52 protein-coding genes and 1 tRNA gene (1 of these 53 running past the window's edge) are annotated in these 44,995 nt (G+C 61.1%); 45 read left to right on the plus strand and 8 right to left on the minus strand.

The genetic code is table 11. The features are described 5' to 3' along the window. The 38 genes from nusG to rplQ all read left to right on the plus strand — a co-directional run. Positions 1-392 carry the 3' portion of a transcription termination/antitermination protein NusG gene (gene nusG, locus ACDA63_RS10465; RefSeq protein ID WP_373663175.1) on the plus strand. The gene continues 142 nt to the left of window position 1, outside the view, so the window shows 392 of its 534 coding nt (coding positions 143-534); its start codon lies beyond the left edge, outside the window; the stop codon is at positions 390-392. A 92-nt stretch (positions 393-484) separates the two neighbouring features. After that, positions 485-916, plus strand: a complete 432-nt coding sequence (gene rplK / locus ACDA63_RS10470) for a 50S ribosomal protein L11 (protein WP_373663176.1) — start codon at positions 485-487, stop codon at positions 914-916. Next, entirely contained in the window at positions 917-1,612 is a 696-nt protein-coding gene (rplA, locus tag ACDA63_RS10475) for a 50S ribosomal protein L1 (protein ID WP_373663177.1), read from the plus strand. It abuts the gene before it with no gap. Positions 1,613-1,923: 311 nt separating this feature from the next. Next, the gene (gene rplJ / locus ACDA63_RS10480) at positions 1,924-2,424 is read left to right on the plus strand and encodes a 50S ribosomal protein L10 (protein ID WP_373663178.1); all 501 of its coding nucleotides are present in this window, start codon (positions 1,924-1,926) and stop codon (positions 2,422-2,424) included. A gap of 56 nt (positions 2,425-2,480) precedes the next feature. Then, entirely contained in the window at positions 2,481-2,858 is a 378-nt protein-coding gene (rplL, locus tag ACDA63_RS10485; RefSeq protein ID WP_373663179.1) for a 50S ribosomal protein L7/L12, read from the plus strand. A gap of 218 nt (positions 2,859-3,076) precedes the next feature. Next, positions 3,077-7,210, plus strand: coding sequence for a DNA-directed RNA polymerase subunit beta (rpoB, locus tag ACDA63_RS10490; protein ID WP_373663180.1), 4,134 nt, complete (start codon positions 3,077-3,079; stop codon positions 7,208-7,210). A 25-nt stretch (positions 7,211-7,235) separates the two neighbouring features. After that, on the plus strand, positions 7,236-11,453 hold the full coding sequence (gene rpoC / locus ACDA63_RS10495) for a DNA-directed RNA polymerase subunit beta' (protein WP_373663181.1): 4,218 nt from the start codon (positions 7,236-7,238) through the stop codon (positions 11,451-11,453). A 125-nt stretch (positions 11,454-11,578) separates the two neighbouring features. Beyond that, positions 11,579-11,956, plus strand: a complete 378-nt coding sequence (rpsL, locus tag ACDA63_RS10500; RefSeq protein ID WP_373663182.1) for a 30S ribosomal protein S12 — start codon at positions 11,579-11,581, stop codon at positions 11,954-11,956. A 30-nt stretch (positions 11,957-11,986) separates the two neighbouring features. After that, positions 11,987-12,457 (plus strand): 30S ribosomal protein S7, encoded by a 471-nt coding sequence (rpsG, locus tag ACDA63_RS10505; protein ID WP_373663183.1) that lies wholly within the window; start codon positions 11,987-11,989, stop codon positions 12,455-12,457. A gap of 122 nt (positions 12,458-12,579) precedes the next feature. Next, on the plus strand, positions 12,580-14,676 hold the full coding sequence (fusA, locus tag ACDA63_RS10510; RefSeq protein ID WP_373663184.1) for an elongation factor G: 2,097 nt from the start codon (positions 12,580-12,582) through the stop codon (positions 14,674-14,676). A 30-nt stretch (positions 14,677-14,706) separates the two neighbouring features. Then, positions 14,707-15,897 carry an elongation factor Tu gene (gene tuf / locus ACDA63_RS10515; protein ID WP_373663173.1) on the plus strand — a complete coding sequence of 397 codons (1,191 nt, stop codon included), beginning with the start codon at positions 14,707-14,709 and terminating at the stop codon, positions 15,895-15,897. 100 nt (positions 15,898-15,997) lie between these two features. Next, positions 15,998-16,309, plus strand: coding sequence for a 30S ribosomal protein S10 (gene rpsJ, locus ACDA63_RS10520; RefSeq protein WP_373663185.1), 312 nt, complete (start codon positions 15,998-16,000; stop codon positions 16,307-16,309). A gap of 119 nt (positions 16,310-16,428) precedes the next feature. Beyond that, the gene (rplC, locus tag ACDA63_RS10525) at positions 16,429-17,067 is read left to right on the plus strand and encodes a 50S ribosomal protein L3 (RefSeq protein WP_373663186.1); all 639 of its coding nucleotides are present in this window, start codon (positions 16,429-16,431) and stop codon (positions 17,065-17,067) included. 11 nt (positions 17,068-17,078) lie between these two features. Further along, a complete protein-coding gene (rplD, locus tag ACDA63_RS10530; protein WP_373663187.1) occupies positions 17,079-17,699 on the plus strand; it encodes a 50S ribosomal protein L4 in 621 nt (206 codons plus the stop codon). Then, entirely contained in the window at positions 17,696-18,004 is a 309-nt protein-coding gene (gene rplW, locus ACDA63_RS10535; RefSeq protein ID WP_373663188.1) for a 50S ribosomal protein L23, read from the plus strand. The genes rplD and rplW overlap by 4 nt, the downstream gene beginning before the upstream one ends. Beyond that, positions 18,001-18,828: a 50S ribosomal protein L2 gene (rplB, locus tag ACDA63_RS10540; protein ID WP_373663230.1), complete on the plus strand. Its 828-nt coding sequence runs from the start codon at positions 18,001-18,003 to the stop codon at positions 18,826-18,828. The genes rplW and rplB overlap by 4 nt, the downstream gene beginning before the upstream one ends. A 9-nt stretch (positions 18,829-18,837) precedes the next feature. After that, positions 18,838-19,113 (plus strand): 30S ribosomal protein S19, encoded by a 276-nt coding sequence (rpsS, locus tag ACDA63_RS10545; protein ID WP_373663189.1) that lies wholly within the window; start codon positions 18,838-18,840, stop codon positions 19,111-19,113. A 9-nt stretch (positions 19,114-19,122) separates the two neighbouring features. Beyond that, a complete protein-coding gene (gene rplV / locus ACDA63_RS10550) occupies positions 19,123-19,452 on the plus strand; it encodes a 50S ribosomal protein L22 (protein ID WP_373663190.1) in 330 nt (109 codons plus the stop codon). Between the two features lie 9 nt (positions 19,453-19,461). Next, on the plus strand, positions 19,462-20,247 hold the full coding sequence (rpsC, locus tag ACDA63_RS10555) for a 30S ribosomal protein S3 (protein WP_373663191.1): 786 nt from the start codon (positions 19,462-19,464) through the stop codon (positions 20,245-20,247). Further along, positions 20,231-20,644 (plus strand): 50S ribosomal protein L16, encoded by a 414-nt coding sequence (rplP, locus tag ACDA63_RS10560; RefSeq protein WP_373663192.1) that lies wholly within the window; start codon positions 20,231-20,233, stop codon positions 20,642-20,644. The genes rpsC and rplP overlap by 17 nt, the downstream gene beginning before the upstream one ends. Positions 20,645-20,646: 2 nt before the next feature. Continuing rightward, on the plus strand, positions 20,647-20,841 hold the full coding sequence (gene rpmC / locus ACDA63_RS10565; protein WP_373663193.1) for a 50S ribosomal protein L29: 195 nt from the start codon (positions 20,647-20,649) through the stop codon (positions 20,839-20,841). Then, the gene (rpsQ, locus tag ACDA63_RS10570; RefSeq protein ID WP_373663194.1) at positions 20,838-21,104 is read left to right on the plus strand and encodes a 30S ribosomal protein S17; all 267 of its coding nucleotides are present in this window, start codon (positions 20,838-20,840) and stop codon (positions 21,102-21,104) included. Before rpmC ends, rpsQ begins: the two co-directional genes overlap by 4 nt. Before the next feature lie 177 nt (positions 21,105-21,281). Next, the gene (gene rplN, locus ACDA63_RS10575) at positions 21,282-21,650 is read left to right on the plus strand and encodes a 50S ribosomal protein L14 (RefSeq protein WP_373663195.1); all 369 of its coding nucleotides are present in this window, start codon (positions 21,282-21,284) and stop codon (positions 21,648-21,650) included. Positions 21,651-21,659: 9 nt separating this feature from the next. Beyond that, complete coding sequence (rplX, locus tag ACDA63_RS10580) at positions 21,660-21,980, plus strand: 50S ribosomal protein L24 (protein WP_373663196.1); 321 nt, start codon at positions 21,660-21,662, stop codon at positions 21,978-21,980. A gap of 11 nt (positions 21,981-21,991) precedes the next feature. Next, the gene (rplE, locus tag ACDA63_RS10585) at positions 21,992-22,531 is read left to right on the plus strand and encodes a 50S ribosomal protein L5 (RefSeq protein WP_373663197.1); all 540 of its coding nucleotides are present in this window, start codon (positions 21,992-21,994) and stop codon (positions 22,529-22,531) included. A gap of 7 nt (positions 22,532-22,538) precedes the next feature. Further along, a complete protein-coding gene (gene rpsN / locus ACDA63_RS10590) occupies positions 22,539-22,844 on the plus strand; it encodes a 30S ribosomal protein S14 (protein WP_373663198.1) in 306 nt (101 codons plus the stop codon). A 12-nt stretch (positions 22,845-22,856) separates the two neighbouring features. Continuing rightward, positions 22,857-23,252, plus strand: coding sequence for a 30S ribosomal protein S8 (gene rpsH, locus ACDA63_RS10595; protein WP_373663199.1), 396 nt, complete (start codon positions 22,857-22,859; stop codon positions 23,250-23,252). Positions 23,253-23,262: 10 nt separating this feature from the next. Then, positions 23,263-23,796 carry a 50S ribosomal protein L6 gene (gene rplF / locus ACDA63_RS10600; protein WP_373663200.1) on the plus strand — a complete coding sequence of 178 codons (534 nt, stop codon included), beginning with the start codon at positions 23,263-23,265 and terminating at the stop codon, positions 23,794-23,796. A gap of 12 nt (positions 23,797-23,808) precedes the next feature. Continuing rightward, on the plus strand, positions 23,809-24,162 hold the full coding sequence (rplR, locus tag ACDA63_RS10605; protein ID WP_373663201.1) for a 50S ribosomal protein L18: 354 nt from the start codon (positions 23,809-23,811) through the stop codon (positions 24,160-24,162). Positions 24,163-24,173: 11 nt separating this feature from the next. Further along, on the plus strand, positions 24,174-24,698 hold the full coding sequence (rpsE, locus tag ACDA63_RS10610) for a 30S ribosomal protein S5 (RefSeq protein ID WP_373663202.1): 525 nt from the start codon (positions 24,174-24,176) through the stop codon (positions 24,696-24,698). A gap of 5 nt (positions 24,699-24,703) precedes the next feature. Then, positions 24,704-24,886, plus strand: coding sequence for a 50S ribosomal protein L30 (rpmD, locus tag ACDA63_RS10615; protein WP_373663203.1), 183 nt, complete (start codon positions 24,704-24,706; stop codon positions 24,884-24,886). Beyond that, complete coding sequence (gene rplO, locus ACDA63_RS10620) at positions 24,887-25,321, plus strand: 50S ribosomal protein L15 (protein ID WP_373663205.1); 435 nt, start codon at positions 24,887-24,889, stop codon at positions 25,319-25,321. It abuts the gene before it with no gap. A 31-nt stretch (positions 25,322-25,352) separates the two neighbouring features. Further along, complete coding sequence (gene secY, locus ACDA63_RS10625) at positions 25,353-26,681, plus strand: preprotein translocase subunit SecY (RefSeq protein ID WP_373663206.1); 1,329 nt, start codon at positions 25,353-25,355, stop codon at positions 26,679-26,681. A 99-nt stretch (positions 26,682-26,780) separates the two neighbouring features. Then, positions 26,781-26,894, plus strand: a complete 114-nt coding sequence (gene rpmJ / locus ACDA63_RS10630; protein ID WP_373663207.1) for a 50S ribosomal protein L36 — start codon at positions 26,781-26,783, stop codon at positions 26,892-26,894. 81 nt (positions 26,895-26,975) lie between these two features. Further along, positions 26,976-27,338 carry a 30S ribosomal protein S13 gene (rpsM, locus tag ACDA63_RS10635; protein WP_373663208.1) on the plus strand — a complete coding sequence of 121 codons (363 nt, stop codon included), beginning with the start codon at positions 26,976-26,978 and terminating at the stop codon, positions 27,336-27,338. Between the two features lie 16 nt (positions 27,339-27,354). Continuing rightward, the gene (rpsK, locus tag ACDA63_RS10640) at positions 27,355-27,744 is read left to right on the plus strand and encodes a 30S ribosomal protein S11 (protein ID WP_373663209.1); all 390 of its coding nucleotides are present in this window, start codon (positions 27,355-27,357) and stop codon (positions 27,742-27,744) included. Between the two features lie 245 nt (positions 27,745-27,989). Next, entirely contained in the window at positions 27,990-28,967 is a 978-nt protein-coding gene (locus ACDA63_RS10645; RefSeq protein WP_373663210.1) for a DNA-directed RNA polymerase subunit alpha, read from the plus strand. A 25-nt stretch (positions 28,968-28,992) separates the two neighbouring features. Continuing rightward, a complete protein-coding gene (gene rplQ / locus ACDA63_RS10650; RefSeq protein ID WP_373663211.1) occupies positions 28,993-29,382 on the plus strand; it encodes a 50S ribosomal protein L17 in 390 nt (129 codons plus the stop codon). Between the two features lie 335 nt (positions 29,383-29,717). On the opposite strand, the gene uvrA is transcribed toward rplQ, so the two are convergent. Then, a complete protein-coding gene (gene uvrA, locus ACDA63_RS10655) occupies positions 29,718-32,561 on the minus strand; it encodes an excinuclease ABC subunit UvrA (protein ID WP_373663231.1) in 2,844 nt (947 codons plus the stop codon). 193 nt (positions 32,562-32,754) lie between these two features. Here uvrA and ACDA63_RS10660 point away from each other — a divergent pair, with 193 nt between their 5' ends. The 3 genes from ACDA63_RS10660 (at position 32,755) to ACDA63_RS10670 (ending at position 35,658) form a co-directional block, all read left to right on the plus strand. After that, a complete protein-coding gene (locus ACDA63_RS10660) occupies positions 32,755-34,134 on the plus strand; it encodes an MFS transporter (RefSeq protein WP_373663212.1) in 1,380 nt (459 codons plus the stop codon). Further along, the gene (gene ssb / locus ACDA63_RS10665) at positions 34,135-34,638 is read left to right on the plus strand and encodes a single-stranded DNA-binding protein (RefSeq protein WP_373663213.1); all 504 of its coding nucleotides are present in this window, start codon (positions 34,135-34,137) and stop codon (positions 34,636-34,638) included. Between the two features lie 405 nt (positions 34,639-35,043). Further along, on the plus strand, positions 35,044-35,658 hold the full coding sequence (locus ACDA63_RS10670) for a response regulator (RefSeq protein ID WP_373663214.1): 615 nt from the start codon (positions 35,044-35,046) through the stop codon (positions 35,656-35,658). A gap of 47 nt (positions 35,659-35,705) precedes the next feature. Here ACDA63_RS10670 and ACDA63_RS10675 read toward each other — a convergent pair whose 3' ends face one another. After that, positions 35,706-36,848, minus strand: coding sequence for a MalY/PatB family protein (locus ACDA63_RS10675; protein ID WP_373663215.1), 1,143 nt, complete (start codon positions 36,846-36,848; stop codon positions 35,706-35,708). Positions 36,849-36,999: 151 nt separating this feature from the next. Between ACDA63_RS10675 and ACDA63_RS10680 the strand changes: the two genes are divergently transcribed. The 3 genes from ACDA63_RS10680 to nudB are packed head-to-tail and all read left to right on the plus strand — an operon-like array spanning position 37,000 to position 38,254. Then, positions 37,000-37,362, plus strand: coding sequence for a ribonuclease domain-containing protein (locus tag ACDA63_RS10680; RefSeq protein ID WP_373663216.1), 363 nt, complete (start codon positions 37,000-37,002; stop codon positions 37,360-37,362). Continuing rightward, positions 37,359-37,808 (plus strand): barstar family protein, encoded by a 450-nt coding sequence (locus tag ACDA63_RS10685; RefSeq protein WP_373663217.1) that lies wholly within the window; start codon positions 37,359-37,361, stop codon positions 37,806-37,808. Before ACDA63_RS10680 ends, ACDA63_RS10685 begins: the two co-directional genes overlap by 4 nt. Further along, entirely contained in the window at positions 37,805-38,254 is a 450-nt protein-coding gene (nudB, locus tag ACDA63_RS10690; RefSeq protein WP_373663218.1) for a dihydroneopterin triphosphate diphosphatase, read from the plus strand. The genes ACDA63_RS10685 and nudB overlap by 4 nt, the downstream gene beginning before the upstream one ends. A 5-nt stretch (positions 38,255-38,259) precedes the next feature. Here the strand turns inward: nudB and hpnE are convergent, their stop codons facing one another. The 3 genes from hpnE to hpnC all read right to left on the minus strand — a co-directional run bounded on the left by hpnE (position 38,260) and on the right by hpnC (position 41,366). After that, positions 38,260-39,567 carry a hydroxysqualene dehydroxylase HpnE gene (hpnE, locus tag ACDA63_RS10695; protein ID WP_373663219.1) on the minus strand — a complete coding sequence of 436 codons (1,308 nt, stop codon included), beginning with the start codon at positions 39,565-39,567 and terminating at the stop codon, positions 38,260-38,262. 121 nt (positions 39,568-39,688) lie between these two features. Next, positions 39,689-40,522 (minus strand): presqualene diphosphate synthase HpnD, encoded by an 834-nt coding sequence (hpnD, locus tag ACDA63_RS10700; protein ID WP_373663220.1) that lies wholly within the window; start codon positions 40,520-40,522, stop codon positions 39,689-39,691. Between the two features lie 4 nt (positions 40,523-40,526). Beyond that, on the minus strand, positions 40,527-41,366 hold the full coding sequence (hpnC, locus tag ACDA63_RS10705) for a squalene synthase HpnC (protein WP_373663221.1): 840 nt from the start codon (positions 41,364-41,366) through the stop codon (positions 40,527-40,529). 90 nt (positions 41,367-41,456) lie between these two features. On the opposite strand from hpnC, the gene ACDA63_RS10710 reads away from it, so the two are divergent. Continuing rightward, a tRNA-Leu gene (locus tag ACDA63_RS10710) sits at positions 41,457-41,541 on the plus strand. A 218-nt stretch (positions 41,542-41,759) separates the two neighbouring features. On the opposite strand, the gene ACDA63_RS10715 is transcribed toward ACDA63_RS10710, so the two are convergent. The 3 genes from ACDA63_RS10715 to ACDA63_RS10725 form a co-directional block, all read right to left on the minus strand. Next, a complete protein-coding gene (locus ACDA63_RS10715) occupies positions 41,760-43,025 on the minus strand; it encodes a hypothetical protein (RefSeq protein ID WP_373663222.1) in 1,266 nt (421 codons plus the stop codon). Positions 43,026-43,157: 132 nt separating this feature from the next. Further along, on the minus strand, positions 43,158-44,213 hold the full coding sequence (locus ACDA63_RS10720; protein ID WP_373663223.1) for a hypothetical protein: 1,056 nt from the start codon (positions 44,211-44,213) through the stop codon (positions 43,158-43,160). 134 nt (positions 44,214-44,347) lie between these two features. After that, positions 44,348-44,995 (minus strand): autotransporter domain-containing protein (locus tag ACDA63_RS10725; protein ID WP_373663224.1); only part of this gene is annotated, 648 nt, incomplete at its 5' end.

Consider the following 44,995-nt stretch of genomic DNA (forward strand, 5'->3'; position numbering starts at 1 on the left):
TGAAAAGCGGCCAGAAGAGTGTGACCGAGCGGAAGTTCTTTCCGGGTTACGTTCTGGTCGAAATGGAGATGAACGACGAGACTTGGCACTTGGTCAAGAGTACGCCCAAGGTGACTGGTTTCGTGGGCGGCTCCGGCAACAAGCCGACGCCGATCTCCGAGAAGGAAGTCGAAAAGATCCTGCATCAAATGCAGGAAGGCGTGGAAAAGCCGCGCCCCAAGGTGTTGTTCGAAGTTGGCGAGTACGTTCGCGTAAAGGAAGGCCCTTTCACCGATTTCAACGGGTCGGTCGAGAGCGTCAACTACGAAAAGAACCGTCTGCACGTTTCGGTGACCATCTTCGGCCGTGCAACGCCGGTCGAGCTTGAATTCAGCCAGGTCGAAAAGGCCTGACAGTCTTGACGGGCGCCGGGGCCGTTCTTCCCCGGCACGAGGAGCGCTGTCACTAGTTGGCGGTGCGCTATCACTCACTCACAGGAGCCATCATGGCAAAGAAAATCGTCGGCTATATCAAGCTGCAAGTGCCGGCGGGCAAGGCTAATCCTTCGCCCCCGATCGGTCCCGCGCTAGGTCAGCGCGGCCTGAACATCATGGAGTTCTGCAAGGCGTTCAACGCCCAGACCCAAGGCGTCGAGCCGGGCCTGCCGCTGCCGGTCGTGATCACGGCCTTCGCGGACAAGAGCTTCACGTTCATCATCAAGACCCCGCCGGCAACCGTTCTGATCAAGAAGGCCGCTGGTGTGCAAAAAGGTTCGCCGAAGCCGCATACCGACAAGGTCGGCAAGGTGACGCGTGCCCAGTTGGAAGAAATCGCCAAGACCAAGATGAAGGATCTGACCGCTGCCGATCTGGACGCGGCTGTTCGCACCATCGCCGGTTCCGCCCGCAGCATGGGCATTACGACGGAGGGCGTGTAAATGGCCAAGCTGTCCAAGCGTGTTCAGGCGCTGCGCGCCAAGGTTGATCGCAACAAGGTCTACGCCGCCGCCGAGGCTCTGAGCCTGGTCAAGGAAATCGCCAGCGCCAAGTTCGACGAATCCGTCGACGTGGCCATCAATCTTGGCGTCGATGCCAAGAAGTCGGACCAGGTGGTGCGTGGTTCCGTGGTGCTGCCTGCCGGTACCGGCAAGAGCGTCCGCGTTGCCGTGTTCGCCCAAGGTCCGAAGGCTGAAGAGGCTCGCGCCGCTGGCGCCGACGTCGTCGGTTTCGACGATCTGGCTGAGCAAGTCAAGGCTGGCAATATCGACTTCGATCTGTGCATTGCCACCCCGGACGCGATGCGTGTCGTGGGTGCCCTGGGCCAGATCCTCGGTCCGCGTGGCCTGATGCCGAACCCCAAGGTCGGCACCGTGACCATGGACGTGACGACTGCAGTCAAGAACGCCAAGGCGGGTCAGGTTCAGTACCGCACCGACAAGGCCGGTATCGTTCATGCCACCATCGGCCGTGCTTCCTTCTCGGTCGAAGCGCTGAGCCAGAACCTGGTCGCGCTGGTTGACGCCCTCGTCAAGGCCAAGCCGGCTGCGTCGAAGGGTCAATACCTGCGCAAGATGGCTGTGTCTTCGACGATGGGCGCTGGCGTCCGCGTTGAACCGACCAGCATCCAGCAGTAATTTTCAAAGCCGGGCTGGCCTATGCCAGCCCGCACAGAACTTTGGGCCTGGCTTTGACTGTCGAAGACAGTCTGGGCCAGGGTTGTCAAAGACCGCAGGGGTCCTCGGCACACGCTACTTGGCATGTACCGGACTTAAACAGCGTGGAAGGCATCTCCGATGTCTGATGCGAACGCCCTGCGCAGATGGCGCTACCCGAAAACAGGTTTGTGTCCTTTGTCCGGCTTGCCGGGCAAAACGTGTTCCTGAATTTGAGGTCGCCGTGGTGGGGAAGGGTGAAAGCCTGGACCCGTAATAGTTAGGAGCTGACCTTGAGTCTCAATCTCGATGACAAGAAGGCCGTCGTGGCCGAGGTGTCAGCACAAGTGGCGAACGCGCAGACGATCGTCGTGGCCGAATACCGTGGCATGGAAGTGGGCGACCTCACCGTGCTGCGTGCCAAGGCCCGCGAACAAGGCGTGTATCTCCGTGTGCTGAAGAACACCCTGGCACGTCGTGCGGTGGCTGACACCGCGTTCGCCGGCCTTGCCGAGCACATGAGCGGCCCGCTGATCTATTCGATCGGCTCGGACGCCGTTGCGCCCGCCAAGGTGCTGAGCGAATTCGCCAAGTCCAACGACAAGCTGGTGGTCAAAGCCGGTTCGTACAGCGGCAAGGTGCTCGATACGGTTGGCGTGCAAGCGCTTGCCTCCGTCCCGAGCAAGGAAGTCCTGCTGGCACAACTGCTGGGTCTCATCCAGTCGCCGATCTCCGGTCTGGCCCGCGGCATCGCTGCCGTGGCCGCGAAGAAGGGCGAGGCCGTCGCGGCCTAATACTGGCTTGATCGCTACCAATCACTGCAAATCAATTCATATTCAGGAATACGAAAATGGCATTCGATAAAGACGCTTTCCTGTCCGCGCTGGACAGCATGACGGTTCTGGAACTCAATGACCTGGTCAAGGCCATTGAAGAGAAGTTCGGCGTGTCCGCCGCTGCAATGGCCGCTCCGGCCGCTGGTGGTGCCGCTGCTGGCGGCGCCGCTGCTGAAGAGCAGACCGAGTTCACCGTTGTCCTGGCTGCCGCCGGCGACAAGAAGGTTGAAGTCATCAAGGTGGTTCGCGCTGCTACCGGCCTGGGCCTGAAGGAAGCCAAGGATCTGGTCGATGGCGCGCCGAAGCCCGTGAAGGAAGGCATCGCCAAGGCCGACGCCGAAGCGCTGAAGAAGCAACTGGAAGACGCTGGCGCCAAGGTCGAAGTCAAGTAATTCGACTGAGCGAACAGCAGGGTTGGCGGCAAATTGTCGCCAACCCTTTTGTGCTTTGTAGTACCGCGCGGACCCTGACGATGGCGTGGGGATTCGCGTTTTGTCGCGTGTTGTCGCAACACGCAGGCCATAAGACAGCGTTGTTGCCGGAGTTCATCTCTGTGCCCTGGACAACGCTGCCTTCTGTCCTCTGCCGTCGGACTTGACCCGGAGCTTGTATGGCGTACTCCTACACCGAGAAAAAGCGCATTCGCAAGAGCTTTGCCAAGCGTGCAAACGTTCTGAATGTCCCCTTCCTGTTGGCGACTCAACTGGAGTCTTACACTGGTTTCCTGCAGGCGGATGTGCCGCCGGCAGCCAGGCGGAACGAAGGCCTGCAGGCCGCGTTCACATCGATCTTCCCGATCGTGTCGCACTCAGGTAACGCTCGGTTGGAGTTCGTTCATTACATCCTTGGCGAGCCGGCGTTCGACGTCAAGGAATGTCAGCAACGCGGTCTGACCTTCGCGTCGCCGCTGCGCGCCCGCGTGCGTCTGGTGATTCTCGATCGCGAAGCACCGAAGGAAACCATCAAGGAAGTGAAGGAGCAGGAAGTCTACATGGGCGAAATCCCGCTCATGACGACTACCGGCTCGTTCGTCATCAACGGCACCGAGCGTGTCATCGTGTCGCAGTTGCACCGTTCGCCGGGCGTGTTCTTCGAGCACGACCGCGGCAAGACGCACAGCTCCGGCAAGCTGCTGTTCTCGGCGCGCATCATTCCTTACCGTGGCTCGTGGCTTGACTTTGAGTTCGATCCGAAGGACTTCCTGTTCTTCCGTGTCGACCGTCGCCGCAAGATGCCGGTCACCATCCTATTGAAGGCCATTGGGATGACGCACGAGGAAATCCTCGCCACGTTCCATGACTTCGACTCCTTCGAACTGGCCGGTGACAAGGTCCGCTTCGAGCTGGTGCCCGATCGTCTGCGCGGTGAAGTCGCCCGCTTCGACATCGTCGACAGCAAGGGCAACGTCATCGTCGCCAAGGACAAGCGCATCAACGCCAAGCACATTCGTGACGTTGCCGCCGCCGGCATCACAACGATCGAAGTGCCTGAAGATTTCGTCGCCGGCCGCACGCTGGCGCACGATGTCATCGATCCGGCCACTGGCGAATTGCTGGCCCGCGCCAATGACGAATTGACTGAAGACCTGCTCAACAAGCTGGCGATCGCGGGCGTCAAGCAGTTCAAGACGCTGTACATCAACGACCTGGATCGCGGCGGCTACATTTCGCAGACGCTGCGTTCGGACGAAACCGCCGACCAGTGGCAAGCGCGTGTCGCCATCTACCGCATGATGCGTCCGGGCGAGCCGCCGACCGAAGACGCCGTGGAATCGCTGTTCCAAGGCTTGTTCTACTCGGAAGAGCGTTACGACCTGTCGACGGTCGGCCGCATGAAGTTCAACCGCCGCGCCTACCCGGAGAAGCTGGATGAGCGCGCGCCGGAATGGCTGAAGCGTTTCTACGCCAACGCCGGTGAGCACGGCGACGACGGCGCGGGCGTGCTGTCGAACGAAGACATCCTGTCGGTCATCAGCGTGCTGGTGGAACTGCGCAACGGGCGCGGTGAAATCGATGATATCGACCACCTGGGCAATCGCCGCGTGCGTTCGGTGGGTGAGCTGGCCGAGAACCAGTTCCGTGCCGGTCTGGTGCGTGTCGAGCGCGCAGTGAAGGAACGCCTCGGTCAGGCCGAAAGCGACAACCTCATGCCGCACGACCTGATCAACGCCAAGCCCATTTCGGCCGCGATCAAGGAGTTCTTCGGCTCCAGCCAACTGTCGCAGTTCATGGACCAGACCAACCCGCTGTCCGAAATCACGCACAAGCGTCGTGTTTCGGCGTTGGGCCCGGGCGGTCTGACGCGCGAGCGCGCGGGCTTTGAAGTCCGCGACGTGCATCCGACGCACTATGGTCGCGTGTGCCCGATCGAGACGCCTGAAGGTCCGAACATCGGCCTGATCAACTCACTCGCCGTCTATGGCCGCACCAATCGCCACGGCTTCCTGGAGACGCCGTACCGCCGTGTGGATGCGGGCGTTGTGACCGACCAAGTGGACTTCCTGTCGGCGATCGAAGAAGGCCAGTACATCATTGCTCAGGCGAACGCCGAAATCGGCGCTGACGACAAGCTGACCGGTGAGTTGGTGTCCGCCCGTTACAAGGGTGAAGCCATGCTGGTCGAGCCGAGCCAGGTTCAGTACATGGACGTGTCGCCGTCGCAGATCGTGTCGGTTGCTGCTTCGCTGATTCCGTTCCTGGAGCACGACGATGCAAACCGCGCGCTGATGGGCGCCAACATGCAGCGTCAGGCGGTGCCTTGCCTGCGTCCGGAAAAGCCGCTCGTCGGCACCGGCATTGAACGTACGGTGGCGGTTGACTCGGGTACCACCGTGCAGGCGCTGCGTGGTGGTGTGGTTGACTACATCGACGCAAATCGCGTGGTGGTGCGTGTCAATGACGATGAAACCGTTCCGGGCGAAGTCGGCGTCGATATCTACAACCTGATCAAGTACACGCGTTCGAACCAGAACACGAACATCAACCAGCGCCCGATCGTGAAGATCGGCGACCGTCTGGCCAAGGGTGACGTGATCGCTGACGGCGCGTCGACCGACCTGGGTGAACTGGCTCTTGGCCAGAACATGCTGGTCGCGTACATGACGTGGAACGGCTACAACTTCGAAGACTCGATCCTGATCTCCGAGCGCGTCGTCGCTGAAGACCGCTTCACGTCGATCCACATCGAAGAACTGACGGTCGTTGCCCGCGACACCAAGCTGGGGCCTGAGGAAATCACCCGTGACATCGCCTCGCTGGGCGAAGCGCAACTGTCCCGACTGGACGAGTCCGGCATCGTGTACATCGGCGCCGAAGTCGACGCTGGCGATGTGCTGGTCGGCAAGGTGACGCCGAAGGGCGAAACCCAACTGACGCCGGAAGAAAAGCTGCTGCGCGCGATCTTCGGCGAGAAGGCCTCCGACGTTAAGGACACCTCGCTGCGCGTGCCCTCCGGCATGAACGGCACCGTCATCGACGTGCAGGTGTTCACGCGTGAAGGCATCGAGCGTGACAAGCGTGCTCAGTCGATCATCGATGACATGCTCAAGAGCTTCCGCCTCGACCTGGCTGACCAGATGCGTATCGTCGAGCGCGACACCTTCGAGCGTATCGAACGCCTGATCGTCGGTCAGACCGTCAACGGTGGTCCGAAGAAGCTGGCCAAGGGCGCCAAGGTCACCAAGGAATACCTGGCCGAACTCGAAGCCTATAACTGGTTCGACATCCGTCTGGCCGACGACGCTGTCGCGCAGCAACTCGAGCAGTTGAAGGAAGGTCTGGAAAAGACCCGCAAGGACTTTGACCTCGCTTTTGAAGCGAAGAAGAAGAAGCTCACCCAGGGCGATGAACTGCCCCCGGGCGTCCAGAAGATGGTCAAGGTCTACCTGGCTGTCAAGCGTCGCCTGCAGCCCGGCGACAAGATGGCCGGCCGCCACGGTAACAAGGGTGTGGTCTCCAAGATCGTCCCGATCGAAGACATGCCGTACATGGCTGACGGCACTCCGGTCGACATCGTGTTGAACCCGCTCGGCGTGCCGTCGCGGATGAACATTGGTCAGATCCTCGAAACTCACCTTGGCTGGGCCTCGAAGGGCCTGGGCAAGAAGATCGATGCCATGCTGTCGGCGCAAGCCACCGCGAAGGAAGTCCGTGGCTTCCTGAACGATATCTACAACGGCAACGACAACGGCGAAAACGTCGGTGAGCTGAGTGACGGCGAAGTGATCGAACTGGCCAGCAACCTGCGCAAGGGTGTGCCGTTCGCGACGCCCGTGTTCGATGGTGCTTCGGAAGACGACATCGAATCGATGCTGAAGCTCGCGGACATGCCGGTGTCCGGTCAGGTAATGCTGTTCGATGGCCGCACTGGCGATCCGTTCGAGCGTCAGGTGACTGTCGGCTACAAGCACGTTCTCAAGCTGCATCACCTTGTCGACGACAAGATGCACGCACGCTCGACTGGCCCGTACTCGCTGGTGACGCAACAGCCGCTGGGTGGTAAGGCGCAGTTCGGCGGCCAGCGTTTCGGTGAAATGGAAGTGTGGGCGCTGGAAGCCTACGGCGCGGCTTACACGCTGCAGGAAATGCTGACCGTGAAGTCGGACGATGTGTCTGGCCGTACCAAGGTGTACGAAAACATCGTCAAGGGCGAACACAAGATCGATGCTGGCATGCCGGAGTCGTTCAACGTGCTGGTGAAGGAAATTCGCTCGCTGGCGATCGATATCGATCTCGAGCGTTTCTGAGCCGCGAACTGGACTGGAGTAAAGAATGAAAAGCTTGCTTGCTGATCTGTTTAAGCAAACGCTCCCGAACGAAGAAGAGTTCGATGCGATTACCATCGGCCTAGCTTCGCCGGAAAAGATCCGTTCGTGGTCTTACGGCGAGGTCAAGAAGCCTGAAACCATCAACTACCGCACCTTCAAGCCGGAGCGCGATGGCCTGTTCTGTGCCAAGATCTTCGGCCCGGTCAAGGACTACGAGTGCTTGTGCGGTAAGTACAAGCGCCTGAAGCACCGTGGCGTGATCTGCGAAAAGTGCGGCGTCGAAGTCACGCTGTCGAAGGTTCGCCGCGAACGTATGGGTCACATCGAGCTGGCCTCGGTGGTGGCGCACATCTGGTTCCTGAAGTCGCTGCCGTCGCGTCTGGGTATGGTGCTCGACATGACGCTGCGCGATATCGAGCGCGTGCTGTACTTCGAAGCATTCGTCGTGGTCGAGCCCGGCATGACGCCGCTCACGCGCGGTCAGCTGCTGACTGAAGACGACTACCTCGCCAAGGTCGAAGAATACGGCGATGAGTTCGTGGCGCTGATGGGCGCGGAAGGTATTCGTGGCCTGTTGCGTTCGATCGACATCACGTCGGAAATCGAACGTCTGCGCTCCGAGCTGGAAACCACGGGTTCTGAGGCCAAGATCAAGAAGATCGTCAAGCGCCTCAAGGTGCTGGAGGCCTTCATGCAATCCGGCATCAAGCCGGACTGGATGATCATGGAAGTGCTGCCGGTGCTGCCCCCGGATCTGCGTCCGCTGGTGCCGCTGGATGGTGGCCGCTTCGCGACTTCGGACCTGAACGATCTGTATCGTCGCGTCATCAACCGCAACAACCGCCTGAAGCGCCTGCTCGAACTGAAAGCGCCGGAAATCATCGTGCGCAACGAAAAGCGCATGCTGCAGGAATCGGTTGACTCGTTGCTGGACAATGGCCGCCGCGGCAAGGCGATGACGGGCGCCAACAAGCGTCCGCTCAAGTCGCTGGCCGACATGATCAAGGGTAAGGGCGGTCGTTTCCGCCAGAACCTGCTCGGTAAGCGCGTCGACTACTCCGGTCGTTCGGTGATTACCGTGGGCCCGCAACTCAAGCTGCATCAGTGTGGTCTGCCCAAGCTGATGGCGCTGGAGCTGTTCAAGCCGTTCATTTTCAACAAACTCGAGCTGATGGGGCTGGCCACGACCATCAAGCAGGCCAAGAAGCTGGTTGAATCGCAAGAGCCGGTGGTGTGGGATATCCTGGAAGATGTCATCCGCGAACACCCGGTCATGCTCAACCGTGCGCCGACGCTGCACCGTCTGGGGATCCAGGCATTCGAGCCGATCCTGATCGAAGGCAAAGCGATCCAACTGCACCCGCTGGTCTGCGTGGCCTTCAACGCCGACTTCGACGGTGACCAGATGGCCGTCCACGTGCCGCTGTCGCTGGAAGCGCAGATGGAAGCCCGCACGCTGATGCTGGCCTCCAACAACGTGCTGTCGCCCGCCAACGGCGAGCCGATCATCGTCCCGTCGCAGGATATCGTGCTGGGTCTGTACTACGCGACCCGCGCTGGCGTGAACGTCCCGGGCGAAGGCATGGCCTTCGTTGACGTGTCGGAAGTCAAGCGTGCCTATGAGTCGGGCCAGATCTCGTTGCACGCCAAGGTGTCCGTGCGTATCCGCGAATACGACGTGACCCCGGCTGGCGAAAAGATCGAGAAGATCACGCGCTACAACACGACCGCGGGCCGCGCACTGCTGTCCGAAATTCTGCCTGCCGGACTGCCGTTCTCGGTGATCGACAAGGCGCTGAAGAAAAAAGAAATCTCGCGCCTGATCAACACCTCGTTCCGCCGCTGCGGCCTGCGTGAAACCGTGATCTTCGCCGACCGCCTGATGCAGTTCGGTTTCGGCCTGGCCACGCGCGCCGGCATCTCCATCGCCATCAAGGACATGCTGGTCCCCGAGGCGAAGGAAAAGATCATCAGCGCATCCGAACACGAAGTGAAGGAAATCGCTCAGCAGTACGCGTCCGGTCTCGTGACCGAAGGCGAGCGCTACAACAAGGTGGTCGATATCTGGGGCCGCACCGGCGACCAGGTTGCCCGCGCGATGATGGAGCACCTCGGTCAGGAAGACGTGGTCGACCGTCACGGTGCCAACGTCAAGCAGGAGTCGTTCAATTCCATCTACATGATGGCTGACTCCGGCGCCCGTGGTTCGGCCGCCCAGATTCGTCAGCTGGCGGGTATGCGCGGCCTGATGGCCAAGCCGGACGGCTCGATCATCGAGACGCCGATCACGACGAACTTCCGCGAAGGCTTGAACGTTCTTCAGTACTTCATCTCGACTCACGGTGCTCGTAAAGGTCTGGCCGATACGGCACTCAAGACCGCGAACTCCGGTTACCTGACTCGTCGCTTGGTCGATGTGACGCAGGATTTGGTCGTGGTGGAAGAGGACTGCGGCACCAATGCCGGCTTCGTCATGAAGGCACTGGTCGAAGGCGGTGAAGTGGTCGAACCGCTGCGTGAACGTATCCTCGGCCGTGTCGCGGCTGACGACGTCATCAACCCCGAGACGCAGGAAACCGTGCTGGACGCCGGCACGTTGCTGGACGAAAACGCCTGCGACCTGATCGATTCGCTGGGTGTGGACGAAGTGCGCGTGCGCACGCCGCTGACCTGCGAAACCCGTTACGGCATGTGCGCCAAGTGCTACGGTCGCGACCTGGGCCGTGGTCATCTGGTGAACGTCGGCGAGGCGGTCGGCGTGATCGCCGCCCAGTCGATCGGCGAGCCGGGCACTCAGCTTACGATGCGTACCTTCCACGTTGGTGGTGCAGCATCCCGCGCAGCGGTTGCGAGCTCGGTCGAAGCCAAGTCGGCGGGTACCGTACGCTTCACCGGCAACATGCGTTACGTCACGAACGCCAAGGGCGAGAAGATTGTCATCGCACGTTCGGCCGAAATGGTCGTGGCGGATGATGTCGGTCGTGAGCGCGAACGTCACAAACTGCCGTACGGCGCCACGCTGCTGGTCGACGATGGCAGCGCCATCAAGGCCGGCACGCAACTGGCAACCTGGGATCCGCATACGCGTCCGATCATCACGGAGTACGCCGGTACCATCAAGTTCGAGAACGTCGAAGAAGGCGCTACCGTTGCCAAGCAGATCGACGAAGTCACGGGTCTGTCGACGCTCGTCGTCATCGACGCCAAGCGTCGTTCGGGCGGCGCTGCAAGCAAGGGCGTGCGTCCGCAGGTCAAGCTGATCAACGACGCCGGCGAGGAAGTGAAAATCGCCGGTACCGAACAGTCCGTCACGATTACCTTCCAGGTCGGCTCGCTGATCACCGTGAAGGATGGCGAACAGGTTGCCGTGGGTCACGTGCTTGCACGTATCCCGCAGGAATCCGCCAAGACCCGCGACATTACCGGGGGCCTGCCGCGCGTGGCCGAACTGTTCGAAGCGCGTGCTCCGAAGGATGCCGGCATGCTGGCCGATGTGACGGGTACGCTGTCGTTCGGCAAGGACACCAAGGGCAAGCAGCGTCTCGTGATCACCGAGCCGGATGGCACGGCGCACGAATTCCTGATTCCGAAGGACAAGCACGTGATGGTGCACGATGGTCAGGTCGTCCAGCGTGGCGAACTGATTGTCGACGGTCCGGCCGATCCGCACGACATCCTGCGTCTGCAGGGCGTCGAAGCGCTGGCTCGCTACATCATCGACGAAGTGCAGGACGTCTATCGTCTGCAGGGCGTGAAGATCAACGACAAGCACATCGAAGTGATCGTGCGCCAGATGCTGCGTCGTACGGTGATCTCCGATCCGGGCGATACGCGCTTCATCCGTGAAGAGCAGGTCGAGCGTTCGGAACTGCTGGACGAAAACGATCGCGTGATCGCCGAAGACAAGCAGCCGGCCACCTTCGAGTACATGCTGCTGGGTATCACGAAGGCGTCGCTGTCCACCGATTCGTTCATCTCCGCCGCTTCCTTCCAGGAAACGACGCGTGTGCTGACCGAAGCGGCCATCATGGGCAAGCGCGATGAACTTCGCGGCCTGAAGGAAAACGTGATCGTCGGTCGCCTGATCCCGGCCGGTACCGGTCTGGCCTACCACCGCACCCGTCGGGCGCAGTCGGCAGGGCTCGATCTGGGCGGCGGCATCACTGGCGAAGCGGCGCAACTGCCGAGCGAGGAAGTCTCCGAGACATCCCACGCAGGTTGACGGGTGGCGCGGGGGGCGTTTATACTCCCGCGTCTTTGAATGGGTCGACCAATCGCAGTCGACTCCTGTGTTTTATTCGTCGAGCGGCGGCGAGTCCGCGGCTCGACATCAATAAGAAATGTACTATGCCTACAATTAACCAGCTGGTACGCCAAGGGCGTCAAGTTGCGCAGGCCAAGAGCAAGGTCCCTGCGCTGGAAGCCTGTCCGCAGAAGCGTGGCGTTTGCACTCGTGTCTATACGACGACCCCGAAGAAGCCGAACTCCGCGCTTCGTAAGGTCGCCAAGGTTCGTCTGACCAATGGCTTCGAAGTCATCTCCTATATCGGCGGTGAAGGCCACAACCTGCAAGAGCACTCGGTTGTCCTGATTCGCGGCGGTCGTGTGAAGGACTTGCCTGGTGTGCGTTACCACATCGTGCGCGGTTCTCTCGACCTGCAGGGCGTCAAGGATCGTAAGCAGTCCCGCTCGAAGTACGGCGCGAAGCGTCCGAAGCAGGCTTAATTGTCCGGTATTGTTGAATAGAGGTTTGCCATGCCACGTCGTCGCGAAGTACCCAAGCGTGAAGTTCTGCCTGATCCGAAATTCGGTAGCCAGGACGTTTCCAAGTTTGTCAGCGTCATCATGATGTCCGGTAAGAAGGCTGTTGCCGAACGCATTGTCTACGGTGCGCTGGATGTCATTGCTGCCAAGTCCGGCAAGAACCCGATCGAGGTCTTCCAGTCGGCAGTCGGCAATGTTAAGCCGGTGGTGGAAGTGAAGAGCCGCCGCGTCGGTGGTGCCAACTATCAGGTTCCCGTGGAAGTGCGTCCGAGCCGCCGCATGGCGCTGTCGATGCGCTGGATTCGTGAAGCTGCTCGTAAGCGTTCGGAAAAGTCGATGGCTCAACGCCTCGCCGGCGAGCTGATCGAGGCCGCTGAAGGCCGTGGCGCTGCCATGAAGAAGCGCGACGAAGTCCATCGCATGGCCGACGCCAACAAGGCGTTTGCCCACTACCGGTTCTGATCGTCAGCCGCATTTGGCCCTTATGGGCAAGCTTCGGGCCCTGTACAGGGCTCGAATGCTTTTGGCGGCGACCCCAGTCCCTCTCCTGATTTGCAGGGTTCATTCAATTAAAGGTTAATACCGTGGCACGCAAGACCCCGATCGAGCGCTATCGCAATATTGGTATTTCTGCTCACATCGACGCCGGCAAAACGACGACGACCGAGCGGATTCTTTTCTACACCGGCGTCAATCACAAGTTGGGCGAAGTGCACGATGGTGCAGCGACGACCGACTGGATGGAGCAGGAGCAGGAGCGTGGTATCACCATCACCTCGGCTGCTGTGACGACGTTCTGGAAGGGCATGGCTGGCAACTTCCCGGAACACCGTGTGAACATCATCGACACCCCGGGGCACGTGGACTTCACGATTGAAGTGGAGCGCTCCATGCGCGTGCTGGACGGTGCCTGCATGGTGTACTGCGCGGTCGGCGGTGTTCAACCGCAATCCGAAACCGTGTGGCGCCAGGCCAACAAGTACGGCGTGCCGCGTCTGGCGTTCGTCAACAAGATGGACCGCACCGGTGCCAACTTCTTCAAGGTCTACGACCAGCTGAAGAAGCGCCTGACCGCTAACCCCGTGCCGGTTGTCGTGCCTATCGGCGCTGAAGACAACTTCAAGGGCGTGGTCGATCTGATCAAGATGAAGGCGATCATCTGGGACGAGGCATCCCAAGGCACCAAGTTCACGTACGAGGACATTCCCGCTGAGCTGATTGATTCGTGCAACGAATGGCGCGAAAAGATGGTCGAGGCTGCCGCGGAATCGTCGGAAGACTTGATGAACAGCTACCTCGAAAATGGTGAGCTGTCGGAAGCCGACATCATCAAGGGGCTGCGCGATCGTACGATCGCTTGCGAGATCCAGCCGATGCTGTGCGGGACCGCCTTCAAGAACAAGGGTGTTCAGCGCATGCTGGATGCCGTGATCGAATTCCTGCCGTCTCCGGTCGATATTCCCCCGGTCAAGGGCGTGGACGATCGCGACCAAGAAGTCGAACGCAAGGCTTCCGATGACGAGAAGTTCTCGGCGCTGGCGTTCAAGCTCATGTCCGACAAGTACGTCGGTCAGCTGACCTTCATTCGCGTGTATTCCGGTGTGGTGAAGTCTGGTGACACCGTATACAACCCGGTGAAGGGCAAGAAGGAGCGCATTGGTCGCTTGGTGCAGATGCACGCAAACGATCGTCAGGAAATCGAAGAAGTGCGCGCAGGCGATATCGCGGCGGCGATCGGTCTGTCGTCGGTGACGACGGGTGAAACGCTGTGCGATCCGGACGCAGAAGTGACGCTTGAGCGCATGGAATTCCCGGAGCCCGTGATTCACGTGGCCGTCGAGCCGAAGACGAAGGGCGACCAGGAAAAAATGGGTCTGGCTCTTGGCCGTCTGGCACAAGAAGATCCGTCGTTCCGCGTGCGCACCGACGAAGAGTCCGGCCAGACCGTGATTTCCGGGATGGGCGAGCTTCACCTCGAAATTATTGTCGACCGCATGAAGCGTGAGTTTGGCGTTGAAGCCAACGTTGGCGCGCCGCAGGTTGCTTACCGTGAGACGATCCGCAAGGTCGTCGAAGACGCCGAAGGCAAATTCGTCAAGCAGTCCGGCGGTCGTGGTCAGTATGGTCACGTCGTGCTCAAGATCGAGCCGAACGAAGCAGGCAAGGGTTACGAGTTCGTCGATGCCATCAAGGGTGGTGTCGTGCCGCGCGAATACATCCCGGCGGTTGACAAGGGCCTGCAGGACAGCCTGCCGAACGGCGTGCTGGCCGGCTTCCCGGTGGTTGACGTCAAGGTTACGCTGCATTTCGGTTCGTACCACGATGTGGACTCGAACGAAAACGCGTTCAAGATGGCAGCTTCGATGGCCTTCAAGGAAGGCTGCCGTCGCGCCAGTCCGGTGATTCTCGAGCCGATGATGGCCGTGGAAGTGGAAACGCCGGAAGAGTACATGGGCAACGTGATGGGCGATCTGTCGAGCCGTCGCGGTATCGTCCAGGGGATGGAAGATCTGCCTGGTGGCATCAAGGCCATCAAGGCCGAAGTGCCCCTGGCGGAAATGTTCGGCTACTCGACGACGATGCGTTCGCTGTCGCAGGGCCGCGCCACGTACTCGATGGAATTCAAGCACTACGCCGAAGCGCCGAAGAACGTCGCTGACGCCATCATTAACAAGAAGTAATCACACTCTACTGACCGAGGATATTGGGAAATGGCCAAGGAAAAATTCGAGCGGACGAAACCGCACGTGAACGTTGGTACGATTGGTCACGTTGACCATGGCAAGACGACGCTGACGGCGGCGATCGCGACGGTGCTGTCGGCGAAGTTCGGCGGTTCGGCGAAGAAGTACGACGAAATCGACAACGCGCCGGAAGAAAAGGCACGTGGTATCACGATCAACACCTCGCACGTGGAATACGAGACGGCCAGCCGTCACTACGCGCACGTTGATTGCCCGGGCCACGCCGACTACGTGAAGAACATGATCACGGGTGCTGCGCAGATGGACGGCGCGATCCTGGTGTGTTCGGCTGCTGACGGCCCGATGCCGCAGACCCGCGAGCACATCCTGCTGGCCCGTCAAGTGGGCGTGCCCTACATCATCGTGTTCCTGAACAAGTGCGACATGGTGGATGACGCCGAGCTGCTGGAACTCGTCGAAATGGAAGTGCGCGAGCTGCTGTCCAAGTACGAATTCCCGGGCGATGACATCCCCATCATCAAGGGTTCGGCCCTGAAGGCGCTGGAGGGCGACAAGGGCGAGCTGGGCGAAGTGGCCATCATGGCCCTGGCCGATGCGCTGGACTCCTACATCCCGACGCCGGAGCGTGCAGTTGATAAGCCGTTCCTGCTGCCGATCGAAGACGTGTTCTCGATCTCGGGTCGTGGCACCGTTGTGACGGGTCGTGTCGAGCGCGGCATCGTCAAGGTCGGCGAAGAAATCGAAATCGTCGGTATCAAGCCGACCACCAAGACCACCTGCACGGGCGTGGAAATGTTCCGCAAGCTGCTGGATCAAGGTCAGGCCGGTGACAACGTCGGCGTGCTGCTGCGTGGCACGAAGCGCGAAGAAGTCGAGCGCGGCCAAGTGCTGGCCAAGCCGGGTTCGATCACGCCGCACACGCACTTCACGGGTGAAGTGTACGTGCTGAGCAAGGACGAAGGCGGTCGTCATACGCCGTTCTTCAACAACTATCGTCCGCAGTTCTACTTCCGTACGACCGACGTGACGGGTTCGATCGCGCTGCCGGAAGGCACCGAGATGGTGATGCCGGGCGACAACGTGTCGATCACGGTGAAGCTGATCGCCCCGATCGCCATGGAAGAAGGTCTGCGTTTCGCGATCCGCGAAGGTGGCCGCACCGTGGGTGCTGGCGTCGTCGCCAAGATCATCGAGTAATTCGTGATATGCTGCGCGGCCCGCAAATCTTGCGGGCCGCGTTGTTTTATCCGGAAGCTGCACTTTTCATTACGCTCTTTCGCTCTTTAGGACACACATCATGCAAAACCAGAAAATCCGTATCCGCCTCAAGGCTTTCGACTATCGTCTGATCGACCAGTCGGCCCTGGAAATCGTCGATACGGCCAAGCGCACCGGCGCCGTCGTTCGTGGCCCCGTTCCGCTGCCGACCCGCATCGAGCGCTTCAACGTTCTGCGTTCCCCGCACGTGAACAAGACTTCGCGTGACCAATTCGAAATCCGCACCCACCAACGCCTGATGGACATCATCGATCCGACCGACAAGACGGTTGACGCGCTGATGAAGCTGGATCTGCCGGCGGGTGTTGACGTGGAAATCAAGCTGCAGTAAGAGCTTGCGTTTCAACGGGTTGGTAAGTTAGAATCCAAGGCTTCGCGTCTTTTTGGGCGCGGAGCTATCGTTTTTATGCGTCGGCTCGGTCAATCGCAACCGGGTCATAGGAGAAAAACATGAGTCTGGGCCTTGTTGGTCGCAAGGTCGGCATGACTCGCATCTTTGCCGAGGACGGTGCTTCCGTTCCGGTGACGGTGCTTGACGTGTCGAACAATCGCGTGACCCAAATCAAGACGCCTGATCTGGATGGCTACTCGGCTGTTCAGGTTACGTACGGCGAACGCCGTGCGAGCCGCGTTTCGAAGGCGCTGGCCGGTCACCTCGCCAAGGCGGGTGTCGAGGCTGGCAGCATCCTGCGCGAATTCGCTGTTGCCGCTGAAAAGCTCGAGAGCCTGAAGGCTGGTGACGTGATCAGCGTCGATATCTTTGCCGTGGGCCAGAAGGTCGATGTGACGGGTACGTCCATCGGTAAGGGCTACGCCGGCGTTATCAAGCGTCACAATTTCGCTTCCAACCGTGCTTCTCACGGTAACTCGCGCAGCCACAACGTGCCGGGTTCGATCGGTATGGCGCAGGATCCGGGTCGTGTGTTCCCGGGTAAGCGCATGACCGGTCATCTGGGTGCGGTCAAGGCGACCGTGCAAAACCTGGAAGTGGTGCGTGTCGATGTCGAGCGCGGTCTGCTGCTCGTCAAGGGCGCTGTGCCCGGTCATGACGGCGGCAACGTGGTTGTTCGTCCGGCTGTCAAGGCGTGAGCGGAGGCGTCATGGAACTGAAACTGATCAACGACCAGGGCCAGGCTGCATCGACGGTGCAAGCTTCGGATGCCCTGTTTGGTCGTGAGTACAACGAGGCGCTGATTCACCAGCTCGTGGTGGCTTACCAAGCCAACGCCCGCTCCGGTAATCGTGCTCAGAAGGATCGCGAGCAAGTCAAGCACACGACCAAGAAGCCGTGGCGTCAAAAGGGTACGGGCCGTGCTCGTGCCGGTATGACGTCCTCGCCGCTGTGGCGTGGTGGTGGTCGCATTTTCCCGAATAGCCCGGAAGAGAACTTCTCGCAGAAGGTCAACCGCAAGATGTATCGCGCCGGTATTGCCGCGATCCTGTCGCAGTTGGTGCGTGAAGAGCGTCTGCTGGTGGTCGAGAACGTTGCGCTGGACGCCCCGAAGACTCGCCTGCTGGCCCAGAAGCTGAAGGGTTTTGGCGCCGAATCGGCGCTGGTCATTACCGACGAGATGGATGAGAACCTCTATCTGTCGTCGCGTAACCTGCCGAACGTGCTGGTGCTCGAGGCGCATGAAACGGATCCGGTGTCGCTGGTTCGTTATCCGCGCGTGCTGATCACCCGTGCTGCGGTCGCCAAGATCGAGGAGATGTGGCAATGAGCGTGAATCAAGAGCGCCTGCTGCAGGTGCTGCTCGCACCGCAGATTTCGGAAAAGGCAACGGCTGTTGCTGAGAAGAATGAGCAAGTGGTTTTCCGCGTGGCGTCGTCCGCGACCAAGCCCGAAGTGAAGGCGGCTGTTGAGCTGCTGTTCAAGGTTGAAGTGCAGTCCGTGCAGATCCTGAACGTCAAGGGCAAGGTGAAGCGTTTCGGCCGTATCGTCGGTCAGCGCAAAGGCTGGAAAAAGGCCTTCGTGAGCTTGAAGCCGGGTCAGGAAATCAACTTCGTTGATGGAGGGGCCGCATAATGCTGGTCAAAGTCAAGCCTACGTCGGCAGGTCGTCGCGGCGTCGTCAAGGTTGTCAACCCGAACCTGTACAAGGGTCGTCCGGTTGCTTCCCTGGTCGAGAGTCAATCGCATACGGCAGGTCGCAACAACAACGGCCATATCACTACGCGTCACAAGGGCGGCGGTCACAAGCAGCACTATCGCGTGGTCGACTTCAAGCGCAACAAGGATGGCATCGTGGCCAAGGTCGAGCGTATCGAATACGACCCGAACCGTACCGCGAACATCGCGCTGCTGTGCTACGCCGACGGTGAGCGTCGTTACATCATTGCTCCGAAGGGCGTGCAGGTCGGTCAGGAAATCGTTTCCGGCTCTGAGGCTCCTATCAAGGTGGGCAACGCATTGCCGATCCGTAATATTCCCGTCGGCTCGACGATCCACTGCATCGAGATGCTGCCTGGGAAGGGCGCGCAACTGGCGCGTTCGGCCGGTACGTCGGTGCAATTGCTGGCTCGTGAAGGCAGCTACGCACAGCTGCGCCTGCGTTCGGGCGAAATCCGTCGCGTGCACATCGAGTGCCGCGCGACGATCGGTGAAGTCGGTAACGAAGAGCACAACCTGCGCAAGATCGGCAAGGCCGGTGCGCAACGTTGGCGTGGTATTCGTCCGACCGTTCGCGGTGTGGCGATGAACCCGGTGGATCACCCGCACGGTGGTGGTGAAGGCCGTACCGGTGAGGGTCGTGTGCCTGTCAGTCCGTGGGGTACCCCGACGAAGGGTTATCGCACGCGCAGCAACAAGCGCACGAACAGCATGATCGTTCAGCGTCGTCACAAGCGATAAGAGGTAGTCATGGCACGTTCTATTAAAAAGGGACCGTTTGTAGACGCCCACCTCATCAAGAAAGTGGACGCTGCGGTCAGCTCGAATGACAAGCGGCCCATCAAGACCTGGTCGCGCCGTTCAACGGTGCTGCCTGAGTTTGTGGGTCTGACGATTGCCGTGCATAACGGTCGCCAGCACATTCCCGTGTATGTCACGGAAAACATGGTCGGCCACAAGCTCGGCGAGTTTGCTCTGACGCGTACCTTCAAGGGTCACGCTGCGAGCAAGAAGGCCAAGAAGTAAGGGGTGATTATGGAAACTAATGCCAGTTTGCGCGGCGTTCGCCTCTCGGCCCAGAAGGGCCGTCTCGTGGCTGACTTGGTGCGCGGCAAGTCCGTTGATCAGGCGCTGAATATCCTGACGTTCTGCCCGAAGAAGGGCGCCGGTATCGTCAAGAAGGTGCTCGAATCGGCAATCGCCAACGCCGAGCATAACGACGGCGCTGATATCGACGCGCTGAAGGTCAAGACGATCCACGTGGAAAAGGGTACTTCCCTGAAGCGTTTCACGGCCCGCGCAAAGGGTCGTGGCAATCGCATCGAGAAGCAGACCTGCCACATCTACGTGACTGTTGGGGAGTAAGGAGAGCGTATGGGACAGAAAATCCATCCGACCGGCTTCCGCCTTGCGGTGACCCGGGATTGGGGCTCTCGTTGGTTCGCCAACAGTCAGAGCTATGCAAAGATGCTGCACGAGGACATCAAGGTCCGCGAGCATCTGAAGAAGAAGCTGGCTCACGCTTCGGTTGGCCGCGTGCTGATCGAGCGCCCGGCGAAGAATGCCCGCATTACCGTTTTCAGCGCCCGTCCGGGTGTTGTGATCGGCAAGAAGGGTGAAGATATCGAGCAACTGAAGGCGGATCTTCAGAAGATCATGGGCGTGCCGGTGCACGTCAATATCGAAGAAATCCGCAAGCCCGAAATCGATGCGCAGCTGATCGCCGATTCGATCGCGCAACAGCTCGAAAAGCGCATCATGTTCCGTCGCGCAATGAAGCGCGCGATGCAGAACGCCATGCGTCTGGGTGCCCAAGGCATCAAGATCATGAGCTCGGGTCGCCTGAACGGTATCGAAATCGCTCGTACCGAATGGTATCGCGAAGGTCGTGTGCCGCTGCACACCCTGCGCGCCGATATCGACTACGGCTTCTCGGAAGCCCGCACGACTTACGGCGTCATCGGTATCAAGGTGTGGGTCTACAAGGGTGAATACCTGGGCCGTAACGAGCAGGCCGCTGTCGAAGCGAAGGAAGAAGAGGGTCGTCGTGGCCGTCGTCCGTCGCGCAATGACGGCGACAAGCCGGCCCCTCGCCGTGCCGTGCGCAAGCCGGTGAGCGGTGCGAAGAACGCAGGAGCGAACGATGCTGCAGCCGAATAGAAGAAAGTATCGTAAGGAACAGAAGGGTCGCAACAAAGGTATCGCGACTCGTGGCGCGAAGGTCAGCTTCGGCGACTTCGGCCTCAAGGCGATCGGTCGCGGTCGTCTGACGGCGCGCCAGATCGAATCCGCCCGTCGTGCCATGACGCGTCACATCAAGCGCGGCGGTCGCATCTGGATTCGCGTGTTCCCGGACAAGCCCATCTCGAAGAAGCCTGCCGAAGTCCGTATGGGTAACGGTAAGGGCAACCCGGAATACTGGGTTGCAGAAATCCAGCCCGGCAAGGTGCTGTACGAGATGGATGGTGTTGATGAGGCGCTGGCTCGCGAGGCGTTCCGCCTGGCCGCTGCCAAGCTTCCGTTGGAGACCGCGTTCGTGACGCGGCAAGTGGGGTGATCATGAAGAGCAATGATCTTCGTGCAAAGAGCACCAGCGAACTGAACGATGAACTCGTGGCGCTGCTCAAGGAGCAATTCTCCTTGCGCATGCAACACGCGACGCAACAGCTGACGAACAGCGCTCAGCTGGGTCGCGTTCGCCGCGATATCGCGCGCGTTCGTACCATTCTGCGTGAGAAGGCGGTGGCCCAATGAGTGAACAGAATCAAGTCATGCATCGCACGCTGGTCGGCCGTGTCGTCAGCGACAAGATGCAAAAGACGGTGACGGTCCTGATCGAGCGCCGCGTCAAGCACCCGCTGTATGGCAAGGTGATCGTACGTTCGCAGAAGTACCATGCGCACGTTGAAGATGGCGTTGCCGCTGCCGGCGACCTGGTGGAGATCGAGGAATGCCGTCCGATCTCGCGCACCAAGAGCTGGAAGGTAACGAAGGTCGTCGAAAAGGCCCGCGCCTGATCGACTGATCGATAAAAGAATGCAAGGCCGGCGCGAGCTTGGCCTTGCATTATTATTTGTGCTTGGCTATACTGGCCGACTCATCACCCTGCTGCTTGGCAGGGTTTTTCACCCGGACGGGATCCAATACTGAGCGCTTTCTTCGGTTTGCGCGTCAAGTTGGATGGAGTTTAAAAAATGATCCAAATGCAGACGGTACTCGACGTCGCCGATAACACCGGTGCGCGTTCGGTTATGTGCATCAAGGTGTTGGGCGGCTCCAAGCGTCGGTATGCCGGCGTGGGCGACATCATCAAGGTGAGCATCAAGGATGCGGCTCCTCGTGGTCGCGTCAAGAAGGGCGATGTATACAGCGCTGTGGTCGTGCGTACGGCCAAGGGCGTGCGCCGTCCGGACGGTTCGCTGGTCAAGTTCGACAAGAACGCAGCGGTGCTGTTGAACAACAAGTTGGAGCCCATCGGGACCCGTATCTTCGGGCCGGTTACGCGCGAGCTGCGTACCGAGCGTTTCATGAAGATCGTCTCGCTGGCACCGGAAGTCCTCTAAGGGGCGAACATGAGCAAGATTCGCAAAGGGGACGAGGTTGTCGTCCTGGCAGGTAAGGATAAGGGTAAGCGCGGCACGGTGCTGAGCGTTTCGCCGGTTGACGATCGCCTGGTCGTCGAGGGTGTGAATCGCGTCAAGAAGCACACCAAGCCGAATCCGATCAAGGGGCAGGTGGGCGGTATCGTCGAGCGCGAAATGCCGATTCACGTGTCGAACGTGGCGCTGTTCAACCCGGCGACGCAAAAGGCTGACCGCGTTGGCTTCAAGACGCTTGAAGGCGGCAAGAAGGTTCGCGTGTTCAAGTCGAACGGCGAACAAGTCGGCGCTTAAGAGGGAACACCATGGCTCGCTTGCAAGAGTTTTACAAGTCGACGGTGGCGCCTGAGCTGATCAAGCAGTTCGGCTACAAGTCCGTCATGGAAGTGCCCCGCATCACCAAGATCACCCTCAACATGGGTGTCGGTGAAGCAGTGGGCGACAAGAAGGTTCTGGACAACGCTGTCGGCGATCTGACCAAGATTGCTGGCCAGAAGCCCGTTACCACGAAGGCCAAGAAGTCGATCGCCGGTTTCAAGATCCGCGAAGGCTATCCGATTGGCTGCATGGTGACGTTGCGTGGTCCGCGCATGTTCGAATTTCTGGATCGTCTGGTTTCGATCGCGATGCCGCGTATCCGCGACTTTCGTGGTATCCAGGCCAAGGGTTTCGACGGCCGTGGCAACTACAACCTCGGTGTGAAAGAGCAGATCATTTTCCCCGAGATCGAGTACGACAAGATCGACGCTCTGCGTGGTTTGAACATCAGCATCACCACGACAGCGAAGACGGACGAAGAAGCGCGCGCGCTGCTGACCGCGTTCAAGTTCCCGTTCAAGAACTGAGGCAGACATGGCAAAAGTTGCTCTTATCAATCGCGAAGAAAAGCGCCGCAAGACGGTCGAGAAGTTTGCCGCCAAGCGCACCGCGCTGCTCGCCGTGATCAATGACGTGAATGTCTCGGACGAAGAACGCGCCGAAGCTCGTCAAAAGTTTCAAGCGCTGCCGCGCAACGCCAGCCCGTCGCGCCTGCGCAATCGTTGCGAACTGACTGGCCGCCCGCGTGGTGTGTTCCGTAAGTTCGGTCTGTGCCGCAACAAGCTGCGTGAAGTGGCTTTCCGTGGCGAAGTGCCTGGCATGACCAAGGCTAGCTGGTAAGGAGATCGAGCGATGAGTATGTCTGATCCGATCGCCGATATGCTGACGCGTATTCGCAACGCGCAACAAGCCCAGAAGGGCGCTGTGGCCATGCCGGCCTCGAAGTTGAAGGTTGCGATCGCCCAAGTGTTGAAGGACGAAGGTTATATCGACGATTTCGCCGTTCGCGGCGAAGGTGCCGAGCGCGAGCTGAACATTGCGCTCAAGTACTACGCTGGTCGTCCGGTTATCGAACGCATCGAGCGCGTGAGCCGTCCTGGTCTGCGTGTTTACAAGGGTAGCGGCGACCTGCCGCGCGTCATGAACGGTCTGGGTGTGGCTATCGTGTCGACCCCGTCCGGCGTGATGACCGACCGCCGCGCGCGCGCCAGCAATGTTGGCGGCGAAGTGCTCTGCATCGTGGCGTAAGGAGATATCGATGTCACGTGTAGCTAAGAATCCGATCGCACTGCCCGCTGGCGTGGACGTCACGCTGGCCGCTGGCGAGATCACGGTGAAGGGGCCGCTGGGTACGCTCAAGCAGCGCCTGCATCCGTCGGTCAGTGTCGAGCGCGAAGGTGCGAATCTTCAGTGCAAGGCGCTGGACGGTGCGGTGAATGCGAATGCCATGTCCGGTACGACCCGCGCGCTGGTGAGCAATATGGTCACCGGCGTGAGCAAAGGCTTCGAGCGCCAGCTGAACCTGGTGGGCGTGGGTTATCGTGCCCAGGCTCAAGGCGACAAGCTGAACCTGTCGTTGGGTTTCTCGCACCCTGTGGTGCACCAGATGCCGGCTGGCATCAAGGTTGAAACCCCCACGCAGACGGAAATCGTCATCAAGGGCGTCGACAAGCAGGTTGTTGGTCAAGTGGCGGCCGAAATTCGCGCGTACCGCGCACCTGAACCCTACAAGGGCAAGGGTGTTCGTTATGCCGACGAAGTGGTGGCGCTCAAAGAGACCAAGAAGAAGTAAAGGCGGACGATTATGAACAAGAAAGATGCGCGTTTGCGCCGAGCCCGCAAGACCCGGGCTCACATCGCCGAACTGCGGAAGGTTCGTCTGACGGTGTTCCGTTCGAACCTGCACATTTATGCGCAGGTGATCTCCGCCGAAGGCAATCAAGTGCTGGCCTCGGCTTCGACCGTCGAAGCCGCCGTCAAGAGCCAAGTCGCCAATGGTGGCAATGTCGCCGCAGCAGCGGCAGTTGGCAAGCTGATCGCCGAGCGTGCGGTGGCCAAGGGTATCGATACCGTGGCTTTCGATCGCGCGGGTTTCCAATATCACGGTCGCGTCAAGGCGCTGGCTGAGGCCGCCCGCGAAGGCGGTCTGAAGTTCTAAGCGAGAGTCCTATGGCTAAGCAACAGACTAAGAAGGTTCAGGCCGCTGACGAGCGCGATGATGGCCTGCGCGAGAAAATGGTGTCGATCAATCGCGTCACCAAGGTGGTGAAGGGTGGCCGTATCCTCGGCTTCGCCGCACTGACCGTGGTGGGCGATGGCGACGGTGGCGTCGGCATGGGCAAGGGCAAGGCCCGTGAAGTGCCGGTGGCCGTGCAGAAGGCGATGGACGAAGCCCGTCGCAAGCTGGCGCGTGTTCCCCTGCGCAATGGCACCCTGCAGCACTCGGTGATCGGCCGTCACGGCGCATCCGAAGTGCTGATGCAGCCGGCTCCGAGCGGTACCGGCATCATCGCCGGTGGCGCAATGCGCGCGGTGTTCGAAGTGATGGGCGTCACCGACGTCATCGCCAAGTGCATCGGTTCGACCAACCCTTACAACGTTGTCCGTGCGACGCTGAACGGCCTCTTCGCCACCAGCACGCCGGCGGAAATTGCTGCCAAGCGCGGCAAGTCCGTTGAAGAAATTCTGGGGTAAGCGTCATGGCTGACAAGAAGATTCGCGTCACGCTGGTGAAGAGTCTCATCGGCACCAAGCAGCCGCACCGCGCCACCGTGCGTGGTCTGGGTCTGCGTCGTCTCAACCATACGGTCGAACTCGTTGATACGCCCGAAGTGCGCGGCATGATCAACAAGGTCTCGTATCTGGTGAAGTGCGAGGAATAAATGGAACTGAATAACCTCAAGCCGGGCGAAGGCGCCAAGCACGCTTCGAAGCGTGTCGGCCGCGGTATCGGTAGTGGTCTCGGCAAGACCTGTGGCCGCGGCCACAAGGGTCAGAAGTCGCGTTCGGGCGGTTTCCACAAGGTTGGCTTCGAAGGCGGTCAAATGCCGCTGCAACGTCGTCTGCCGAAGCGCGGTTTCGTGTCGCTGACGGCTGCTCGTAATGTCGAAGTTCGCCTGTCGGAAATTGCTGCGCTGCCGATCGAAGAAATCGATCTGCTGTCGCTGAAGCAGGCCGGTGTCGTACCGGCGGACGCACTGTCGGCCAAGGTGATCCTGTCGGGCGAAATCGCTCGCAAGGTGAGCCTGCGTGGCCTGACGGCGACCAAGGGTGCCCGCGCTGCGATTGAAGCGGCCGGCGGCTCGGTGGCTGAATAAGCCTTAGCGGACAAAGCAAGGGAAGCGAAGCGTGGCAAACCAATCTGCGGTGCTCGGGAAGTCTGGCAAGTTCAGCGATCTCAAGCGGCGTCTGTGGTTCCTGCTGGGCGCGTTGGTGGTGTATCGCATCGGCGCGCACATTCCGGTTCCGGGTATCGATCCCACCGAGCTTTCTCGCCTCTTCGAATCACAGAAGGGCGGGATCCTCGGCGTGTTCAACCTGTTTTCGGGTGGTGCGCTGTCGCGTTTCACGATCTTTGCCCTGGGGATCATGCCGTACATTTCGGCGTCGATCATCATGCAGTTGCTGGCGATCGCGTCGCCGCAACTGGAGGCGCTGAAGAAAGAAGGCGAAGCGGGTCGTCGCAAGATCACGCAATACACGCGGTACGGCACGGTTCTGCTGGCACTGTTCCAGGCCTTCGGTATCTCGATGGCGCTGCAGGGGCAGGCAGGCTTGGTATTGAATCCGGGCGTGGTTTTCGAAATCACGACTGTCGCGACGCTGGTGACGGGCACGTTGTTCCTGATGTGGCTGGGTGAGCAGATCACCGAGCGCGGTCTGGGCAACGGTATCTCGATCATCATCTTCGCAGGTATCGCTTCCGGCTTGCCGAATTCGATCGGCGGACTGCTGGAGTTGGTGCGTACAGGTTCGATCCACCCGCTGTCGGGTATCGTCATCGTCGCGTTGGTGGTGCTGGTGACTGCCTTCGTGGTGTTCGTCGAGCGTGGTCAGCGCAAGATCCTGGTGAATTACGCCAAGCGTCAAGTAGGCAACAAGGTGTATGGCGGGCAAAGCTCCCATCTGCCGCTGAAGCTGAACATGTCGGGCGTGATCCCGCCGATCTTTGCGTCGTCGATCATCCTGTTCCCGGCAACGCTGGGCCAGTGGTTCGGAACGTCGGACAACATGCGTTGGCTGCGTGATTTCGCCAGTACGCTGTCGCCCGGTCAGCCGATCTATGTGCTGCTGTATTCGGCCGCGATCGTGTTCTTCTGCTTCTTCTATACGGCGCTGGTGTTCAACGCCAAGGAGACTGCAGACAACCTGAAGAAGTCCGGCGCTTTCGTGCCGGGGATTCGTCCGGGTGAACAAACGGCGCGTTACATCGACAAGATCCTGATGCGTCTGACGTTGGTCGGGGCCCTTTACATCACGTTGGTGTGCCTGTTGCCGGAACTGCTGATCCTGAAATGGCAAGTGCCTTTCTATTTCGGTGGCACGTCATTGCTGATCATCGTGGTCGTGACGATGGATTTCATGGCCCAGGTGCAGGCCTACATCATGTCGCACCAGTATGAGAGCCTGCTCAAGAAGGCGAACTTCAAGGGTGGCTCGGCGCTGTCGGCCAAGTAGTCGAGAAGCGGAGGTCCGCGGATCTCCGCCAGCAGGTTAGGGTGCGACGTCGATTGTTATAGCTCGCTGGCGAGCAAGAAGGTTTTGAGGAGTTGAGAGATGAGAGTTCAGGCCTCCGTTAAGGCGATCTGCCGCAAGTGCAAGGTGATCCGCCGCAAGGGTGTTGTGCGCGTGATCTGCGAAGACCCGCGTCACAAGCAACGCCAAGGTTGATAGGCGTTACGATTTAATATAAAATTCTGAGTTCCGCCCAATTTGTGTCGGGCGTAGCCAGGGTAAGCAAAAGGTAATTTCATGGCCCGGATTGCTGGTGTAAACATTCCGAATCACAAGCACACCGAGATCGCTCTGACCGCCATTTATGGCATTGGTCGCTCTCGTGCGCAGAAGATTTGCGATACGGCGGGTATTACCCGTTCCGCGAAGATCAAGGATCTCACCGAAGAGCAGATGGATCGTCTGCGCGAAGAGGTGGGCAAGTTCACGGTTGAAGGCGATCTTCGTCGTGAAATTACCATGAACATCAAGCGTTTGATGGACCTGGGCAGCTATCGCGGTGTGCGTCATCGTCGTGGTCTGCCGTGTCGCGGTCAGCGTACCCGCACGAATGCGAGAACTCGTAAGGGTCCGCGCAAGCCGATCGCTGGCAAGAAATAAGAAGCTGGGATAGAACATGGCAAAGACTGCTGCGAAGGTTCGCAAAAAGATCAAGAAGAACGTTGCCGAGGGTATTGCCCACGTGCACGCTTCGTTCAACAACACCATCATCACCATCACCGATCGTCAGGGCAATGCGTTGTCCTGGGCCACGTCGGGTGGTGCTGGCTTCAAGGGCTCCCGCAAGAGCACCCCGTTCGCGGCACAGGTCGCGGCCGAGGCTGCCGGCAAGGTTGCCCAAGAGTGTGGTGTGAAGAACCTGGAAGTGCGCATCAAGGGTCCCGGCCCAGGTCGCGAATCCGCCGTGCGTGCTCTGAACGCGCTTGGTCTGAAGATCACGTCGATCACCGACATCACGCCGATTCCGCATAACGGCTGCCGTCCGCCGAAGCGTCGTCGTATCTAACAGTTTTTGAATGGCGTGTTGATGACGGCATCGACCGTCCGTTTGCAGAGCAAACGAGATGGGCGATGCCGGCGGTCTTGAGGAAGCGACTGGCGACCTCGGGGCCCGGCAATAGGACGCGGGTGATTGACCGCTGATGGTCCGAATGCCTTCGTCATCAAGTGAAGGTCTGGTTGTGGAAATGTGGATGCGTCGGTCACTAACCGGTGCATGCTGACCCCTCAGGCTCGTGAGAAGGATAAACAATGCAGAGTAACAGCCTCCTGAAGCCCCGCATCATTGACGTCCAGAACGTATCGCCGGTGCATGCCGTCGTCGTGATGGAGCCGTTCGAGCGTGGTTTCGGTCATACGTTGGGCAACGCGCTGCGCCGCATTCTGTTGTCGTCGCTGCCGGGTCACGCCGTGACCGAGGTGTCCATCGACGGCGTGCTGCATGAGTACTCGACGCTCGATGGCGTGCGTGAAGACGTAGTCGACATCCTGCTGAACCTGAAGGGCGTCGTGCTGAAGTTGCACAATCGTACCGAAGCGGTTCTGCGCCTGTCGAAGTCCGGTGAGGGCGTGGTGAAGGCCGGTGATATCGAAACGTCGCACGACGTTGAGATCATCAACCCGGATCACGTGATTGCCCACCTGGCACCGGGCGGCAAGCTGGATATGCAGTTGAAGGTCGAACAAGGCCGCGGCTATGTGCCGGGTAACGTGCGCCCCGCAGCTGAGAACAAGATCATCGGTCGTGTTGTGCTGGATGCTTCGTTCAGCCCGGTTCGCCGCGTGAGCTATCAGGTTGAAAGCGCTCGTGTTGAGCAGCGTACCGACCTGGATCGTCTGGTGATCGACATCGAGACCAACGGTGCGGTCGAACCTGAAGAGGCGATCCGCTATGCGGCCCGCGTCATGATGGACCAACTGTCGGTGTTCGCCGACCTGGAAGGTACGCCGACGGCTCCGGAAGTGCAGCGCGCTCCGACCATCGATCCGATCCTGATGCGTCCGGTGGACGATCTCGAACTGACCGTTCGCTCGGCCAACTGCCTGAAGGCGGAGAACATTTACTACATCGGCGATCTGATCCAGAGAACCGAAACAGAATTGCTCAAGACCCCGAACCTCGGTCGCAAGTCGCTGAACGAGATCAAGGATGTGCTGGCCTCCCGTGGCCTCACGCTTGGGATGAAATTGGAAAACTGGCCGCCGGCGGGCCTGGAAAAGCAAAGCTGACCGGCAAAGGTAGAGGAAAACTGAAATGCGTCACGGTAACGGCCTTCGCAAGCTCAACCGCACCAGCAGCCATCGTTCGGCAATGTTCCGCAACATGGCCAACTCGCTGCTGCGCCACGAAGTCATCAAGACCACGCTGCCCAAGGCGAAAGAACTGCGCCGCGTTGTCGAGCCCCTGATCACTCTGGGCAAGCAACCGACGCTGGCGAACCATCGCCTGGCGTTCAATCGCCTGCGCGACCGCGAGATGGTGGTTAAGGTCTTCAAGGAACTCGGCCCGCGCTTTGCTACCCGCAACGGCGGTTACATCCGTATCCTGAAGTGCGGTTTCCGCAACGGCGACAATGCTCCGATGGCTTACATCGAACTGCTCGACCGTCCGGAAGGCGACGTGGAAGGCGCGGTCGAAGCGTAAGCAACGACTCGTTTCCTGCCAGTTCCAAGGATTAAGGCCTGCAACGAAAGTTGCAGGCCTTTTTCTTTGGCATTGTCCGGCCTCGCATCAATCGTGCGAAGACCGGCTGAATGAGCCAGCCTGGCAGAACCTCGCGCTCACATTCGTTAGCTCGAAAGCCGAATGGCACCAGCGCCCTGTCGAGGGTGTAGGGCAGATGCGATGCGCATCGCTGGGCGCGAGTCTCCTCCATCTTCTGCGGACCATGCACCGGATAGCACGCAGTGGGCAATAAGCCACGCCATGACGTGTGATGGCGCATGGCCACGTGCGTCACCCCAAGCTGTCTCGTGCGCCTAGGCCGCCGCCGTTTTCGCGCGGCGTGACTTCAGCAGCGGCGCGAGGTAGCGCCCAGTGTGACTCCCTGGGTGTTTCGCGACGACTTCAGGCGGGCCGCTGACAAGAATGCGGCCACCACCACCGCCGCCTTCGGGACCCAGGTCGATCAACCAGTCTGCAGTTTTGATCACGTCGAGGTTGTGTTCGATGATGACGATGGTATTGCCGTGCTCGCGCAGCCGGTCGAGTACCGCCAGCAGCAGTTCGATATCCTGGAAGTGCAAACCGGTGGTCGGTTCGTCCAGGATGAAGAGCGTCTTCCCCGTATCCCGTTTGGATAGCTCCAGCGCCAGCTTGACGCGCTGCGCCTCGCCCCCTGAAAGCGTTGTCGCGCTCTGTCCCAGCCGGATGTAGCCGAGGCCGACTTCGATCAGCGTATCGAGCTTGCGCGCGACGACCGGCACAGCGTCGAAGAAGCGTTGAGCCTCCTCCACCGTCATCTCCAGTACATCGGCGATGGTCTTGCCCTTGTACCGGATCTCGAGCGTCTCGCGGTTATATCGCTTGCCATGGCAGACGTCGCAAGGGACGAACACGTCGGGGAGAAAGTGCATCTCCACCTTGATCATGCCGTCGCCCTGGCAGGCCTCGCAGCGTCCCCCCTTCACGTTGAACGAGAAGCGCCCCGGCCCATACCCGCGGCTGCGCGACTCCGGCACGCCCGCATACAGTTCGCGGATCGGCGTCAGCAGGCCGGTGTACGTGGCCGGATTGGAGCGTGGCGTGCGACCGATGGGCGATTGATCGACGTTGATGACTTTGTCGAACATGTCCATGCCTTCGACTTCGTCGTAGGGCGCGGGCTCGGTCGAAGAACCATAAATCTGCTGGGCGGCGATGGCATAGAGCGTGTCATTGATGAGCGTCGACTTGCCCGATCCCGACACCCCTGTGACGCACGTCATCAGACCAGCGGGGATTTCCAGCGTCACATTCTTCAGGTTGTTTCCGCGAGCGCCCTTTAGCCGAAGAGTCTTCTCCTCGTCGGGCTTGCGCCGTTTGGTCGGTACGGCGATTTCGCGCCTGCCGGAGAGAAAGGCGCCCGTGACAGAAGCAGGGTCGTCGGCAACTTCGCCCGGCGTGCCGGATGCCACGATCTGGCCGCCATGCTCGCCCGCACCCGGTCCCATGTCGATGACATAGTCCGCCGTACGGATGGCATCTTCGTCGTGCTCGACCACGATCACCGTGTTGCCCAGGTCGCGCAGGCGTCTCAGCGTGCCAAGCAGTCGATCATTGTCGCGCTGGTGCAGTCCGATCGATGGCTCGTCCAGCACATACATCACGCCTGTCAGTCCCGAGCCGATCTGCGAGGCAAGACGAATGCGCTGCGCCTCGCCGCCCGACAGCGTGTCCGCCGAGCGATTGAGCGAAAGGTAATCCAGGCCAACGTCGATGAGGAACTGAAGCCGCGCGGCGACTTCCTTCATGATCTTGTCTGCTACTTGCCCCTTATGGCCGGTCAGCGTCGTCTGCGCAAAAAAGTCGCGACATTCGCCGATCGGTAGCGACGTCAGCTCCGGCAGCGTGCGGTCGCCAATGCGTACAAAGCGCGCCTCCGTCCGCAAACGGCTTCCGCCGCAGGCGCGGCACGGTTGGGTCGAGCGGTATTTGGCCAACTCCTCGCGCACCGCGATAGAGTCCGTTTCGCGATAGCGCCGTTCCAGGTTCGGCAGAATCCCTTCGAACGCGTGCTCCTTGGTGACCATGCGTCCGCTCTCGGACATGTACTTGAACGCCAGCTTGCGAGTGCCCGAGCCGTGCAGCACGGCCTCGCGGGCTTCCTCCGTCAGCGACGCGAACGGGGCGTCGACCTCGAAGCCGTAAGCCGCCGCCAGGCTCTGCAGCATCTGAAAGTAAAACTGATTGCGCTTGTCCCAGCCCCGGATCGCGCCGGAGGCCAGCGACAGTTCCGGATGGACAACCACGCGCTGAGGATCGAAGAAATCCAGATGCCCCAAACCATCGCACGTCGGACAGGCGCCGGCCGGATTGTTGAAAGAAAACAGCCGCGGCTCCAAATCGGGCACCGCAAAGCCGCAAACGGGGCAGGCGTAGCGTGCCGAAAACACATGCTCCCTGGCCGACTCCATTTCGACAGCGAGAGCGCGCCCCTCGCCGTGCCCCAGTGCCGTCTCGAAGCTCTCAGCCAGACGCTGGCGTGAATCGGGCCGCACCTTCAGTCGATCGACCACCACTTCGATCGTGTGCTTGGTGCCCTTGTCGATCGGCGGAAGGGCGTCGATTTCGAACGTCTCGCCATCGATCCGCAGCCGGACGAAGCCCTGCGCGCGCAACTCCGAGATCAACTCGTCGTGTCCGCCCTTGCGGTCGCTGACCACGGGCGCCAGGATCATCAACGCCGTGCCTTCGGGCAGGGCCAGCACATGGTCGACCATCTGCGAGACGGTCTGCGCCTCCAGCGGCAGGTGATGGTCGGGGCAATAGGGGGTGCCGGCGCGCGCGAACAGCAGGCGCAGGTAGTCGTGGATTTCGGTGACGGTGCCGACCGTCGAGCGCGGATTGTGGCTGGTCGCCTTCTGCTCGATCGAAATGGCCGGCGACAGGCCCTCGATCAGGTCGACGTCCGGCTTCTCCATCAATTGCAGGAACTGGCGGGCGTAGGCCGACAGTGACTCGACGTAGCGGCGCTGCCCCTCGGCGTAGAGGGTATCGAACGCCAGCGAGCTCTTGCCGGAACCCGACAGCCCCGTGACGACCGTCAGTCGATCACGCGGAATGTCGAGGTTGATGTTCTTGAGGTTGTGGGTGCGTGCCCCGCGAATCCGGATCCAGTCCATCGATGCTCGGTGTTGGTCAATGGGGCCGCTGCGAGCGGCGAACTCGTCACTATATCGGCTCGACGAGTCCAAGGCCAAGGGCGTCTGACGTTCATTGCGAACACCTGCAACCTCATCACGCCAGCTCGTCAGGCCCTGATAAAATGTCCGGTCCCCAACCCTGACGCCGCCGTGCGTAGTGCCGGCCGCCTTCATGTCTTCATCTGCATCGACCCCATCTTCCGACCGCATGAGCCGTTCCGAGCTTAGTGTCGCTGGCTGGCTGGCGCTGGTTTTCGGGTTCCGCATGCTGGGCCTGTTCCTCGTCTTGCCGGTGTTCTCTCTCTATGCAAAGACCTTGCCTGGCGGCGACAACATCATGTGGGCGGGGATCGCCATGGGCGCATTTGCGCTCACTCAGGCTGTTCTGCAGGTACCGTTCGGGTTCGCGTCTGATCGATGGGGGCGCAAGCCGGTGATCGTTGTCGGCTTGCTGCTGTACGCCCTGGGCAGTGTGATGGCGGCTTATGCACCGGATGTCGCCTGGCTCACCGCAGCGCGCTGCCTGCAGGGCGCAGGCGCCATTTCGGCTGCCGTGACGGCCTTGGCGGCCGACCTGACCCGCGAAGAACATCGCACCAAGACCATGGCCATCATCGGTGTGTCGATCGGCGTGGTCTTTGCCGTCTCGCTGGTGGCCGCCCCGGCGCTCTATAGCTGGATCGGCATGCATGGCATGTTCCTGCTGATCGCCGCCCTGGCGCTGGGCGCGATCGCCGTGGTCGCGCTCGCCGTGCCGCGCGCACCACGCGTGCCGGTGAGCGCGCCGGACGCGCGCTTGCGTGACGTGCTGTTCGATACCCAGCTCCTGCGGCTGGATTTCGGGATTTTCTCCAAACACCTCATGCAGATGGCCATGTTCCTCGTGGTGCCGCGCCTGCTCGTTGAACAACAGCACATTCCGGTCGAGCATCACTGGATGCTCTACCTGCCCGTCGTATTCGGCGGTTTCGTGCTGGCGGCGCCCGCCATCATGCAGGCCGAGCGCCGTACCCGCATGAAGCCCGTATTCATGGGTTCGATCGGCATCATCGCCTTGTCGCAGCTAGGATTGTTGCTGGCATACGACCACTTTGTCGTGCTGGTGGCGATGCTGTTCCTGTTCTTTGTGGCCTTCAATTTCCTCGAAGCCTCCATGCCTTCACTTGTGTCGCGCATGGCGCCGCCCCACGCCAAGGGACTCGCCCTGGGGGCCTTCAACACCTCCCAGGCGCTTGGTGCCGGTCTCGGTGCAGCCGCAGGAGGCATGCTGGCATTACACTTCGGTCCGCAAGGCGTTTTTGGTGCTTCGCTGGCATTGAGCCTGCTCTGGGCCCTGTGGGCAAAAAGCATGGTCGTGCCATCATTGTCGGCCCGCCGCGAATATCACATCGCGCCGCACCTGGATCTGGCCGAGGTCCAAAAGCAGATCGCACGCCTGCCCGGTGTGCGAGAAGTGGTCCTCGAGCCGCAGCGGCGCATTGCAGTCTTGAAAGTAAACCCGGAGCGCTGGGACGAAACTCGTCTGCGCACCCTGATCGGAGGAGAAGTTTGAATGGCGAGCGTGAACAAAGTGATTCTGGTGGGCAACCTCGGGCGCGACCCTGAGACGCGCTACGCCCCGAGTGGTGACGCGATCTGCAATATCAGCATCGCCACCACCGACCGCTGGCGCGATCGTGCCTCGGGCGAGATGAAAGAGCAGACCGAATGGCATCGGGTCTCCTTCTTCGGCAAGCTGGCGGAAATTGCCGGCCAGTACCTCAAGAAGGGCTCGCAGGTCTATGTCGAGGGCAGCCTGCGTACGCGCAAGTGGACCGACAAGGATGGTGTCGAAAAATACACCACCGAAATCCGCGCCGACGCCATGCAGATGCTGGGTGGGCGTGAGGGTATGGGCGGTGGCCGCTCCCAGGACGAGGACTACAACCAGGCGCCGCGCAGTTCTGGCAATCGTCCTCCGGCCCGCGAAAGCGCCCCCCAGCGCTCGGCGCCGCCGGCGCAGTCGAATTCCAATAGCGGTGGTTTCGGCGATTTCGACGACGATATCCCGTTCTGATCGCCTTCCAAGGCTCGCGCAAAATGCGGCTGCCCTTCACCTGGTGGGTGGCCGCTCTCTTTTGGTGCGCACGCTGGCGCCGGTTTTGCGACCGTTCGTCGATCCGGCCCATTTTGGGACGATTTGGTCGCTTTTGCCGTCTTTTGTCCTACGCACAAGGCGACCACCGTGCTCTAACCTCTGCCAATCGGCATGCCGCATCCAACGCCGGCAGCTTTGTTGCGCGTAACATTGCCCCCTTCTGCCAGTCACGAAGCTGTCATGGCAGCCGCATGATTCAAGTCCGGTGACATAAGCCCTTTTGGCTGAGTTGACGGGTCAGAATTTTTACTAAAATTGTCTGAAAGCGCGTATTGATGGGATGTGCCCCTGACCGGGGGCGCCCCTCCTTCGATGAGGCCCCCCATGGCAGAGCTGGTCCAAAGCAGAAGCAAGACTGAACGTGAGTACTGCAGCACGAGCGAAGCGGCCCAGATGCTGGGTGTTTCGCTGGGTACCGTTCAGCAAATGGTGGAAAACGGCTTGCTGGAGGCTTGGAAAACCGCCGGAGGGCACCGCCGCATTCGTATCGGCTCGGTCGAGTCGTATCTGCGCAAGCGCCACGCCAAGCCGGACAGCGGCTCGGATCGTCTGCGCGTACTGATTGCCGAAGATGACCGCATCATGCAAGCGCTCTACGAGCGCACGCTCGCCAGTTGGGAAATGCCGATCGATGTGAAGATCGTCAGCAGCGGTTTCGAGGGCCTGATGGAGATCGGCCGCGATGCCCCCGACCTGCTGGTGTCGGACCTCGTCATGCCCGGGCTGGATGGCTTTGCAATGATCCGCAAGCTGCGCAGCAATCCGCAACTGGCGGACATGGACATCGTTGTCGTCACTGGCCTGGTGCCGGAAGAGATCGAACGCGAAGGCGGGTTGCCGGAAGACGTCATCATCTACGGCAAGCCGATTCCCTTCCGCGAACTCAAGGGCTACGTGCAGGCCAAGCTGATCCAACTGCAAAAGCGCGCCCGAGGCTGATCGCCGATGCCATTCGGCGCCCGGCGATCGTTCGGGCGCTGTCTTTCCTAGCCCGCCGGCAACGCTGCTCGCATGCGTCTGAGTGCTTCATCCAGCGTGCTGCGCGGGCAGCCGAAATTCAGCCGCACGAAACCCGGCATGCCGAAGTCCGCGCCATCGGATAGCCCCACGCCATGCGCTTCGAAATGCGCGGCAGGCCGTTCCAGCCCGGCCTGGCGGCAATCGATCCACGCCAGGTAGGTCGCTTCGACCGGCGTCATGGACAGTCCGGGCATCCCTGCCACGGCAGCTTCGACGGCGCGGGCGTTGCCCGCCAGATATTGCAGCAGGGCCTGCCGCCAGGAATCTCCGTCGCGATAGGCTGCCTCCGCCGCGACCAGCCCCAACACGTTGGCATGCGGCACGATGCCCTGCATCGCGGCGACATAGCGACGCCGCAGCGTCGGATCGGGGATGATCGCGAATCCGCAGAACAGCCCCGGTACATTCCACGTCTTGCTCGGCGCCATCAGCGTGATGGTACGGCGCGCCACCGCGTCGTCCAGCGCTGCAATGGGGATATGCGGACGCAGCGGATCGAGCACCAGGCCGGCGTGAATTTCGTCCGAGCAGATCAGCAGATCATGCTGCTCGGCAATGGCCGCAAGACGGAATACCTCCTGGTGGTCATAAACGCGACCGATTGGATTGTGCGGGCTGCACAGCAACAACATGCGCGTGCGTTCGGTGATCTTCTGGCTGACGTCGTCCCAGTCGAAGGTCCAGCGGCCGTCTTCCCGTCGCATGTCGCTGCGCACCAGCCGTCTGCCGGTGTGCCGCGGCGCGCTCAGAAAGGGCGGATAGACCGGCGTGAACGTGAATACCTCATCGCCGGGCTCGCCTGCCACGCTACAGGCGACATTGAAGCCCGTCACGATCCCCGGCAGCCACACCAGCCAGTCGGCGTCGATACGCCAGCCGTGATCGCGGGCAATGCCCTCGACGACGGCGTCGATCAACGACGGCCATGGTTCGGCATAGCCGAACACCCCGTGCTCGACACGCTTGTGGAGGGCCGCGATGACGGCGGGCGGCGAAGCGAAGTCCATGTCCGCCACCCACAGTGGCAGCACGTCGCGGCCGGCGTAACGGCCCCACTTGAGACTGTCGCTGGCGCCGCGCTGGATGGGCGTGTCGAAATCGAATTCCATAACCTGAGACTCCGCGATCGTTGTGCCGGATGTCCGCATGACGCGCGCCCGGCGTGGCACTCATTGTCTCGCGCAACGCGCCTGCGTGTCGCCATCCGCGCGTCACACTGGGCTGATACACTGCAAGGCTGTCCTTTGCCCGAACGCCAAAGTGAGATTCCTCGCCAGCCTGTTCCTGTCCTGCGTCCTGATGATGGTCGGCGTGGCCTGTGCTCGCAGCGATGGACCCAATCCGTCGATACAGACGGTAAAGGTTGCCGCATTGCCGATCGAAGCCCGCGAGACGCTGGCGCTCATCGAGCGGGGCGGGCCGTTTCCCTATCGACGCGACGGCGTCGTATTCCAGAACCGGGAAGGGCGGCTACCGAAACGGGAGCGCGCTTACTACCATGAATACACCGTCCCGACGCCCGGCGCCTATGATCGTGGCGCGCGCAGAGTCGTGACCGGCAGCGTCGGCGAATACTATTACTCCGACGACCATTACCGCAGTTTCAAAAGAATCCTCCCATGACATCATCACAGCTCGACGCGGTCACGCTGCTCGCCCGCGAGGACGAAGCGGGCGTCTATCGTGCCGACGAAGACGCCGCGCGCGTCGCCTTCAATGCCGCCGCTACGTTGGGCTACAACGCCTACCGTATCGACCTTGGACTGGCCACCGACAAGAATTCGCTGCTGCGGCTGTTCGGTCGCTCATTGCATTTCCCCGAGTGGTACGGCGAGAACTGGGACGCGCTCATCGATTGCCTGACCGATCTGTCGTGGGAAGAAGCCGACGGCTACGTGCTGATTCTTCAGCGTACCGATGTCCTTCGCCAGACCGACCCCTCCACGATCGACACCTTTTACGAAGTCCTGCGCGATGCCGCGGCAACCTGGCGCGACACCGGCGTGCCGATGTGGGTGTTGATCATCAGCGAGGACGGTGCACTGCGGCCTTTTGAAGCGCGCGGATGACATACAAGCGCCCTGTATCGGTCCTTGTCGTCATCCATACGCCCGCGCTCGAAGTCCTGCTGCTTGAACGCGCCGCGCACCCGGGCTACTGGCAATCGGTGACGGGCAGCCAGGAAGAAGGCGAGTCGCTGGAAGACACCGCGTGCCGCGAGCTGTTCGAAGAGACCGGCATTCGCGCGGACGCCGGCCGGCTCCAGCGCTGGCCGCTGGCGAACCGGTTTGAGATCCTGCCCCTGTGGCGACATCGTTACGCGCCTGGCGTCACGCACAACCTCGAACACGTATTCAGCATCTGCGTGCCAGACGGTACGGCGGTGACGATTGCACCGGACGAGCATCGCGCCTACCGCTGGTTGCCCTGGCGCGAGGCGGCGGCCGAGTGTTTTTCGTGGACCAATCAGGACGCAGTCCTGATGCTGCCGCTACGCACCGCGCGCGCGGCCTGAATGCGCTACTGCGCGGCCTGCGACATGCGCAATACATGTCGAGCGGCGATCAGTCCCGAGCGCACAGCGGTTTCGATCGTCGCCGGATAAGGCGAGTCCAAGTAATCGCCCGCCAATACGAGGTTGCGGATCGGCGTGACATGGCGTGGCCGCACCAGTCCCGGACGGCACGCAAAGGTGGCACGCTTCTCGGTGATGACGGTCGACCAGCGCGGCGCCGTCACGCGCGGGAACAGCCGTTCCACTGCCTGATGCGCCCGCAGGCCGATTTCTTCGCGCGACAACTCCGTGTGCGGCCCACGTGCCGAAATCACCGCCGCCAGCATCCCCGGCATGCCGCCGAGCTGACCGCGGTCGAACAGCCATTGCACGACCGAGTCAGCCACACCGACCATCGGCTCGGGCAAGCGGATGTCATCGTCGTATTCCAGATACACCGTGGTGATCGGCTCGTAGGGCAACGCATCGATCTGCGCGCGCAGCAACGCGGCCTCATCGAAATCCGCGAGGAGCGCGCTCACGTGATAGGGCGCCGTAGCCAGCACGACGTGGTCGAACACCTCTCCGCCGAACGGATTGCCTTCCAGCAAAAAGCCTTCGCCCGCGCGCGTGATGCGCTTGATCGGCGTTGCGGTGTGTACCGCGTGCCCGTTGCGCGACAGGAAATGAGTAGCGGGAAAGGGCAACAGTTCGGTCAGATCGACGCGTGGGATGAGAATCTCGGCGTCCGCCGAACGTCCGCCGATCGAATCCCTCAGCACGTTGGCAAAAACCTGCGCGGACGCCTCGGCGATCGGCGTATTGAGGGCGGCCACGCAGAGCGGCTCCCACACCAGCTCGATCAGCAATCGAGTCTGGCGAGTCTCGGCCAATAGATCGGCCACCGGAACGTCGCGCTCGAAGCGATAGCGCCGGCGCTTGAGATGGCGCATCAGGCGCATCGCAGCAAAGCGGTCTTGCCACGACAGTTCGCGCGAACGCAGCAGGCCGAGGGCGAGATTGAATGGCGCGGGCAATTCGGCGGCGCGTAGATCCAGTCTGCCCGGTACGTGCAACGTGAAGGGACGCGACAGCAACTGGCGCGGCGGCACACCCAGCGAGCGCAGCATGCGCAGCGTTTCGGTATAGGCGCCGATCAGGATGTGCTGCCCGTTGTCGATGCGGTAACCGTCTTTCTCCACCACGCGCGCCCGCCCACCCAGCGTGCGGGACGCTTCGAACACGGTCACGGCACAGCCCGCGCGGGCCAGCTCGACTGCGGCGGTCAGGCCGGCATAGCCAGCGCCGACGACGGCGACGCGCGGAGCGCTCATTGCCATGCTCCCCGGTGCGCGGCGCTGGATCGTGCGTCGAACATCTTGCGTGATTCCCCCGTACTGCAGTCTGGCTGCATATTCTGAGTGATGGCGGCGCGCGTTGCGCCAGCGCGCTATCTTATCCTGCCAGCCCGGTGCGCGTGGCGATCCACAGCTTGCGCACGGGGGTAAGGGCGGTCCGATAGGTCAGCACCTTGCTGCCGTCTGCGCGGATTTCGCGCAGCAGCGTGCGGTAGATGGCGGCCATCACCAGCCCCGGGCGCTGGCTCTTGCGGTCTACGGCAGGCAATTGCGCCATTGCCTGATCGTAGTAACGTTCGGCCCGCTCGATCTGGAACTCCATCAGTGCGCGGAAGTTATCGCTGTAGCGCGCTTCGATGATGTCCTTGGCGGGCACGTTGAAGCGTTGCAGGTCTTCGATGGGTAGGTAGATGCGCCCGCGGCGTGCGTCTTCGCCCACGTCGCGGATGATGTTGGTGAGCTGGAACGCCAGCCCCAGATCGTGTGCGTACTTGAGCGTCTGCCGGTCCTTGTAGCCGAAGATCTCGGCCGCCAGCAGGCCCACCACGCTGGCTACGCGGTAGCAGTACAACTGCAGGTTCTTGAAGTCGAGATAACGCGTTTGCTGCAGGTCCATCTGCATGCCGTCGATGATCTCGAGCAATTGCTCCAGCGGAATATTGAACTGCCTGCGGACCTCAGCCAGCGCGAGACACACCGGGTGCGTGGGCGTGCCACCGTAGATCGCCGCCGTCTCGCCGCGCCACCAGTCGAGCTTGGATTGGGCCACCTGCAGGTCGTGCGTTTCGTCGACCACATCGTCGACCTCGCGGCAGAAGGCATACAGCGCCATGATTGCGCGCCGGCGCTCGGCCGGCAGAAACAGAAAGCTGTAATAAAAACTTGATCCGCTGGCGGCGGCCTTCTGTTGGCAGTACTCGAATGGGTCCATGGTGTCAGCGCGGCTTCGCAGGCCGTTTCGTATTGTTCATGGTGAATGCCCGACCGACCAGTCGCAGCCAGTCGCCCTTGCCGAGCGTCGGGCGCGCCCGGAAGACATCGTAATCGGCCGCCTCGATGCGTTCCAGAATGCGCAGGCCGCCCTGTACCACGAGGCGAATCTCCCAGCCGACGCGGCCTGGCAGTCGCTCCGCGAGCGGCGCGCCGGCCAACATCATCGTGCGAGCGCGGGTGAGCTCAAAGCGCATGAGCGCACGCCACGCATCGTCGACGCGGGCTTCGGCAATCTGTGTCTCGCTCACGCCAAAGCGCGCGAGGCTCTCTTGCGGCAGATACACGCGATCCTTGCGCCAATCGATGCCCACGTCCTGCCAGAAATTGATGAACTGCAGGCTGCTGCAGATGGCGTCCGAATCGGTGCAATTCTCTGGTGTGGCTTGTCCGTACAGATGCAGCATCAGTCGGCCGACCGGATCGGCCGAGCGGCGGCTGTAATCGCGCAGCTCGGCAAAGTCGGCGTAGCGCGTCTTGACCACGTCCTGCGAGAACGCATCCAGCAAATCGTGCAGCAGTTGTACGGGCAGGGCATGCGTGCGCACCGCGGCAGCCAGTCGCACCCACATCGCGCCTTCCGGCTTACCGCCGCCCTCGATCACATTCAACGCGTGCCGATACTCATTAAGCTGGGCCAGCCGCACCATCGGCGCGGCGTCGCCTTCATCGGCAATATCGTCAGCACTGCGCGCGAACGCATAGATGGCCTCCACCGGCTCGCGCAGGCGGGCAGGCAGCAGCAACGACGCAACAGGGAAGTTCTCGTAATGCTCGACGGGCATGCCGCAAGGCGGATTTGCAAAACCCAGCAGTATAGCCGCCCGGGCGCTGCTATACTCGCCATCCTCTCAGGGCCGCACCGCCGGCCCCGGGCCCAGGTGGCGAAATTGGTAGACGCACCAGATTTAGGTTCTGGCGTAGCGATACGTGGGGGTTCGAGTCCCTTCCTGGGCACCAAATACAATTCCGAAGTGTTCTGATCAGTCCGTCGATCCAAGCAGCAGTAAAGGATTGCGGCCTTTTTTGTCATCCGAAATGGTCTGGCGCATTCCATGGCAATGGGAGCGCGCCCGCATCACGCCTATCAACGTGGTCGGATACTGCATGCCGCGTAGGTGACGCTGGCTGTACTTCGCCCGGCGCCTCGGTCATGCGACATGGAGACGCCCTGTCCGTTACGGGCGGGTATTCTCGCTGGCGACGATGCGGATGGTCGCACTGCCGTCCTCGATCCAACGTGCATACCTCGCCGGCAGATGAGCACTGACCGTGCCGGCCTCGACGCGGGCCGGGTAGGCGCACACGAGCTGCGAGTCCGAGCGCACCAGTTGCCACATGACTTCCGTTCCATCTGGCAGTGTGCTCCGCGTGGAGAAACGCGGCGAGCCCTCTGAATAGCCGACGTGGAAGCGTTCGGAAGGCGCGCTGCCGGGGAACGGGCGTGCATCGAGGAACCCGAACTTCGAGTCATGCTGCAGCAGGCTGCGGCGCGCGTACGGCCACACGTATTGCCGCAGGAAAAACTGGTCGGCGAAACGTGCGGAGCCTGGCGGGCGCGCGACGAAACGGCGCACCAACTCGCCAATCGGAGGCAGACTGCCACCGACCGCGCCCCAAAGGCCGGCGAGTAACAACTCAGTGTGGCTGCCATGGTCGCGCATCGCATGAAAGCGTTTGTCACTGTGCAGCCATTCGTCCACCGCCAATGCCTCACGCTCCGAAATGACCGAGTCGGCGTCGCGGAACAGCACGCGATGAATGCGCGGATCATCGAGCGCAAGAAAGCGCCACATCGGGCCGGGCCAGTGCGCCGACTCGCCGTCGATCGTGACGATTTCCGCACCGGCCTCGGCGAGGCGTCGGACGGTGACGGCCGGCACGCTGTCGTCGAGGTAAAAGCGGCAGGTCCAATGCGGATAGAGGCGCGGTTGTTCGAGCGCGTTGAGCACGGCCGGCTCGCTGTACTTCGAGTTGCCGCCGAACAGCGAAAACGAAATGATGTTGCGGTCGCGCGTGGCGGGGCAGGGTGGCGGCGGTAGCGCGTCGGGTGAAGCATGCGGCAGCGTCGGCTCGATGCCGAAGCGCCGATCGCGCATCGTCAACGCATGCAGGCCGTAGCGACGGACCGCGTCCCACTGCTGCAGCGCGCTGTGAGCGTGCGACAGCGCGTCATACAGCGACAGCGTGTCGCCGCCGCAAGCCAGTGCAGATTGAGCGCAGCGAATCGCTTCATCCCATCGTTCGAGCTTCACGCAGTTGGCTGCTGCGTCGATCCACGGACCGTCGAGGTGTGGATGCGCGCGGGCGATCTGCAGGCAGATTGCGAGCGCCTCCGCGAAACGGCCTTCGTCGTGGAGCGCTCTCGCTCGTTTGCTGGCGGCGTCGACCAGCAACTGGTTCTTCGAGCGTTGCCGGTTACCGCTGGGAATTCTCGCCTTCATCGTCAGCGCCGCTCACCACGTACAAGAAAAAGAAAATTCGGATTCATGTTTCCGTCATCCATTGCGCAGGTGTTCACAACGTAGCCATCCTGCGTCGACATGAGCGCGTCGCGGCTACTTGTGGTGACAATCTCAGCACCCGATGTGTTCACGGCGCAGAGCTTCCGTCAGTGCTGTGTAGCGGGCACCTCCGCGGGTCAGGTCGAGGTACGTCTGGACCGGACTTGTCACCCAAATTCCGTTCACTTCTTTTCGATGTTGAAGAACCCCATCGGACTCCGCTTCAACGACAAGAAGATTCGGCTGCGCATTCTTCGTCGAGGCGGCGCTCAGTTCGGCCAAGGCCTTGTAGACGTTGATGTCGGGCGCAACGCGGACGCGAATTTCGGGGACCTTCTCGCAGGACCCCAGGTACGCTCGCGCCGCCGCTTCGTGACACACGACGTACCTCACTTGATGCTTATCGAATACAGAGGCAACGTCGCGGAGCCGGGTCGCATAGTCGAGCGTCGGCAGTGCGTAAGCATGGACTTCGAACGGAGGCAGTCTGATCAGGCTTGACCACAGATCGAGGAGTCTCGCGGGGGCGCGCAAGCGCCATGTCATCGTCGGCCCCCTGCCGTAGGACTCTGCGAGTTGCAGGCGCTCCAGTTCGTGCAATGTCTCGGAAGCCGTCGCTCCACTGACATCCGCCTGGTGCGCAACATCCTTGGCGTGGAAATACTCACCCACGTGATAGCACAGCAAAGTGTGCAGCAAAGCTCTTCGCTGTCCTGCAAACAGCCGCATGGAGTCCCTGTGGACATGCGGTGCGGGCTTCAGCATGTAGGCATGGCCTTGAGGGTCCGGCAAGAAGAACTCGCCCTTCGATGAGTAATATCCGATGCGCAAACCCTCCAGCAATCGCCTTGTGGGCAGAGGGATTGTCCGCGCCAGAAAGAACGGCTGCGCGGTCGTCTTTTCGGTGCCATCAGCGTCGCAATGTCCCAGCATTTGATGAACCTGTTCTGCAGACAGATGCTGGCATCGGAATACCTTCAGAAGCATGGAGGCATCCTCGATCTTGAGGGCGATTTCCACAGAGACCGCCTCCGTTTCGTGCGTGGCTGTCTGCGATATTGTCTCGACGGTTATGGACGGCAGTCCGTCGAGCACCAGAAGCAATTGAGATAGTGACTTGTCATGCATCGCGGTACCAGTGTGCCTCCTCGGAACTCCGCGCACAGGGCGCAAGGAGGGCAAGCAGTGGGCGGATGCCCGATTAAAAAAAGCGGGGCACCTTGTCGGGTGCCCCATCCATGCAGCTAGTCGTTACAAGCGGATCACCAAGCGATCACCACACCCACGCGACCGCCAAAGCTATCGCCCTGGCCGCCGGCGACAACGCGGTTGTAGTCGGCCGCCGCAAACAGACTGACGTTCTTCGCGACCTGACCTGAGACACCCACACCGACCTGCGCCCAGGTGCCGCCCAGGTTGGTGTTGAACGACACCGGGTTGCTGCCGTCCAGGGCGCTGACGGTCGTATTCGCGTCCGACCCAAAGGCGTGCCACAGGTTGGCGCGACCCCAGCCGGTCACCTTGCGGTCACCCGCCGTGTCCCAGGTCCGCGACACGCGCGCGCCGAGTCGACCGTAGGCGAGCTGGGTGCTGTCGTAGCTCACCTTGCCGTAGCTGTCGGCCGTGTCGTCCAGGGTCACGCTCTGGTAGATCAACTGTGCCTGCGGCTCCAGCGTCCAGCCGTTCCCCAGCGCGAACGGATAACCGGCTTCCACCGAAGCGGTCAGCCCGCGACCGTCGGAGCGCAGTTTCTCGCCCGCCACGCTCTTGGCTTCGATGCCGCGATACCAGGTGCCTTGCAGCACGCTGTCGACATACCAGCCGGCGTCCGCGCGGTGCGTCCAGTAGCCGCCCAGCGAGTACGCATCCATCGAGGTCGAACCGGCGCGCCCGCCGTAGACACCTTCGAC

Source organism: Uliginosibacterium sp. sgz301328, from assembly GCF_041807905.1.
GTDB lineage: Bacteria > Pseudomonadota > Gammaproteobacteria > Burkholderiales > Rhodocyclaceae > JBGVSA01.

What these genes read in the sequence shown, in the direction of transcription:
- ACDA63_RS10645 (WP_373663210.1), top strand. Translation starts at nt 27,990, where the DNA reads ATGCAGAGTAACAGCCTCCTGAAGCCCCGCATCATTGACGTCCAGAAC.
- rpoC (WP_373663181.1), top strand. Translation starts at nt 7,236, where the DNA reads ATGAAAAGCTTGCTTGCTGATCTGTTTAAGCAAACGCTCCCGAACGAA.
- ACDA63_RS10685 (WP_373663217.1), top strand. Translation starts at nt 37,359, where the DNA reads ATGACATCATCACAGCTCGACGCGGTCACGCTGCTCGCCCGCGAGGAC.
- rpsJ (WP_373663185.1), top strand. Translation starts at nt 15,998, where the DNA reads ATGCAAAACCAGAAAATCCGTATCCGCCTCAAGGCTTTCGACTATCGT.
- ACDA63_RS10720 (WP_373663223.1), bottom strand. Translation starts at nt 44,213, where the DNA reads ATGCATGACAAGTCACTATCTCAATTGCTTCTGGTGCTCGACGGACTG.
- rplF (WP_373663200.1), top strand. Translation starts at nt 23,263, where the DNA reads ATGTCACGTGTAGCTAAGAATCCGATCGCACTGCCCGCTGGCGTGGAC.
- ACDA63_RS10660 (WP_373663212.1), top strand. Translation starts at nt 32,755, where the DNA reads ATGTCTTCATCTGCATCGACCCCATCTTCCGACCGCATGAGCCGTTCC.
- rpsC (WP_373663191.1), top strand. Translation starts at nt 19,462, where the DNA reads ATGGGACAGAAAATCCATCCGACCGGCTTCCGCCTTGCGGTGACCCGG.
- rplL (WP_373663179.1), top strand. Translation starts at nt 2,481, where the DNA reads ATGGCATTCGATAAAGACGCTTTCCTGTCCGCGCTGGACAGCATGACG.
- rplE (WP_373663197.1), top strand. Translation starts at nt 21,992, where the DNA reads ATGGCTCGCTTGCAAGAGTTTTACAAGTCGACGGTGGCGCCTGAGCTG.
- rplA (WP_373663177.1), top strand. Translation starts at nt 917, where the DNA reads ATGGCCAAGCTGTCCAAGCGTGTTCAGGCGCTGCGCGCCAAGGTTGAT.
- rpsQ (WP_373663194.1), top strand. Translation starts at nt 20,838, where the DNA reads ATGAGTGAACAGAATCAAGTCATGCATCGCACGCTGGTCGGCCGTGTC.
- rplV (WP_373663190.1), top strand. Translation starts at nt 19,123, where the DNA reads ATGGAAACTAATGCCAGTTTGCGCGGCGTTCGCCTCTCGGCCCAGAAG.
- rplO (WP_373663205.1), top strand. Translation starts at nt 24,887, where the DNA reads ATGGAACTGAATAACCTCAAGCCGGGCGAAGGCGCCAAGCACGCTTCG.
- hpnC (WP_373663221.1), bottom strand. Translation starts at nt 41,366, where the DNA reads ATGCCCGTCGAGCATTACGAGAACTTCCCTGTTGCGTCGTTGCTGCTG.
- rpsM (WP_373663208.1), top strand. Translation starts at nt 26,976, where the DNA reads ATGGCCCGGATTGCTGGTGTAAACATTCCGAATCACAAGCACACCGAG.
- ssb (WP_373663213.1), top strand. Translation starts at nt 34,135, where the DNA reads ATGGCGAGCGTGAACAAAGTGATTCTGGTGGGCAACCTCGGGCGCGAC.
- rplX (WP_373663196.1), top strand. Translation starts at nt 21,660, where the DNA reads ATGAGCAAGATTCGCAAAGGGGACGAGGTTGTCGTCCTGGCAGGTAAG.
- rplC (WP_373663186.1), top strand. Translation starts at nt 16,429, where the DNA reads ATGAGTCTGGGCCTTGTTGGTCGCAAGGTCGGCATGACTCGCATCTTT.
- ACDA63_RS10675 (WP_373663215.1), bottom strand. Translation starts at nt 36,848, where the DNA reads ATGGAATTCGATTTCGACACGCCCATCCAGCGCGGCGCCAGCGACAGT.
- rpsS (WP_373663189.1), top strand. Translation starts at nt 18,838, where the DNA reads ATGGCACGTTCTATTAAAAAGGGACCGTTTGTAGACGCCCACCTCATC.
- rplN (WP_373663195.1), top strand. Translation starts at nt 21,282, where the DNA reads ATGATCCAAATGCAGACGGTACTCGACGTCGCCGATAACACCGGTGCG.
- rpsK (WP_373663209.1), top strand. Translation starts at nt 27,355, where the DNA reads ATGGCAAAGACTGCTGCGAAGGTTCGCAAAAAGATCAAGAAGAACGTT.
- rpoB (WP_373663180.1), top strand. Translation starts at nt 3,077, where the DNA reads ATGGCGTACTCCTACACCGAGAAAAAGCGCATTCGCAAGAGCTTTGCC.
- hpnE (WP_373663219.1), bottom strand. Translation starts at nt 39,567, where the DNA reads ATGAGCGCTCCGCGCGTCGCCGTCGTCGGCGCTGGCTATGCCGGCCTG.
- ACDA63_RS10715 (WP_373663222.1), bottom strand. Translation starts at nt 43,025, where the DNA reads ATGAAGGCGAGAATTCCCAGCGGTAACCGGCAACGCTCGAAGAACCAG.
- rplP (WP_373663192.1), top strand. Translation starts at nt 20,231, where the DNA reads ATGCTGCAGCCGAATAGAAGAAAGTATCGTAAGGAACAGAAGGGTCGC.
- rpsG (WP_373663183.1), top strand. Translation starts at nt 11,987, where the DNA reads ATGCCACGTCGTCGCGAAGTACCCAAGCGTGAAGTTCTGCCTGATCCG.
- tuf (WP_373663173.1), top strand. Translation starts at nt 14,707, where the DNA reads ATGGCCAAGGAAAAATTCGAGCGGACGAAACCGCACGTGAACGTTGGT.
- rplW (WP_373663188.1), top strand. Translation starts at nt 17,696, where the DNA reads ATGAGCGTGAATCAAGAGCGCCTGCTGCAGGTGCTGCTCGCACCGCAG.
- rplR (WP_373663201.1), top strand. Translation starts at nt 23,809, where the DNA reads ATGAACAAGAAAGATGCGCGTTTGCGCCGAGCCCGCAAGACCCGGGCT.
- nudB (WP_373663218.1), top strand. Translation starts at nt 37,805, where the DNA reads ATGACATACAAGCGCCCTGTATCGGTCCTTGTCGTCATCCATACGCCC.
- rpmD (WP_373663203.1), top strand. Translation starts at nt 24,704, where the DNA reads ATGGCTGACAAGAAGATTCGCGTCACGCTGGTGAAGAGTCTCATCGGC.
- rplQ (WP_373663211.1), top strand. Translation starts at nt 28,993, where the DNA reads ATGCGTCACGGTAACGGCCTTCGCAAGCTCAACCGCACCAGCAGCCAT.
- rpsL (WP_373663182.1), top strand. Translation starts at nt 11,579, where the DNA reads ATGCCTACAATTAACCAGCTGGTACGCCAAGGGCGTCAAGTTGCGCAG.
- rpmJ (WP_373663207.1), top strand. Translation starts at nt 26,781, where the DNA reads ATGAGAGTTCAGGCCTCCGTTAAGGCGATCTGCCGCAAGTGCAAGGTG.
- rpsN (WP_373663198.1), top strand. Translation starts at nt 22,539, where the DNA reads ATGGCAAAAGTTGCTCTTATCAATCGCGAAGAAAAGCGCCGCAAGACG.
- uvrA (WP_373663231.1), bottom strand. Translation starts at nt 32,561, where the DNA reads ATGGACTGGATCCGGATTCGCGGGGCACGCACCCACAACCTCAAGAAC.
- rplD (WP_373663187.1), top strand. Translation starts at nt 17,079, where the DNA reads ATGGAACTGAAACTGATCAACGACCAGGGCCAGGCTGCATCGACGGTG.
- rpsE (WP_373663202.1), top strand. Translation starts at nt 24,174, where the DNA reads ATGGCTAAGCAACAGACTAAGAAGGTTCAGGCCGCTGACGAGCGCGAT.
- ACDA63_RS10670 (WP_373663214.1), top strand. Translation starts at nt 35,044, where the DNA reads ATGGCAGAGCTGGTCCAAAGCAGAAGCAAGACTGAACGTGAGTACTGC.
- rplK (WP_373663176.1), top strand. Translation starts at nt 485, where the DNA reads ATGGCAAAGAAAATCGTCGGCTATATCAAGCTGCAAGTGCCGGCGGGC.
- hpnD (WP_373663220.1), bottom strand. Translation starts at nt 40,522, where the DNA reads ATGGACCCATTCGAGTACTGCCAACAGAAGGCCGCCGCCAGCGGATCA.
- rpmC (WP_373663193.1), top strand. Translation starts at nt 20,647, where the DNA reads ATGAAGAGCAATGATCTTCGTGCAAAGAGCACCAGCGAACTGAACGAT.
- rpsH (WP_373663199.1), top strand. Translation starts at nt 22,857, where the DNA reads ATGAGTATGTCTGATCCGATCGCCGATATGCTGACGCGTATTCGCAAC.